Below are 53,774 nucleotides of genomic sequence, written 5' to 3'. Positions count from 1 at the left end.
GGCTTCGGTGACGAGGTTCGGGTGAGGGGAAACCGGACGGTCGGGCAGGAAGGTTTCCGAAGCGGTTTCGGCACTCTCTTCCTTGGTGAAGGCAACGCTCAATTTCAGAACTCCGGGGTCTTCTGCGCGTGAATCGGCCATGCCGGCCCGGATCGGGATCATATATGGTCGTGGCCGGCGGTGGCGCGAAATAAGCGAAAAATCTTTCTCCGGATGCCCGGAAAACGCGATTGTGGCCGGATTGTGGTTTTGCCGATCGGCGTTTTCCCGATGTATGCGTTCTGTCGTCGCCCCCAAGGTTGACGCGTTCTTTGCCGGGGGCGCGCGCGAAGGGAAACAGTTTTGCCTTCTTTTGGCCGTCGATTGACTAAGACGACCCAGCCGATAGAGTTTCGGACGAAAACACAGGAGGGAAACCTATGTATAATTTCTCCCAGGGGTTGGCCAAGGGATTGGGCGCCGTCGTCCTCGGTCTTTCGCTGACTGTCGGGACCGTTGCGCCGGCATTCGCCGAAACGCAGCTCCTCAACGTCTCCTATGATCCGACCCGCGAGCTCTACAAGGATTTCAACGCCGCTTTCGCGAAGCACTGGAAGGCCGAAAGCGGTGAGGACGTCACCATCCGCCAGTCGCATGGCGGTTCCGGCGCCCAGGCGCGCTCGGTCATCGATGGCCTTGAGGCGGACGTGGTGACGCTGGCGCTGGAAAGCGACATCAACGCCATCGAGAAGACCGGCAAGATCAAGGCCGGCTGGCGCGCGCGCCTGCCGAACAACTCCTCGCCCTACACGTCGACGATCGTCTTCCTCGTCCGCAAGGGCAATCCGAAGAACATCCACAACTGGGGCGACCTGGTGAAGGGCGACGTGTCGATCGTCACGCCGAACCCGAAGACCTCCGGCGGCGCCCGCTGGAACTATCTCGCGGCCTGGGCCTGGGCGAACGAGGAGTTCAAGGGCGATCAGGCGAAGATCAAGGCCTATATCGGCGATCTCTACAAGCGTGCCCCGGTCCTCGACACGGGCGCCCGCGGCTCGACGGTGACCTTCGCCCAGCGCCAGATCGGCGACGTCCTGCTCGCCTGGGAAAACGAGGCCTATCTCGCCGGCGAGGAATTCGGCAAGGATGCCTTCGAGATCGTCGTGCCGCCGATCTCGATCCTCGCCGAGCCGCCGGTTACGGTCGTTGACGCCAATGTCGACGCCAAGGGCACCCGCAAGGTGGCCGAAGCCTATCTGCAGTATCTCTACTCCGACGAAGGTCAGAACATCGCCGCGAAACACTTCTATCGTCCCTCGAAGCGCGATGTGGTAAAGCCTGAACTCCTGAAGGCCCTGCCGGATATCAAGCTCGTCACCATCGACGATCCGATTTTCGGTGGCTGGAGGAAAGCGCAGCCGGAACATTTCGGTGACGGCGGCATTTTCGACCAGATCTACAAGCCCGCTAAGTAGTTCGGACGCCCGTATGACCCATACCGCCACGGCCTCATCGGCCAAGTGGCGACTGAAACAGCCGAGCATCATCCCGGGTTTCGGGTTGACGCTCGGCTTTTCGCTCGCCTACCTTTCACTCATTATCCTTGTGCCCATCGCGGGCCTGTTCTGGCGCAGCGCCGGGCTCGGCTGGAGCGGGTTTTTCAGCGTCCTGCTGGATGAGCGCACGCTCCGGGCGCTCTACGTGTCTTTCGGGACGGCCTTCATCGCGGCGCTGGTCAATGTCGTCTTCGGCACGATCCTCGCATGGGTCCTGACGCGCTACGATTTCGTCGGCCGCCGTCTGCTGGATGCCATGGTGGACCTGCCGTTCGCCCTGCCGACGGCGGTCGCCGGCATCGCGCTTGCCGCGCTTTACGCTCCGCAGGGCTGGATCGGCTCGTTCTTCATGCCCTTCCGCATCGCGTTCACGCCGCTCGGCATCGTGATCGCCCTCATCTTCATCGGCCTGCCCTTTGTCGTGCGCACGGTGCAGCCGGTCATGGAGGAGATCGACCGGGAGGTGGAGGAGGCCGCCGCCACGCTCGGCGCAAGCCGGTTCCAGACGGTCTCCCGGGTCATCCTTCCCGGCCTTTTCCCGGCGATCCTGACCGGTTTCGCCCTGGCCTTCGCGCGTGCCGTCGGCGAATACGGCTCGGTCATCTTCATCGCCGGCAACATCCCCTATGTCTCGGAGATCGCGCCGCTCCTGATCGTCATCCGCCTGGAAGAGTTCAATTATGCGGGCGCGACGGCGATCGCCACGATCATGCTGCTCATCGCCTTCGCGATGCTGCTCGTCATCAACCTCATCCAGGCCTGGAGCCGCAGGAGATACGGCAATGCCTGAGAATGTCCGCTCCACGCCCGCCGGGCCGTCCCGCTTTCGCGACCCCGCCGACGAGCGGCCGCTGGCAAAGGTCGTCCTGATCCTGCTGGCGCTCGTCTTCCTGACATTCTTCCTGCTGCTGCCGCTGATTTCCGTCTTCGTGGAAGCCCTCCGCCAGGGATGGGGAGCCTATTACGAGGCGCTGATCGAGCCGGATGCCGCGGCGGCCATCCGCCTGACGCTGCTGGTCGCGGGGATCGCGGTGCCGCTCAACCTGATATTCGGGCTTTGCGCCTCCTGGGCGATCGCGAAGTTCGAGTTCAAGGGAAAGGCGTTCCTGATCACCCTGATCGATCTGCCGTTCTCCATCTCGCCGGTCATTTCCGGCCTGGTGTATGTGCTTCTGTTCGGTTCCAACAGCCTGCTTGGTCCGCTGCTGAAAAGCTGGGGCATCGAGATTCTCTTCGCCGTGCCGGGCATCGTCCTCGCCACCGTGTTCGTCACGTTTCCCTTCGTCGCGCGCGAACTGATCCCGCTGATGGAGGACCAGGGCACCGGCGACGAGGAGGCGGCGCTTTCCCTCGGCGCGTCGGGCTGGCAGACCTTCTGGTACGTCACGCTCCCGAACATCAAGTGGGGGCTGCTTTACGGGGTGCTGCTCTGCAACGCCCGCGCCATGGGCGAGTTCGGCGCCGTCTCGGTCGTGTCCGGCCGCATTCGCGGGCTGACCAACACCATGCCGCTGCATGTCGAGATACTCTATAATGAGTACAACATGGTCGCGGCCTTCGCGGTGGCTTCGCTGCTCGCATTCCTGGCGCTTGTCACCCTTGCGCTGAAGACGTTCCTCGAACTTCGGTTCGGTGCCGGCGCTGCCGGCGGCAGGCATTGAGATAAAGGTTTCGTTTCGATGGAAGTCACCATCAATAATATCCGCAAGGAATTCGACCGCTTCCCGGCGCTCAACGACGTATCGCTGAAGATCGCTTCCGGTGAGCTGATCGCCCTGCTTGGCCCTTCGGGATCGGGCAAGACGACGCTGCTCCGCCTCATCGCCGGCCTGGACTATCCCACCGCGGGCAAGATCTTCTTCGGCGAGGAGGATGCCTCGCACCGCACGGTGCAGGAGCGCAATGTCGGTTTCGTGTTCCAGCACTATGCGCTCTTCCGACATATGACGGTCGCCGACAATATCGGCTTCGGCCTCAAGGTGCGCCCTTCCGGGACCCGCCCCGCGAAGGAGGAGATCCGCCGCCGCGTCTCGGAACTGCTGGACATGGTCCATCTTTCCGGTCTCGAAAAGCGCTATCCGAACCAGCTTTCCGGCGGCCAGCGCCAGCGCGTGGCGCTGGCGCGCGCCATGGCGATCGAGCCGCGCATCCTGCTGCTCGACGAGCCGTTCGGGGCGCTCGACGCCAAGGTCCGCAAGGAATTGCGCCGCTGGCTGCGTGAGTTCCACGACCGCACCGGGCACACGACCGTCTTCGTGACCCATGACCAGGAAGAGGCTCTGGAGCTTGCCGACCGTGTGGTCGTCATGAGCCAGGGCAGAATAGAGCAGGTCGGTTCGGCGGACGATGTCTACGATCGTCCGGGTTCCCCCTTCGTGTTCTCCTTCATCGGGGAATCCTCCCAGCTTCCGGTCGAGGTTAAGGACGGCGCGCTGCTTTTCCAGGGGCACCCGATCGGCATTTCCGAGCCGGGGGATGGGGTGGGCGACCTCTTCTTCCGGCCCGAGGACGTGTCGCTCAGCGACGAGCAGGAAGCGCTGTTCGGCAAGGTCACGGCCTGCCGGCGGCTTGCCGGCACGCGCATCGCCGAGATCGACATCGCCAACGAGGGGCATGCGCCCTACCATGTCGAGATCGAGGTGCCGCTGCATGCGCCGGTCGAGCTCGGCAGCGAGGCGCGCTTCCGCCCGACGCGCTGGAAGGTATTTCGCAAGTAGCTTGAAGTCGAGCGCTCCTGCCCGTCCGCCGATGGACAGGAACGCGAGCTCTTCCTACAGCATCGGCCCGAAAATCGACATCGATTTTCGGAAAGCACGATGCGTGGATTCAATAAGCTGGAGTGCCGTGCGTCCGTTCGGGCGCACGGCACTCCAGGGGTTTCTACTCGTTGCTTTTTTGCCGCGATCACGAAAAGTTTTGAAAAATTGATATGCGTCAATTTTTCTGTCAAGGAGAACGGCTAGAGAATTCTCGGACACGAGCTTTTCCCAATGCATTGAACCAAGACAAGCGCGCAGCGACCATTTGCGACGGGTAGCCTATGGCAGATATTGCCCATCTAGACGAAACCTCAGAGCCGGTCGTCGGCTTGCCGGCAGGACGATCGGGTCTTGCCGTCTCTCTTGGAAAAGTGCTGGTCGACCGGCTTGTTCCCGATGCCGGCGTTCTGCTGTTCGTCGGCTTTGTCCTCTTCGCGATCGCGCTCGTCACGAACCTCTTCTTCGAGGAGAGCCTTGCCGGCTTCGGCTGGCGCCTGCTCCTGTCGAACAACGAGATGCATGCGCCGACCGGTCTTGCGCTGACGCTGCTGATCGGCACGTTCGCGACCAACCGCCTCAGGCGTCCGGCCCGGTGCCGCAAGCCGCCGTCTGGCGAGGAGATGAGCCGCGCGGTCGACATCCTCTCCACGCAGCCGAATGCCAGCGCAGGCCTCGTCCGCCTGGGCGACAAGAAGATCATCTTCTCCGATTGCGGCAGCGCTTTCATCATGTATGCCCAGCAGGGGCGGTCCTGGGTGGCTCTGTTCGACCCTGTCGGCGATCGCAAGGTCTGGCCGGGTCTCGTGCTGAAATTCATGGAGGCGGCCCGCAAGGCGGGCTGTCGCGCCGTCTTTTATCAGGTCTCCCAGGATTTCCTGCCCTTGACGGTCGAGGCGGGGCTCAAGCCCTACAAGCTCGGCGAACAGGCGGTGGTCGACCTCACGAAATTCGATCTGAAGGGCGGCGCGTGGCTGAAGCTGCGCCGGTCCATCAACCGCGCCGCCCGCGACGGGCTGGAATTCTCGATGCTCAAGGCGGAGGATGTCCCGGCGGTTCTCGATGAGCTGCTCTCCGTTTCCCGCGCCTGGCTCGCCGGGCAGAACGCGGCGGAAAAGGGTTTCTCGCTGGGCACGTTCCAGCCGCGATATGTGGCGGCCGGGCCGGTGGCGGTGATCCGCCTCGAAGGCCGCATCGTCGCCTTCGCCAACATTCTGTCGACCGCTTCCAGCGGCGACGCCTTCATCGACCTGATGCGGCATGTTCCCGATATCCATCGCGGCATGATGGACCTGCTGTTCGTGCGCATCATGGAGCACATGAAGACCGAAGGGTTCCGGACCCTCAATCTCGGCATGGCGCCGCTTGCCGGCCTCTCGACCCACAGCAGGGCGCCGCTCTGGAACCATGTGGGCGGGCACATTTTCCGGAATGGCGAGCGCTTCTACAATTTCCAGGGCGTGCTGGCCTTCAAGTCCAAGTTCGATCCGGAATGGCATCCGCGTTATCTCGCCGTTGCCGGTGGCGGCATGCCGATCGTTTCCATGCTGGACATCACAATGCTGATCGGCGGCGGGCTGAAGGGGCTTCTGCGCCGATGAAACTTCTGCCGATCATCATGGCGGGCATCACGCTCGCCGTGGCAGTCGTCAATCTCGTTTCCGATCCGGCTCTCAGGACCAGAAGCCTTCCGACGACGCGTATTTCCTATCCGGAGGGCAAGGCGGATGGCGTCGTCGTCCTGCTCTCCGATGGCGAGGGCTGGTCGCAGAAGGAGGAACGGGCCTCGCTCGCACTGGCCAGGGACGGAGCGCTGGTCGTTGGCGTCGACCTGCCGGAATATTATGCGGCGCTCGAGGCGGAGCGGGATGACTGCCTCTACCTCGTCTCCGACATAGAGGACCTGAGCCGCCAGCTTCACCGCTCGGCGGATATCGCCGCCTATCACCCGCCCGTGGTGGCCGGGATCGGCGACGGCGGAACGCTGGCGCTCGCAATCGCCGCGCAGACGCCCGACTCCACCATTGCCGAAACGCTGGCGATCGATCCGGAAAGCGCGATCCCCCTTTCGACCGTGCTCTGCACCCCGGCTCCCAAGGTGCCCGTGTCCGACGGCACCATATACGGCCTGACGGAAGGCGAGCTCCCCAATCCGGTCCGGGTGATCTTCAGCCCGACGGCCGATGCCGCCGGCCGCGTCCACGCAAGAGGCCTGCAGGAAACCCATCCGGCCGTCGAACTCAACGAGTCGACGGAAACCGCCGATGCGGCCCTGCTGCGCAACGCGTCGGCCATCGTCCGGCGTATCGCCCGTTCCGCATCGCCGCTCAATCTCCCGCTCGTGCCGATCGAGGTGGAGCCGAAGCACGACGCGATGGCGATCGTCTATTCCGGCGACGGCGGCTGGCGCGATATCGACCAGCAGCTCGGCGCCTATCTCAAGGAGGAGGGGATTCCCGTTATCGGGGTCGATGCGTTGCGTTATTTCTGGAGCGGGAAGACGCCGGAGGAAACCGCGGCCGACCTTTCCCGCATCATCTCGACCTATCGCAAGCGCTGGAAGGTCGATAACGTGCTGCTGATCGGCTATTCCTTCGGCGCCAATATTCTGCCGGCGACCTATCGGGCCCTGCCCGATGCCGACAAGCAGGCTGTTTCGCTCGTCTCCCTGCTTGCCCTGTCGAACCAGGCGGATTTCGAGATCGACGTCTCGGGTTGGCTCGGTTTTGCCGGGGCGGGCAGATATGGCGATCCCGTCGACGATCTGAGGGAGATCGAGCCGTTCAAGATCCAGTGCATCTACGGCCTGAAGGAGGAGGACAGCGCGTGCCCCGACGTGCAGGGCATAGCCGGCGCGCAGGTCCTGCCGCGCGAGGGCGGCCACCATTTCGACGGTGACTATCGCGCCCTGAACCGACTGATCGTCGACCGGGCGGCGGCATTGATGGCGGTGAACTGATCTTCAAGAAACGGTGAGACCTCTGGTCATCGGTCGCAGTCTCCACATCTTCCGCGCATGGCCCGGAAACAGAGGAGAGCCGCCATGCACCGCCTTTCGATCACGCGCATCCTTGCAGGAACAGCACTTGCCGCGATGCTTGCCGGCTCCGCCGCCGCCCATCACGGCTGGTCCTGGGCCGAAGCCGACCAGATCGACCTCAGGGGCACCATTCACTCCATCTCCTTCGCGCCGCCGCATCCGACGCTGGAAGTCCGCGCCGAAGACGGCGTCTGGCGCGTCGAACTCGGCAACCCGAACCAGACGCAGCGCTCCGGTTTCGTGGAGGGGCAGGCGAGCGTCGGCGACGAGATCGTCGCCACCGGCAACCGCTCCGAGGACCGCAGCGAGAAACGCATGAAGGCCGTCAGGATCGTCGTCGCCGGCAAGACCTTCGATATCTACCCGGAACGTATCCGGACGAACTGAGCCGGGAACAGGCGTGAAATGGAACTTCTCGCCCCGCTCGCCGAAACGCCGCTTGCGCGAGCGCTCATCACGTCGGCGACGCTGTATCTCCTGGTCAATGCCGCGCATATCCTCGGCACCGGCATGCTCTTCGGTGCGATCCTGGCGCTGGACCTGCGACTGCTGGGCTTCGCCCCCGCCGTGCCCCTGCCGCCCATCGCGCCCTATCTCTCGCGCTTGGCGGGCGCGGGCGTCGTCCTGGCGATCGTCACCGGCTTCTGCCTCTTCACCGTCCGCCCCACGGAATATGCGCGCAACCCGGCTTTTCTCGCAAAACTCGGCCTTGTCGCGCTGGGCCTGATCAACGTGGCGGTCGTCCATTTCGGCAGGGGATGGCGGGTGGTGCTGGCCGGCGGAAACCCGGCCACCGCCTTGCGCATCTCGGCGATGTTTTCCATCATCGTCTGGATCGCCGCCGTGATCGCCGGCCGATGGATCGGGTTCCTGTAATCTTTCTTGATGAAAACACGCATTTCATGCATATTGCATCGCAATTGCAATGCATGGAGCTATGTTATGAAAACGGCGACCATTCCCTCCCTCCGCGTCGATCCAGAATTGCGTGCCGCTGCCGAAAGCGTGCTGAAGGAAGGTGAGACCCTGTCTGCTTTCCTGGAGGATTCCTTGCGGCGACAGATCAGCTACCGGAAAACGCAGGCCGAGTTTATTGCGCGTGGACTGGCTTCGCTGGCCGAGGCAAAGCGCACGGGAATTTATCATGACGCGGATGACGTGCATGACGAGCTTAAAGCCATGCTCGAAGCAAAGCGCGTAGAACTCGGCAAATGAGTTACAGGCTTCGCTACACATCCGAAGCCCGTGCGGATATCAAACGTCTCTATGCGTTTCTCCTTGATAGGGATTTTCAGGCCGCTGAAAAAGCCATCGAAGTCATTGTCCGAGCGATGGAGTCGCTCAAGGAGTTTCCTTTTGCGGCGAGGAAGGCGCCTGGAGACAATCCGTTCCTGCGGGAACTCGTCATTCCCTTCGGTTCTGCCGGTTATATAGCGCTCTTCGAGATCGAGGATGCGACGACTGTAAACATCATCGCCGTCCGCCATCAGCGAGAAGACGACTACCACTGACTATCGATCGCTCACCGCCGCCCGCGGATTGATCCAGGGCTGCTGATTGCTGCGGGGCAGCGGCGTTTTGCCGAGGATATGGTCCGCTGCCTTCTCGCCGGTCATGATCGACGGACCGTTGAGATTGCCATAGGTCACATGCGGAAAGATCGAACTGTCCGCCACTCTCAGGCCTTCGACGCCGATCACCCGGCATTCCGGGTCGACCACCGCGAGCGGGTCGTCGGCGCGCCCCATGCGGCAGGTGCCGCAGGGATGGTAGGCGCTTTCCAGATGCTCGCGCAGGAAGGCATCGATTTCGTCGTCCGTCCGCACCTTGTCGCCCGGCTGGATTTCCGGCCCGCGATAATCGTTGAAAGCCTTCTGGCCGAAGATCTCGCGGGTCAGCCGAACGCAATGGCGGAATTTCTCCCAGTCTTCCGGATGGCTCATATAGTTGAAGCGCAGCACCGGATCGGCCCCGGGGTCGGGAGAGCGCAGCGTGACGCTCCCGCGCGATTTCGACAGGTTGTAGCCGACATGCACCTGGAAACCGTGGCTCCTGGCCGCCGCCCGCCCGTCATAGGAGATCGCCACCGGCAGGAAGTGATACTGGATGTCCGGCTGCTTCAGCCCCGGTGCGGAGCGCAGGAAGGCGCAGGCCTCGAACTGGTTGGAGGCGCCGAGCCCGCCCTTGGAGAGCAGCCATTGGGCGCCCGCGACACCCTGCCAGAACCAGGGCAGCCAGGAATAGAGCGACACGGGCTTCAACGAGACCTGCTGGAAATAGAATTCCATATGGTCCTGCAGGTTCGCGCCGACACCCGGCCGGTCCGCCTTCACCTCTATCCCCATGGACTTGAGATGGCCGGCCGGCCCAATCCCCGAAAGCATCAGCAGTTTCGGCGAGTTGAAGGAGGAGGCCGAGACGACGACCTCGCGACTGGCGCGGACCACTTCCGTCACCCCGCGCCGCTCGATCTCGACGCCGACGGCCCGGCCGTTCTCGATCACGATCCTGTTGGCGAAACCATGGACCAGTTCGACATTCGGCCGTCTCAGCGCCGGCCTGAGATAGGCATTCGCCGCCGACCACCGCCGCCCCTTGTAGATGGTCTGCTCCATCAGCCCGAAACCTTCCTGTTTCGAGCCGTTGTAATCCTCCGTCATCTCGAAGCCGGCTTGGCTGCCTGCCTGGATGAAGGCATGGAACAGCGGGTTCCTCACCGGCCCGCGCTGCACATGCAGCGGCCCGTCCGTGCCCCGCCAGCCTTCCTCGCCGCCATGGCTATGCTCCATGCGCTTGAAATAAGGCAGCACATCCGCGTGAGACCAGCCGGTCGCGCCGAGCTCTTCCCAGCGATTGTAGTCTTCCGCGTGTCCCCGCACGTAGACGAGCCCGTTGATCGACGACGATCCGCCGATGACTTTTCCACGCGGCGCGGTGATGCGGCGGTTGTTGAGGTTCGGCTCGGGCTCGGAAAGATAACCCCAGTTGTAGCGCTTCATGCTCATCGGCCAGGCGAGCGCCGCCGGCATCTGGATGAACGGCCCGAAATCCGACCCGCCCGCCTCGATCACGATCACCGAATGCTTTCCGTCCTCCGACAGCCGATAGGCGATCGCCGAGCCTGCGGAACCGGAGCCGATGATGACGAAATCTGCCTGAAGCATGTTAGCGTTCTCCAGACGGTTTCTTGAAGTCGTGCCGTGCCAGAGGGGGGGGGGCGGACTTGCTCGGCAGCGGATGTGATCATCAATACGGCGCCTCGACCGGTCCCATGCCCACATAGACCGTCTTCAGCTCGGAATAATGTTCCAGCGCGGCCAGCGAATTCTCCCGCCCGAAGCCGGATTGTTTCGAACCGCCGAAGGGGATTTCCACCGGGCAGAGGTTGTAGCTGTTGATCCACAGCGTGCCGGCCTGCAACTGGTCCGCCACCCGGTGACCGCGCGTCAGGTCGGCGGTGAAGACGCCGGCCGACAGGCCGAATTCGGTCGCGTTGGCGCGGTCGACCACCTCGTCCTCGTCGTCGAAGTCGAGCACGCACATGACCGGCCCGAAGATTTCCTCCCGGGCGATGGTCATGCCGTCGGTCACGTCGGCGAACACGGTCGGCTGGATGTAATAGCCTTCACCCGTGACATGGTTCGGAATGCCGCCGCCGGTGATCAGCGTTGCACCCTCCGCCTTGCCTTTGTCGATATAGGAGAGAACCTTCTGCCGCTGGTCGAAGGAGACCATCGGGCCGAGTTGCGTCGCCTCGTCCAGCGGATCGCCGATGATGATCTTCTCCGTCCGCGTCTTGAGGCGCGAGAGGAATTCGTCCCTCACCTTGCGGCTCACGAAGACGCGCGTGCCGTTGGAGCAGACCTGGCCGGTCGAATAGAAATTGCCGAGCATCGCCCCGCCGATGGCGCTGTCGAGATCGGCATCGTCGAACACGATCAGCGGCGACTTGCCGCCGAGCTCCATCGTCACATGCTTGAGACCGCCCGCAGCGGCGGCCGCCACCTTGCGCCCGGTCGGCACTGAGCCGGTGAGCGACACCTTGGCGACATCCGGATGGTTGACGAGCAGCGGGCCGGTCGTCCGGTCGCCCTGGATGACGTTGTAGAGCCCCTTGGGCAAGCCGGCTTCGTGCAGGATCTCGGCGATCTTCAAGGCCCCGAGTGGTGTGTTCTCGGAAGGCTTGAACACCATGGCATTGCCGGCCGCGAGCGCCGGGGCGCCCTTCCAGCAGGCGATCTGCTGCGGATAGTTCCACGCGCCGATGCCGACGCAGACGCCGAGCGGCACCCGCTTCGTATAGGCGAAATCGCGTCCGAGCGGGATATGGTCGCCGTTGAGGCCAGCCGCGATCACGCCGCCGAAGAATTCGAAACTGTCCGCGCCCGAGGTCGGATCGGCGACGGTCGTCTCCTGGATCGGCTTGCCGGTATCGAGCGTTTCGAGTTCTGAAAGTGCGCGGTTCCTCTCGCGCATGATCTCGGCGGCGCGTTTCAATATGCGCCCGCGCGCCGTCGGGCTCATCGCCGCCCATTCCGGCTGGGCGCGTTTGGCCGCCGCGATGGCCTTTTCGACAATGGCGGGCGTTGCCGCATGAAGGCGGGCGATCACCTCGCCGGTCGCCGGATAAAGGCTCTCGATGACGGCGCCATCCGTATCCTCGACATATTCGCCGTCGATGAAATGGCTGGCGGCAGGTTGGGCTTTCATTTTACTCTCCGCGCGGATAACGCTTTGATTCTTCAAGGGTATCAAGGTTCATATGGTTGCGCATGTAGCGCTCGGACGCCTTCTGCAGAGGCTGGTGATCCCAAGGGTAATAAGCGCCGTTGCGCAATGCCTCGTAGACAACCCAGCGGCGCGCCTGGCTTTCGCGCACCGCCGCGTCGAAGGCCGCCATGTCCCACCTGGCTTTCCGCCTGGCGCGAAAACCTTCGAGGATATCGGCATGAGCCGGGTCGCCGGCAAGGTTCCTGAGCTCCCTCGGATCGGCGTCGAGATCGAAGAGCTGCTCGGGGTCCAGCTCGCAATGGATATATTTCCATTTGCCCTCGCGGATGCCGACCAGCGGAGCATAGGAAGCCTCCGCCGCATATTCCATCAGCACCGGGCTCGTGCGTGGCGCACCGTCCATCGTCGGCTTCAGGCTTTCCCCGTCCGCCCAGGGCTTGATCTCGTCCATCGAAATGCCGGCAAGCTCGCAGAGCGTCGGCGTGACGTCGAGGTTGGAGACAGGCGCCGTGTAAAGGGCAGGGGTGACGCCGGGACCGGCGATCATCAGCGGCACGCGAGCCGAACCCTCGAAGAAGTTCATCTTGAACCACAGCCCCCGCTCGCCCAGCATGTCGCCGTGGTCGGAGCAGAACAGGATCAGCGTGTCGGAGAGCATTCGCGTTCGCGTCAGCGTGTCGATCAACTCGCCGACCTTCTCGTCGATATAGGAAATATTGGCGAAGTAGCCCTGCCGCGCGCGGCGCACATGCTCGTCCTTCACGTCGAAATTCCGGTAGTCGCAGGAGAGGACGATCCGCTGCGAGTGCGGGTCCTGTTCCCCGAGCGGGATTGCTCCGACTTCCGGCAGGAGGTGCGGGCAATCCTCGTAGAGATCCCAGAATTTTCTCCGCGCCACATAGGGGTCGTGCGGATGGGTGAAGGAGACGGTGAGGCACCAGGGCCGCCGGTCGGCATCGTCGCGCTCGCGTGAAAGCTGGTAGAGCTTCTGGTTGGCAAGGAACGCGACCTCGTCGTCGTATTCCATCTGGTTGGTGATCTCGGCCACGCCCGCGCCGGTCACGGAGCCGAGATTGTGGTACCACCAGTCGATCCGTGTCCCCGGCTTGCGGTAATCCGGCGTCCAGCCGAAATCGGCGGGATAGATGTCCGTGGTCAGCCGCTCCTCGAAACCGTGCAACTGGTCCGGTCCGACGAAATGCATCTTGCCGGAAAGCGCGGTGTAATAGCCGGCGCGGCGCAGATGGTGCGCATAGGTCGGGATCGACGAGACGTATTCCGCCGCATTGTCATAGACGCGCGTGCGGCTCGGCAATTGCCCGGCCATGAACGAGGCGCGGGCGGGCGCGCAGAGCGGCGAGGACGTGTAGTTGTTGGCGAACCGCGCCGAACGGGCGGCGAGCGCCTTCAGATGCGGCGCATGCAGCCAGTCCGCCGGCCCGTCGGGAAACAGCGTGCCGTTCAACTGGTCGACCATGACGATGAGGATATTCGGCTTGGTCATGGCGGAATCGGCTCCCGGCGGACGGTTGAACTCTAACGTGAGTTATTTTTGATCCCGCCCGCAAATCAAGAAACGATTGCGAACATGGCTGTCTTAAAAACGCAGAACGACCGGTTGATTGTGATGGAACCAGGGATGAGTAAATGGTCATCTATCTCGATGACCACGGCTACAGATGAGGTGCAGCATGCTGGTAGCCGGGCGCAAGCCCGGGACGGCCGGGGAAATCCTTGTCGAGGAATTCATGCAGCCCATGGGCTGACCCAGGGCGCACCGGCCGATGCCATGGGCGTGCCGCGCAAGCATGTGAACGGATCGGGCGGGCCCGCCCGATCAATCGCGCCGCCTGACGGGGTTGTTGACCTCGATCAAGCCTGCTCCACATCTTCTTCTATAGCGTCGGGTAAGGCTTTGAGAGAAAAAGGGGTTGGTCATGACATTCGGACTGGATACGCCGTCGGTTTCCACGGTGCGCGACAAATGGGGCTGGTTTCTTGCCCTCGGCATTCTCCTTCTCGTTTTCGGCATCGTCGCATTCGCCAATCTCTTCGTGGCCACCGCCGCCTCGATTTTCTATATCGGCATGATGATGCTGATCGGCGGCGTGGCCTATCTCGTCCATGCCTTCCAGGTGAAGGGATGGGACCAGGTCCTTTTCTGGTCGCTGAGCGGCATCCTCTACACGATCGCCGGACTGCTCGCCTTCTGGAATCCGGCGCTGACGGCGGTCGTCCTGACCTTCCTGATGGCGGTTGCGCTGATGGTCGCGGGCATTTTCCGCCTCTGGGTCGGCTTCAGGATGCGGCCGATGAAGGGCTCCGGCTGGATCATCGCCGGCGGCGTCGTCACCGTTCTGGCGGGGTTGATCATTGCCGCCGGCTGGCCGGTCAACAGTCTGTGGATACTCGGGCTTTTCCTGGCGGCCGACCTGATGATCCAGGGCTGGACCCTGATCGCGCTGGCGCTCGCGGCTCGCGGATAAGCCTCTGATCTACATGATAAGTTGCGGAGATTTTTACGCTACACCATTGTCATGAAACTTTCATGGAGTCTTCACTGCGCGGGAAACCGATTCTTGAGGAATTGCTGGGAGCCTGATGTCCGTTTTAGGCCATTGCGCAGTGGAGTATTGAGTCATGTCGTCTGCGGCCATCATGGAACCGGGCGTCTTCCGGCGATATGCGAGCGACCAGCTCGTCACGCTCGCCAAGCTGGTTCTCGAAAACGCCTTCCAGCCGATCGTCGAAGTCGGGACCGGTTCCGTTTTCGGGTATGAATCGCTTCTGCGCGGCCAGGAGCGGATAGGTTTCTCCTCTCCGCTCGAACTGCTCGACCAGGCTCAGGAAACCGGCCAGCTGCTAGCCCTCGAACAGATGATGGCGAGCCGCGCGCTCGCGAAATTCGCAAGCCTGCCGGACTTTTCCTCGACCACCCTTTTCCTCAATCTCGATGTGCGCCTCATCGGCAACGGCCGGTATTTCCTCGAAAAGGTGCTGCTGAACCTGCGCAAGGCGAATATCGCGCCGTCCTCCGTCTGCTTCGAGTTCTCCGAGCGCTTCGACAATACCAGCGTGCCCGAATTCGCCGATCTGGTGACATGGATGCGCAAGGAAGGTTTCAAGCTCGCGATCGACGATTTCGGCGTCGGCCATGGCGAGATGAAGCTGCTCTGCGATTATCCGGTCGACTATCTCAAGATCGACCGTCATTTCATCGCCGGCCTCGACCGGAGCCCGCGCAAGCGCCACCTCGTCAAGAACATCGTCAACATCGCCCATGTGCTCGGCATCCGCGTGATCGCCGAAGGCATCGAAACGGAAGCCGAGTTCCTCGCCTGCCGCGAATATGGCATCGACCTCGTGCAAGGCTGGTTCATCGCCCGCCCCACGACCTTCGTCTCGGACCTGCAGTCGTCCTTCCCGTATCTTGCCGATATCGGCCACCGTCGCTCCAGCCAGTCGCTCGACGAGATACTGATCCGCAAGCAGATCGAGCACCTGCCGACCGTCTACGAGAACGAAAGCATCGACAGCGTTTTCGAGCTTTTCCGCCGCAACCCGCGCCAGGCTTTCTTTCCGGTGCTGAACGCCAACGGCGAGCCGCGCGGCGTCATCAACGAATATCATCTCAAGGAATATATCTATCAGCCCTTCGGCCGCGACCTGTTGAAGAACAAGGTCTACGAACGCTCCATCTCGCATTTCGTGGACCGCGCGCCGATCATCGGCCTCGATGCGGAGGCCGAGGAACTGATGAGCCTGTTTGCCAACATGGACAACAGCGCCTGCGTGATCCTCACCGAGAACATGCGCTACGCCGGCGTGGTTTCCGCCGCGTCGCTCATCAAGGTCATCAACGAGAAGCAGCTGAAGATCGCCCAGGACCAGAACCCGCTGACCGGCCTGCCGGGCAACCGCGCCATCCGCGATTTCATGCACGAGGCGGGCCGTGACGACGAGGAGCCCCGCTTCTTCTGCTATTGCGACTTCGACAATTTCAAGCCGTTCAACGATCACTACGGCTTCCAGATGGGCGACCATGCGATCTCGCTCTTCGCCGCGCTGATGAAGCGTTATTTCTTCTCGGACGGCGATTTCCTCGGCCATGTGGGCGGCGACGACTTCTTCATCGGCGTGCGCGACTGGACCCGCGACGAGCTGAACGAGATACTCGAGCGCCTGCTTTCCGATTTCCACGACGACGTCGCCGAACTTTATTCGCCGGAAGAGCGGGCGGCGGGAAAGATCCGCGGTCATGACCGTTCCGGCGCCGAGCGGGATTTCCCGCTGCTGCGCTGCTCGATCGGCGTGCTGGAATTGCCGCAGGGCCTGCTGCTCGACGACGTCGGGCGTGTCGGAGGCGAGATCGCCGCCGTCAAGGCCGAGGCCAAGGAAAGCGAAGGCGGTCTGGTTTTCGCAGCCTTCGGCGAGACAAAATGACCGAGCGGCCGAACGCCGCCTTCCTATAAGGCCGGTCATGTCCTAATTCAGTGGCTTGTCCCTGAGAGGAGAGTCCGCCATGCCGCTTCCCGCCGAAATGCGTTTCATCGATTTGCCGTCCTTCGGGAAACCGGAGGTCATGACGCTTGCCAGGGGGCCGTTGCCCCAGGTTCGCCCGGGCGAGATCCTGGTGAAGGTGGAAGCGGCCGGCGTGAACCGGCCGGACGTCGCCCAGCGCCAGGGAACCTATCCGCCGCCGAAGGATGCAAGCCCGGTCCTGGGACTGGAAATCGCCGGCGAGGTCGTGGCGCTTGGAGACGGTGTCACCGGTTTCAAGCCGGGCGACAAGGTCTGCGCGCTGGCGAATGGCGGCGGTTACGCGGAATATTGCGCCGTGCCGGCCGGCCAGGCGCTGCCCTGGCCGAAGGGGTATGACGCGGTGAAGGCCTGCGCGCTGCCGGAAACCTTCTTCACGGTCTGGGCCAATCTTTTCCAGATGGCCGGCCTGACGGAGGGCGAAAGCGTGCTGATCCACGGCGGCACGAGCGGCATCGGCACGACGGCGATCCAGCTTGCCAGGGCTTTTGGCGCGACGGTCTACGCAACCGCCGGCTCGAAAGAAAAATGCGAGGCCTGCGAGAAACTGGGCGCCGCGCGCGGCATCGACTACAAGACGGAGGATTTCGCCGCGGTTGTCAGGGAGGTCACCGGCGGTCGCGGCGTCGATGTCGTGCTCGACATGATCGGCGCGGCCTATTTCGAAAAGAACCTCTCCGTGCTTGCGAAGGACGGCTGCCTGTCGATGATCGCCTTTCTCGGCGGAAGCACGGCGGAAAAGGTCAACCTGGCGCCGATCATGGTGAAGCGCCTGACGGTCACAGGCTCGACGATGCGGCCGCGCACCGCAGATGAAAAGCGCGCCATCCGCGACGACCTGATCGCCGAGGTCTGGCCGCTTCTGGAAGAGGGGACGGTCGCGCCCGTCATCCACACGATCCTGCCCTTCGATGAGGTCGCCGAAGCCCACAGGCTGATGGAATCGAGCAGCCACATCGGCAAGATCGTGCTGAAGTTCTAGTCGTCTTGCGTTCGGTTCGGGTGTGCGGGAAATCCGTGTCGCGATGAAACCCGGGCATTTCGGGTGATCTGCGTTGCCGGGATCGAGGATGCCGTCTGGGTGTGCACGCGTTTCGGAAGAAGACGCAGCACGCCGCGAGACGGGATCTGGATTCGGCCGCTTCGCGTCTGCGCCAGATCGGAAAAGAGTGAAGCCATGGAACGCCAGAGCTTTGAAAATGTCTGGGATGCGCTCGAAGATACGTCGACGGAAGCCGCGAATATGTCGATGCGTTCGGCGCTTCTGATCGCCATAGAGCAAAAGGTGAGAAGCTGGCGCGTGACGCAGGCGGAGGCCGCGCGTCGTCTGGGCATTACCCAGCCCCGATTGAGCGATCTGCTGAAGGGGCGCATCACAAATTTCAGCTTGGATGCCTTGGTCGGGTTGGCGTCGCAGGCCGGGCTTTCCGTCCGATTGGACATTGCGGATGCCGCTTAGCGCGAAGCCCTGACCTTCCGACTCCCCGGCTGGAAGCCTGCGCATGATAAGGCGCGAGGCTCAAGGATCAACTCACTTATATGCGCAGCCGTTCACATAACTTGCCTTGCGGACTCGCGGCATCGCACCTACCTTTTCTCCATCGTCAACGTAACGAAAGGAAGGTGATCCAATGTCTAGTGAGATTTCGGTCTGCGTAACGGGCAATGGAAAGGTGACGGTCTTGACGGGGCAGCCCTCGGCCTGAACCCATCTTCCCTGCCGGACCGTCGTGAGGCGGCCCAGGTTCGTTCAACCGGACCAGATTTCATGGAAGGGTCGCTCCGAGCGGCCCTTTTCCTTTTTCGGGAATTCCTCTCCTTTTCAGGAATTCCCCGGTCTCCCTCCCGACGATCCTTCCCTCGGCTCTATTTTTCCCGTCCCATGCATTTCACGCATGGGTGGCCTGCTGGTTGAGCGCTTTTAGAGCAGCACGGACCCGTCTATATAACGGTCATCGAAGCAAACGAGAGCGCCAGGGACTGGCTGCTAGGCTTCGAAAACCCAGGAAAGGGGGATCATCATGAACGTCGTACGCACTCTCAACAATTGGCGTAAATATCGTCAGACGGTCGCCGAACTGGGCCGTATGACCCCGCGCGAACTCAACGACCTCGGCATTGCCCAGAGCGATATCCGCCGTGTTGCGCGCGAAGCCACCGGCTTCTGATCGCCATCTGACTGAATGATTGTCAAACGCCCGCCTCTTCGCGGGCGTTTTGCATTTTATGCATAGCTGACCCTCAAAATCCGATACGCCCCACCGCCGGCAGCTTGATGCCCGGATTGGCGATATCGATGCCTGCGACCAGACCCAGGACGTGAATTTCCAGGCCGCTGCGCATTCCGGCCGAAAAGCCGAGAAGGCCGCGTAGCGTCACGTGCAGATCGCGCCAGTCGTCGTCGAGATGCACGAATTCACCGTCCGGCAGGTAGTCGCGGCCGACCGCATGCGGCGGCAGCACGGCGCCGAGTTCCGGCACCTCGCGCAGCACGTAGGCGACGAAGGTATTGGAGTTCGGCCCCGGCCAGATGGTGTAGCCGCCCGGCTCCGAATAGGGATAGGCGGCGATCGCTTCCCCGATCCCGGGAATGAGAAGCTCCGCTTTCGCGCCGGTGACCGAGGTCACGAGTTCGGGCATGTTGGAATACCAGTAGGCATCCGCCGGATAACCGTTGCGCCGCATCGGTTTGCCCCATCCGACCTTGTCGTAGCGCGTGTAGGTTTCGGCGCCTTTTTCCTTGGTGACGATCCATGCATGGCTGGCGACGGCGCCTTTCAGCCCGCCGGTCATGGCGGAGAAGACGTAGATCGCAGCTTCCTCGCTTTCGTCCGCTTTCGGCAGGATGCCGGCGGAAGACCAGCGCGCCTCGCTCCAGCGGCCCGGCCGGTCCTTCATCGCCCACAGGCCGGCGGAAGCGAATGTCGGCAGCAGGTAGACGATGAAGATGACCAGAAACAGCCGCTTAACCGATTTCATGTGAAGGTGCCCCCCGAAAAAACACCGGACTCATTTGTGAGCCCGTGATATTGCGCTTCCCACAAGCGCCATTGAAAACAGCAATTTCAGGACCGGCCATGCAAAACCCCGTTACCGTCGAAGTCACCAGAGGCAAGTTGGTCGAAAGCCGCCATCGCGGCATGGGCGTGGTCGTCGATGGAGACGGCAGGACGGTCTTTTCCTTCGGCGAGGCGGAGGCGCATGTCTTCCCGCGCTCGGCCTGCAAGGCCATGCAGGCGCTGCCCCTCGTCGAAAGCGGCGCGGCCGACGCCTATGGTTTCTCAAACGTGGAGCTGGCGCTCGCCTGTTCTTCCCACTCCGGCGAGGATGCGCATGTCGCGACCGCCGCCGCAATGCTGGCGAAGGCCGGACGTGACGATGCGGCGCTGGAATGCGGCGCGCATTGGTCTTCGGATCAGGCCACCCTGATCCACCAGGCCCGCACGATCGGGAAGCCGACCGCGCTCCACAACAACTGCTCGGGAAAACATTCCGGTTTCGTCTGCACCTGTGTGCATGCGGGACTGGAGGTGAAGGGATATGTCGGCTACGACCACCCGCTGCAGGCGGAAATCCGCGGCACGATGGAGGTTCTGACGGGCGCGACCCTCGGCCACCAGAACTGCGGCACGGATGGCTGCTCGATCCCGACCTATGCGGTGCCGCTCAAGGGCCTTGCCCACGGTTTCGCGAAAATGGTCACCGGCAATACCCTTTCGCCGGAGCGCGCCAGGGCCTCGCGGCGGCTGATGCAGGCCTGCATGGCCGAACCCTTTTATGTCGCCGGCACCAACCGCGCATGCACCGGCCTGATGCAGGCGGCTCCCGGCAAGATCTTCGCCAAGACCGGCGCGGAAGGCGTCTTCGTCGCGGCCCTGCCGGATCAGGGGCTCGCCATGGCGGTGAAATGCGAAGACGGCACGACGCGGGCCGCCGAAGCGATGATCTTCGCGCTGATCGCCCGGTATGTCGAGAAGGGCGGCGAGGTGGAGACCCGGCTTCTCTCCATGGCCAACAAGTCCATGAGGAACTGGAACGGCATCCATGTCGGCGACGTCCGCGTCACCGACGCGCTGTTTGGCTGAGCGTGCCGTGATCTTTCCGGACGGTCCGAAAACTTCGGCCGTTTTCACCAGTGAACACGCCGCTCAATCGTTATGGGCAATGTTGACAATGGTGCTCGATCCAAATTGGGAGAATGAAACCTCCATCGATCCGTGCTTCCAATAGGCCGTTGTACCGAGGTCGGACTTATCGGAAGTACCGGGAGTGCCAAGCTGCTCGATCAGGGCGGCCAAGAGCTTCGAAGGGCCGGCGAGCGAATAGGAACACGCCCTATGGCTGTTTGGTCCCTTGGCTATCCAGAAGGACAGCAAGCCGTCGCCCTCATTTTCTCCCCGCCGCCAGCCGATCACGTCCACTGATCCGCCATTGTAGGCCAGGAAATTCGTGCGCCATTCTTCCGTCTCCTGATCCTTCATGCGGCCCCAACCGAGCGCATTCCCCTTCGCCGTCGCTTCCGACACCGTGGATGACAGGCAAATGTCCAGAAGCCTGGGTACGGTCAGGGGCGATGGCATTGCGGCAGCCGCTCCAGAAGCCAGGAGTGTCAAGATCGTCAACCCCGTTGCCATTCGGTCCATGCCTGAGATCATTGGTGCCATCTGAAACTCCCTTCCTTCCGCTTTGCGCGCCACGGTTGCGGTCTTTGCTTTTGTACATGTCGCGTGAAGCCGCCGCACATTTTTGCGCGACATGCTCTAAACCTCCACGATATTGACGCCGAGCGCCCGGTAGGCGGATAGCCGCTGTTCGTCGAGTTCGGCGGGCACGATCATGCCCGCCAGATCGGAAACCGGCATGATCGTGCACGGCGAGGAGGCGTCGAGCTTTTCGGCGGTGACCAGCACATGGGTCTCCGCCGCCTGCGAGGCGATGTGGCGTTTGACCGCCGCTTCCTCCAGATCGCCGGTGGAAAGCCCGCGCGAGGGATGGATGGCGGTGACGCCGAGGAAGAAGATGTCCGGCCGGATCAGGGATATCTGGCCGATGCTTGCCGCGCCGACGGCCACCATCGAATGTTTGTAGAGTCGGCCGCCGATCAGGATCACCTCCGCCGTCGGATGATGTTCGAGTTCGGCTGCGATGGTCGGGCTGTGGGTCGCCACCGTGAAGGCGAAGCTGCGAGGCAGGGCGCGGGCGATTTCCGCCGTCGACGTGCCGCCGTCGAGAAAGATCAACTGGCCGGGCCTCACCATGGCCGCCGCCGCCGCGCCGAGCCTCTGCTTTGCCGCAGACGAAATGGTCCGCCGCGTCGAGAAATCCGGCAGGTCCGGTGAAACCGGCAGTGCCCCGCCATGCACCCGCTTCAGCAGGCCCTCGGCCGCCATCTCCCTCAAGTCGCGCCGGATCGTGTCCTCCGAAAGCGAGAATTCCCCGGCGACGCGTTTTGCGACGACCTGCCCCTCCCGGCGCAGCATATCGAGAATGAGGCTCTTGCGTTGACTGGTCAGCATGGTCCTTGACTCTGCACGAAGTTGCATGAATAAGGATGATAATGCCTGATAATTCTTGGATTGTAAAGATTTTCGGGTATGTTCGTGTAATTCTGCGATGGGCGCAGATCAGTTGGAGAAACGAAAATGTTGATTTTGATCGCCGGTCCCTATCGTTCCGGCACTGGAGACGATCCGGAGAGGATGGCGGAGAACCTGAAGCGGCTGGAGGCTCCCTCCCATGCTCTGTTCAAGGCAGGTCATGTGCCGATGATCGGCGAATGGGTGGCGCTGCCGGTCTGGCATGCGGCAGGCGGCGAACGGGTGGGCGACGATCTCTACGAGGAGATTTTTCATCCGGTGGCCGGACGGCTGCTCCAGCTCTGCGAGGGCGTGCTGCGTCTGCCGGGAAAATCGAAGGGCGCCGACAACGACGTGAGGATCGCCACGGAGCGCGGCATTCCGGTCTGGCACCGGCTGGAGGACGTGCCGGGCGTCGTTTGACCTTTCCGTCGCGCGAAGCTGTGCTAAAACGGCATCCTGAAACGGAGGATGCCGATTGTACACGCTCTATTTCGCGCCGGGCACCTGTGCGCTCGCCAGCCATATCGCACTTGCCGAATCCGGCCTGCCCTACGAGGTCAGGCGGGTGAAGTTCGCCGAGAACGAACAGCGTTCCGAAGCCTACCTGAAGATCAACCCGAAAGGGCGCGTGCCGGCGCTGGTGATGGACAAGGGCGTCCTGACCGAAACCGTGGCGATCCTCGCCTTCATCGCGCAGGTCGCGCGGGAGGCGAACCTCGCGCCGCTCGACGATCCGTTCCTGTTCGGCCGGATGCAGGCGTTCAACGCCTATCTCGCCTCGACGGTGCATGTGGCTCATGCGCATGGCCGTCGCGGCACACGCTGGGCCGACGAGCCGTCCTCGCATGCCGACATGCAGCGCAAGGTTCCGCAGACCATGGGCGAGTCGTTCCGCCTGATCGAGGACGAGTTGCTGGCCGGCCCATACGTGCTCGGCGACCGCTATTCGATCGCCGATCCCTACCTTTTCACCATAGCCACCTGGCTGGAGGGAGATAAGGTCGATATCGCGCGGTTCCCGCGGGTGCAGGCCCATTTCGAGGCCATGAAGGCGCGTCCGGCGGTGCAAAAGGCATTTGCCGAAGAGGCCGCGGCCTGACGGTTCAGGCGCATTTCGAAAGGCAGGCTTTTTCGCAGGTCCCCGCTCCGGGCGGAACGGGACGGGGAAAAGGCAGATCGGCGAGCTGCCTGAGGTCCATGGAACCGATGTCCGGATCACGGAACGGATCATCGGCCCGCACGTCCGGGCGCGATGCCGCCGATGTCAGCCAGGTCTTCATCTTCGAGAAAATCTGGAGCGGTGTCATGAGTGTCACCTCGCAAATTTGTTATCATTTGCACCCGGAATATCGGCCCGGACGGCTGGATTTTCAATTGAGTTCTGAAGGCGCGGGCTTTAGAAAATCTATATGAACAACCTGAACCTCGTGCATCTGAACGGGTTGCGCGCGCTGGAAGCGGTCGGCCGCCTGGGCTCGCTGCAGGCGGCGGCGGAGGAACTTGGCGTCTCCGTCGGCGCCGTCAGCCAGCAGGTCATCAAGGCCGAGGCGCAGCTCGGCCGGCCGGTCTTCCATCGTTTGCCGAAGGGCATGGTGCCGGTCGAATGGGCGCAGCCCATGCTGGTCCGGCTGACCGAAGGGTTCCATTCCCTGTCGGAGGCCGTGTGTGTCGGAAGGCGGCGGGACGATACGCTGCTGACCATTTCCGTCGCGCCCGTCTTCGCCGCCCGTTTCCTGGTGCACCGGCTCGACCGGTTTTCCGCGTTGCATCCGGAGATCCGGTTGCGGATCGATGCGACCACGGCTCTCGTGGATTTCGCGATCGACAACGTCGATCTCGGCATCCGCGTCGGGGCGGGCAGGTGGCCGGGCGTCGATGCGCAGCTTCTGCTGCCGCAGCTTGTCTTCCCGGTCTGCGCGCCGGCCCTGGCGGAAAGGCTGAGGGAGCCGGCCGATATCCTGAAGGTGCCGGCGATCGTCGACGGCAGGGCGATGTTCTCGTGGGACGTCTGGTTCCAGGCGGCGGGCATCGAGCCCGCGCCGATGAGCATCCGCCATGTCTTCAACGAGGCGTCGCTATGCCTCGATGCCACGATGGCGGGCGAGGGGGTCATGCTCGCCTGGCAGACGCTCGCAGCCTATGCGCTGGATCAGGGGCGGCTCGTCGCCCCTTTCCCGATCCGCGCCGCAACCGGCTTCGGGCATTATTTCGTCACCCGCGCCGGATCGCGGCCACCCGAAAAGGTCAGGGCCTTCCACACCTGGCTGAAAGCGGAGCTCGCCGGGCTGGAAGAGCCCTGATCGCCACGGGATCAGGCCGGTTCGGCGGTGCGCTTGTCCCACATGGCCTTGAAACCGGGGCGGGCCTGCGCCGCCTCTATCCAGGCCTTCAGCGCCGGACGGCTGTCGAAGAGAGGGGCATATGCCTGCGCGTAGCGCACGACTTCGGCGACATTGATATCGGCTGCGGTGAAGCGGTTGCCGACGATGTGGCTGTTCTTCGAAAGATGCTTTTCGAGAACGTCGAAGGGGCGTTTCAGGAGGCGGGCGGCGACGTCGATCTCGGTCTTGCCTTCCTCGGTGTCGGCCTTGCCGCCGGCGGCCGTCGAGGAAATCTTCAGCGCGGACGTCTCGACGCTGGTGGCGGCGAACAGCGACCACTGCACCATCAGCGCCTCTTCGGCGATGTCCTTCGGGCCCAGTTCGCCACCGTATTTGCGGGCGAGGTAAAGCGTGATCGCCAGCGATTCGTGCAGCACGAAACCGTCGTCGTCCATCGACGGGATCGAACCCATCGGATTGATCGCCAGGAATTCCGGCGACAGCGTGTTGACGCGTGCGCCGGGCGCCATCGGCTCCGGCAGCCGGTAGCCCTGGATGACGAGAACATGCTCGAACGGTATGCCGAGTTCCTCGACGAGCCAGAGCGGACGGGTGGCCCGCGAGCGATAGACACCATAGATTTTCAGCATTCGATACCCTCCTTGCGCGGCCGCCCCCGAAAGCGGAAGCGAATTCGGGGCCACGGCATGCGAAACAATGCCGGGCGCAAGCTATGGGCATGAGCCGGAAAACAAAAGGCCAATCCCCGTTGGAGGACGATGAAAATTCTGGATAGGATTTAATCGTGTCCAATCGGTCTTCAGGAGCCTTCCAATGCGCACCACCCGGTCGCTCGGCATCACCTTGCCGGTCGAGATGGCGGAGATGGTGAAGGCCAAGGTCGCCTCCGGTGGATACGCCACCGAAAGCGAGGTCATCCGCGATGGCCTCCGGACACTCATCGCCCGCGATGCGGCGATCGAGAGATGGCTGGAGGAGGAGGTCGTTCCCGCTTATGACGAACTCAAAGCCCATCCCGAGCGCACGGTATCGCCGGAGGATGTTCGAAGGCGCCTCGATGCCCATGCCGATCCGCTCCTCGAAAAGCAGAACAAGGCATGAGCCCTCGCGTCGTTTTCGGACCGCGGGCAATCGAGGATCTTGAAGACGTTCTGACCTGTCCGGCGCCCAGGATGGGCGTGGAGGCAGCCCGGGAATATGTCCGCAAGATCGAAGGGCATTGCCTCGGATTTGCGACTTCCCGAAGCGCGGCATGCTTCGTGAAGAGATAAGGCCCGGCCTGCGCCTCGTCGGTTATCGCTACAGGGCAACGATTGCCTTCTTCATGGAAGCGGACGTCGTAACGGTCATACGCATCTTCCACCGTGGCCGGGATGTCGATTTCGGCGAGGATGTCTCCTAGGCGATCCTGTTGTTGTCGATCGTCAGGTGCCTGAAGCTCTGGCCGTCGCCGCGGCCGAGTTCGGCGGTTGCCGGCGCCTTCCAGCGGTGGCCGATCACCGCGCCGTCCCTGACGGCGTCGAAGAGGTTGCCCGAGATCACCGCGTTGCCGGCTCCTTCGACCACGCTCACCGCGCAGCCGATCCTGGCCTGGCGTACGATGTTGCCGGTCGCGAGCACGTTGCGCAGGTAGGGGCCGAAGCCGAGCGCCATGCCCCAGAGCGGCACATTCTCGATCACGTTGCCGGTGAGCGCCGTATCCGCCTCGACGCTGATGCCGACGCCGAAGATCGCCTCGTCGAGGACATAGGGACCTGTCGGCCGGAGGTTGCGGACGATATTGCCGGTGACCGTCGCAAGCCGCCCGCCCTCGTTGAAGTTGACGACCGAGATGCCGTTCGCCGCGCCGTCGATGATATTGCCCGAGATCATCGCGCCCTCGAAGGCGAATTCGGCATAGATCGCCGTTTCGCCGGATGCGAAACACTGGTTGTTGGCGATCTGGGCGTTCGAGGCGCTGTTGGCGCGGATCGCCGAAAAGGCCGATCGCGAGATGTGGTTTCCCGTCACCATCACGTTGTCGGCGCGAAACAGGTTGACCGCATTGCCGTACTGGCCGGTCCCGCCGTTCGTCGCCCCGATCTCGGCGATGCGGTTGCCGGAAACGATCGTGCCGTCGATGCCCTTGGTCCAGCGGTGGATCAGGATGCCGCCGTTGCCGCAATCGAGGACGGCGTTGCCGGTGACCGAAAGCCCGCTGCTTTCCACGGCATAGAGCCCGTATTCGGCAGCCCCCGAGATGCGGCTCCGCTCGATCCGGCCGCCGCACCGCTCGAGCTGCACGGCCGTCTTGCGGGAGCCGATGATCTCGCAATTGTCGATCGCAACCTCCGCGACGCCGCGCATGTGGACGAGCGCCGGGCTCTGGTCGTCGAGCCAGCGGTCTGCGCCGTCGATGACGAGGTTGGAAAGTTCGATCCGGCGCGCGCCCTCGGCCCGCAGAAGATGCCCGTCCCCGGTATAGACCAGCCGCGAGGCGCCCGGCACACCGGTGATCCGGGCGCCGTCCGGCAGTGAGAGGCCGGATACCCGGTAGTTGCCGGGCGGCAGGAAAACGGAAAGATTCTGTCGGGCGGCCCCGGCGATGATCTCGCCGAGCTTGCGGCTTTGCCTGTCGCCCCCCTCCGGCACGACGCCATGTTCGCGGGCGTCGATCGAGCCTCGGAGGTCGATGGTCGGGAAGCGATCGGAAGCCGTGGCCGCATGCCGGGGAAACGCGCCGGATGCGGCCATGCCCGCGATCATCGTCAATGCCGTCCGTCTCGGAATCATCCAACACGCTCCCTTGCCGTCAACAAAGCATTTTCTATGCCAGTCCTTTCAATGTCGTTATGCTAAATAGTTTTGGAGATTGAGTAGAAAGGGCTTCTGTGCAAGCTTCAAGCATGGCAATTTCACGATGTTCTTAAGCAACGATAAGGAATTCTACGCCATGCTGCAGAGCAATAGGGCGGCAGATTCTCGCGTGTTTTTCTGATGAAGGTGGAAGGAGATACAGGGATGGTGGGACCCCTGTCACATAGCATGCCCCCGGCTTTCCCCGCCGACCCGTTGGATGAACTCTGCAGCCGCCTGCTTCGTGTTTCCACCGAGAACGATATCGATTTCGACGTTGCCCTCGTCACCCGGGAACTCGAAACCCGTGTTCTTCTCGATCACCTGCCGGACTTCATCTATGTGAAGGACCGCCGCAGCCGTTTCGTGTTCGCCAACGCCGCCGCCGGCCGCAACAGCAAGTTCCATGACGGCTCGGACATGATCGGCAGGACCGATTTCGACATCCTCGACCATGAGACCGCCCGCGAGCTCTTCGCCATCGAGCAGCAGATCATGTCGACGGGTGTCGCGGTCCAGGGCCGGGAGGAGCGCCTCAAGCTTCCCGATGGCCGTGTGCTGTGGCTCACCACGTCGAAGATGCCGCTGCGCAACGCCGATGGCCAGATCGTCGGGCTTGTCGGCATTTCACGCGACATCACGGAGCGCAAGCGCCAGGACGACCGCCGCCACGGGCATGCCCGCCTTCTGGAGATGATCGCCCGCGGCCAGCCGCTCCAGGCGGTGCTGGACGAACTGGTGCGCACCGTAGAGGAGGAGCTTGACGGCATCGTCGCGTCCGTCCTGCTTGTCGAGGAGGGCACCGACCGGTTGCGCCACGGCGCGGCGACGCGGCTGCCGCCGGCCTATGTCAAGCTGATCGATGGCATCGGGATCGGTCCGAAGGTCGGTTCCTGCGGCACTGCCGCGTGGCGGCGCTCGCCGGTCCTCGTCAGGGACGTTCTGGCCGACCCGCTCTGGGACGATTATCGCGAGCTGGCGCGGATGTTCGGTTTCCGCTCCTGCTGGTCGACGCCGATCCTGGGGCCGGACGGGCGGGTTCTCGGCACGTTCGGGCTCTATTCCGACAGCCCGAGGGAGCCGACGGATCTGGAGCTCGAGCTGATGGCCATGGCGACCGACATCGCCGGCATCGCCATCGAGCGCGCCCGCAACGAGCAGCGTATCCAGCACATGGCGCATCACGACCCGCTGACCGGCCTGCCGAACCGGGCGCTGTTCTGGACCCAGTTCAGCCGTTCCCTGCACCAGGCCCGCCGCGAAGGCCGCAAGATCACGGTCGCCTATGTCGACCTCGACAATTTCAAGCAGATCAACGACACGCTCGGCCACGCCGCGGGGGACGAGGTCCTGAAGGCGCTGTCGTCCCGCATGGCCAATTGCATTCGCGCGAGCGACCTTCTTGTCCGCCTCGGCGGCGACGAATTCGCGATCGTCTTCAGCAATCCGAATCAGGATGAACTGGGCGTGCTGCGCCGGCTGCAGGACGTGCGCACCGCGATCTCGCGCCCCATCGTCGTGGAGGGACGCAGCGTCGCGGCCACCTGCAGCATGGGTGTCGCATTCTTCCCGCAGGACGGCGATACGCCCGAGGCCCTGCTCGCCCGGGCCGACCGCGCGATGTACGAGGCGAAGGACCAGGGACGCGACAGGCTGTGGGTTTCGGGCGAGGGGATCTAACCCTCGTCCCCCGGTGCGGTATCCGTACCGAAATGACGATCCGCATCCCGATGGCCTTCAAGGATGTTGACGATCTGAAAGCGGTCGCCGACATAGCGGAAGAAGATTATGTATCCGCGACAGGCAATGCTTCTCAGGCCGGGAGCGAGATCGGAACGATCCCGGCCCATGGTTCCGGGCATGGTTGCGAGATTGCGGCATTTCTGCCGCAAGGCTTTCACGAATTGTCGCGCGATGGTCGTATTGCCGCTCTCTCTTGAGACGTAGCGGGCGATGTCCCCCAAATCCGCCTTCACGCTGTCGAGGTATTGAATGCGAGGCATTCAACGGCCTTCTTTTTCAAGCTTCTCGAATTCGGCGTCCAGGAAGGCATCCAGTTCTTCTTCACCGACATCGCCGCCTGCTTCGATCGACCGCCGCAGCGTTTCGCGCAGCGCCGAGAGCTTTGCCTCGCGTTCTTCGACGAGCCGCAGGCCTTCGCGCACCACTTCGCTCGCCGAGCCGTAACGGCCGTCCTCCACGGCTTCTTCTATGAATTTTTCCCAGCGGGGGCCGATCGAGACGTTCATGGATGCATCTCCGGTCTATCTCGTGAAAACATACCGGAATGACAATTTATGCGCAATCTATGGCATCGGTCAGGAGGCGTGGGAAAGCTCGATTTCCGTCTCCGCCGTCGAATAAGCGGCCTCGAAACTCGATACGAACTTTTCGAACAGCAGGGAAAAGGTGCCGAGTTCCTCTTCCGGCCAATCCTCCAGCACGCGGGCGAGCAGGGCGCGCTTGACGGCGCGGATCTCCGCCATCAGGCTGTCGCCGAATTCGGTCCTGACGATCAGCGAACGGCGACCATCCGCCTGGGAGGCGTCGCGGCGCAGGATGCCGCGCGCCACGAGGTCCGCCACCAGCCTGCTGCCGCGGGAGGGATCGATGCGCATCGCCTCCGCGATCGCCCCGACGGTCACCTCGCCCTCGATGCGACGCAGCGCGTCCAGCGCGTCGAGATGCGAGATATCGAGGCCCGGGGCGATATTGGCGATCGCCGTGCGCCCGATGATGCGCCGGCCGATGAGCAGCCGCATGCGGCCGAGCATCTCGCCGACGCGTGCCACGTCTTCCGGCGAGGGAGGGGAGGCGGTTTCCCGCTTCGAAAGGCTCTTGGTCGTCATCGAGAAACAATATCAGAGCGCCTGCGGCTTTCCAATAGTCGTTTGCGATATGCATCCAGATGCCATTGACAATTATATGCTGGAGGCACATAAATTGACGGCATCTTGGATTGACCTATGGATATGACCCGCCCGGCCTATGTGCCGCTCGTCACCAATCACCGGCAGCGGTTGGTGATCTTCTGCTTTTTGCTGACAGCGATGTTCATGGCGACGCTGGACAACCAGATCGTCTCGACCGCCTTGCCGACGATCATCGGCGAGTTCGGCGAGCTGGAGCGTTTCGGCTGGGTAGGATCGGCCTATCTGCTGTCCAGCAGCACCAGCATGCCCATCTACGGCAAGCTTGGCGATCTCTTCGGCCGGAAATATGTGATGCTGGCGGCGATCGTCATCTTCACCGTCGGATCGCTGACCTGCGGTCTTGCATGGTCGATGGATTCGCTCATCGCTTCCCGCCTGCTGCAGGGCATTGGCGGTGGCGGGATCATGGTGTCGATCTTCTCCATCAACGCCGATCTGTTCGAGCCGCGGGAGCGGGCGAAATACCAGAGTTATTCGAGCCTGGTGCTGATGGCGTCCGGCGGTCTCGGACCGCTGATGGGCGGCACGATGAGCGAGCTTTTCGGCTGGCGCTCCATCTTCCTGATCAACCTGCCGATCGGCATCGTCGCGCTCACGGGCATCGCCATTCTCCTCCCCTACCGCCGCCCCGTCCGCAAGCCGAAGATCGATTATCTCGGAGCCGTCCTGCTGACCGCGGTGGTGGCGAGCGTCGTCGTCTGGGCCGACAGCGTGACGCTTTTCGGTTCGCTGGGCGCCTGGCAGTCGATGCTGGTGGTGGCGGTCGGCGCGGTCTGCGCCATCCTCTGGGTGTTCGTCGAAAGCCGCGTGCCGGAGCCGATCGTGCCCCTGAAGCTTTTCCGCGACTCGACCTTCTCGCTCTTCCTGACCGTCGCCTTCTGCACCGGCGCGGTGGCGATAGGCATGGCCAATTATTTCGCCCTTTTCCTGCAGACGACGACCGGCCTTTCGCCGTCGGTGGCGAGTTTCTTCTTCATCGCCACCACCACCGGCATCGTCATCGGGTCCGTGTCGACGGGACGGCTGATCTCGATCACGGGCCGCTACAAGCCGTTCTCGATCATCGGGCTGTCGCTGAATGTCGTGGCGCTTTTCCTCTTCTCGCAACTGTCGGCCGGAACGCCTGTCGTCGTCATCCTCGCCTTCATGCTGCTGCAGGGGCTGGCGATCGGCTTCGGGCAGCAGTCGCCGGTCATCGGCGTGCAGAATTCCGCGCCGCGCGAGGATGTCGGCGCGGCGACCGGCGCCGTGACGCTGATGCGCATGGCCGGCGCGTCGATCGCGATCTCGATTTACGGCGCGATCATCGCCGCCGGCATCAGGGACGTCGGCACCAGCATCCCCGGCGTCGGGGATATCCGTTCGCTGACGCCGAACATGATGCTCGAACTGCCGGAAGCCTCGCGCATGGCGGTCCACGCGCTTTATGCCGGAGCCTTTACGCCGCTTTTCCTGACGGCCACGGCATTTGCCGCCGCCGGCCTCATCGCCGCATGCCTGCTGAAACCCGTGCGCCTGCCGCCGGCGCAGATGGCGGAAAAGAAGCCTGCCGCCGTATCGGAGTGATCTGGTTTCACGCCGTTTTCTCCCTATGTTCAGGGGCATGAAACCCGAGGCGCTGCTTCATCCAACCCCGGCCGGGCTTTTCTGCCCCATCGGCCGCTTTCATGTCGATCCGGTGCGTCCCGTCGAGCGGGCCTTGATCACCCACGGCCATTCCGACCATGCCCGCGCCGGCCATGCCAGGGTGCTCGCCACGCGCCAGACGCTCGATATCATGCGGCTGCGTTACGGCGACGGTTTCGCCGGATCGGAACAGGCCGCGGCCTTCGGCGAGGCGGTCGATCTCGACGGCGTGAGGGTGAGCTTTCATCCCGCCGGCCATGTGCTCGGTTCGGCCCAGATCGCCATCGAGAAGGACGGACTGCGCATCGTCGTGTCGGGGGATTACAAGCGCGGCACCGATCCGACCTGCGCGCCCTTCGTGCCCGTGGCCTGCGACGTCTTCATTACCGAGGCGACCTTCGGCCTGCCGGTCTTTCATCATCCGGACCCGAAGGATGAGGTCGCCAAGCTCCTGACCTCGCTCAGGCAGTTTCCCGAGCGCAGCCATCTCGTCGGCGCCTATGCGCTCGGCAAGGCGCAGCGCGTCATAAGGCTCATCCGCGACTGCGGTTATGCCGAGCCGATCTATATCCACGGTGCGCTGGCAAGGCTCTGCGACTATTACGCCGGGCAGGGGATCGATCTCGGCGACATCCGGCCCGCGACGATCGAGAAGAGCGATCCCTCGGCTTTCAGGGGAGCCGTCGTCGTCGGCCCGCCATCGGCTTTCCAGGACCGCTGGGCACGGCGGTTCAACGAGCCGCTGGTCGCGTTTGCCTCCGGCTGGATGTTGATCCGCCAGCGGGCGAAACAGGGCGGCGTCGAACTGCCGCTCGTCATCTCCGACCACTGCGACTGGCCGGAACTGCTTGCCACGATCGAGGAGATCGGCCCCTCGGAGGTATGGGTGACCCATGGCCGCGAGGAGGCGCTGGTGCGCTGGTGCGAGCTGAAGAACATTCCCGCCCGGCCGCTGCATCTCGTCGGCTACGAGGACGAGGGGGACTGATGGTGGGCCGTCCGCCGCAAGATACCCCCCTCTGCCCTGCCGGGCATCTCCCCCACGAGGGGGGAGATCGACTCGTTGCTCTGCCTTTGCGACATCGTCGGTGGCGGGGCTTGCTGCGAGTGGGAGGGATGCTGTCAGGGGAAAGCCGCACCACATTCGGTCTCCCCTCCTGTGGGGGAGATGCCCGGCAGGGCAGAGGGGGGCTGCCACGGCATGCCTATGATGAGGTGGAGCGATGAAAGCTTTTGCCACCCTGCTCGACCGCCTTGTCCTCACTCCGTCACGCAACGGCAAGCTCACCCTGCTCGTCGATTATTTCCGCAATACGCCAGACCCGGACCGCGGGTATGGGCTGGCGGCGCTGGCCGGCGCTCTCGACCTGAAGGGCGTCAAGCCCGCCTTGCTGCGCGATCTCGCGCTGGAGCGGATGGACCCGGTCCTGTTCCGGTATTCCTATGATTATGTGGGCGATCTCGCCGAGACCATCTCGCTCGTCTGGGGTGGCGGACGCAAGGATGCGGCCGACGACGGGCGCCAGCCCCGGCTCGGCGAGGTGGTGACGCGCATGAACGCGCTCGGCCGGACCGAGGTGCGTTCGGCGGTCCGCGACCTGCTCGACAGGCTCGACACGTCGAGCCGCTTCGCCTTCATCAAGCTTGCCACGGGCGCGCTCCGCATCGGCGTCTCCGCGCGGCTTGCCAAACAGGCGCTGTCGGACATGAGCGGCCCCGACGACAGGCGGGATGTGACCGAGATCGAAACGCTCTGGCATGGGCTGACCCCGCCTTACGAACCTCTGTTCGCCTGGCTGGAGGGGCGGGCGGAAAGGCCGGTTCTGGCGACCCCCGCCATCTTCCATTCGGTCATGCTGGCCAATCCGGTGGAGGAGGGCGATCTCGAAAGGCTCGATCCGGCCGATTACGCGGCCGAATGGAAATGGGACGGCATCCGGGTGCAGATGTCGAGCTATGGCGGCACGCGGAAGCTCTATTCCCGCTCCGGCGACGACATCCCGGCGCCTTTCCCGATATCGTCGGAGCGATCGATTTCGAAGGTGTGATCGACGGCGAGCTGCTCATCGGCGGCACGGCGCGCTCCAACAGCCCGACGCGCACCTTTTCCGATCTGCAGCAGCGGCTGAACCGCAAGACGGTGACGGGCAGGATGCTGGACAAATATCCCGCCTTCGTGCGCGCCTATGACCTGCTGTTCCAGGGGGACCTGGATATCCGGACCGAGACTTTCCTCGAGCGCCGTCGGCGCCTCGGCGATGTCATCGAACGGGCTCCGCACGACCGCTTCGACCTTTCCGGGCTCGTGTCCTTTTCGGGCTGGGACGAACTCGACCGGCTGCGCCTTGCGCCGCCCGATCCGGTCATCGAAGGGGTGATGATCAAGAGAAAGGACAGTTCCTACCAGGCCGGCCGTCTCAAGGGGCCATGGTTCAAATGGAAGCGCGACCCCTACAATATCGACGCGGTCATGCTTTATGCGCAGCGCGGCCACGGCAAACGGTCCAGCTATTATTCGGACTTCACCTTCGGGGTCTGGGCCGAAACGCCGGATGGCGAAGAGCTGGTGCCGGTCGGCAAGGCCTATTTCGGTTTTACCGACGCGGAACTCGAAGTGCTGGACAAGTTCGTGCGCGACAACACGGTCGATCGGTTCGGGCCGGTGAGGGCGGTGCGCGCGGAACCGGGTTTCGGTTTCGTGCTGGAAGTCGCCTTCGAGGGCATCAACCGCTCGACACGCCACAAATCCGGCGTCGCCATGCGCTTTCCGCGCATCGCGCGCCTGAGGCCGGACAAGCTCCCTCGCGACGCCGATCGCCTTTCGACCCTGACGGCCATGGTGGATGGCAAAACTGGCTGAAATCCCTGAAGTTCTCGAATCCTTGAATGGACAGCGCTACAGGCGAATGCTGATATCAATGGTGTGCAACGCTTATCAGGATCGGCAGGCAATGGCAGACGATCGCTTTTTCTCCCCTCACGTCACCCCGGAAGGCGGCGGCCTGACCCGTCGCACGCTGCTTGCGGCCACTGCCGGGCTTTCGGCCGCGGCGGTGCTGCCTGCCTCCGCGAGCGCGGCGGACTTTGCCGTTCCGGATGTGCCGCCGCTCGAAAAGGAAGATTACGCCGAGGCGCGGAAGCGGTTCCGGACGAACCTGGTGCGCAAGGGCCCGTCTCCCGAGAAGTCGGAACCGCTCGGCACGCCGGCGGGATCGAGACGTGTCCTTTATCGGGGCGGCCCCGATGGCTCCATCGAACTGGTCGCCTGGCTGTCCCACTACGAGCCGTCCTCTAAGCCCAGGCCAGCCGTCCTTTTCCTGCACGGCGGCAACGCCACGGGCGATGGTCACTGGGAGCTGATGAAACCCTATTGGGAGGCGGGTTTCGTCGTCATGCTGCCGTCGTTTCGCGGCGAGAACGGCCAGGCGGGCAACTATTCGGGTTTCTACGACGAAACGACCGACGCGCTCGCGGCCGCGAGCTACCTGGAGGAACTGCCCGGCATCGACAGGAACCGGTTCTTCCTTGCCGGCCACAGCAATGGCGGCACGCTGGCCCTTCTCGCTTCCATGACCCGCAAGTTCCGGGCGTCGGCGCCGATTTCCGCCGGGGTCAATTCGTGGCGTTATTTCGGCCGGTTCGAGCGGGAGGTCCGGTTCGATGAGGCCGATCAGAAGGAATTCATCATGCGTTCGTCGGTCTGTTTCGGCCCGAGCCTCAAATGCCCGACGCTCCTGCTGCGCGGCACCGAGGAACGTCCGTTCGACGCGGACCACCAGCTGTTGATGGACCGCGCCCGTTCGGCCGGTATTTCCATCGAGGCGAAGCTGCTGCCCGGAACCCATAACGGGGTCGTGCCGGGCGCGGTGGACGAGAGTATCCGCTTCTTCAATCACGTCGCGGGATGATGCGTAGATTCGATAGGTTAGATCGTCCAAAAGGACGTACGGCGTCCTAGTCCCTTCTGAAGAGCAGCGACTGATGCGTGGCCGCGCCGGCCATGTTGCCGTCTCCGACGGCAAGCGGGACCGATCCCGCCGCTCTGGCCGCATCGCCGCAGGCAAAGACGCCGGGCACGCTCGTCTCCTTGGTCATGCCCGTCCTGATGAAGGGATAGAGGCCGGTCTCATCGAATTCGCAGCCGAGCTGCGAAGCGATCGGGCTTGCGGGCCGCGACTTCGGCAGGGTGAAAAGGCCGTCGAAACGGATCGTCCGTCCGTCCGTGAGGACGACGTCGGCATCCCCGCCGATCCGCGCGATGGAAGCCGCCTCGATTGTGACGCCCCTTTCGTGAAGCTCCGCCTCCTGCCCGCTGTCGGGCGTGAAAGCGCCGTTGAGCAGGAAGGTCGTCCTGCCCCAGTCCGGCAGCATCAGGGCATGGTGCATGGAGGCTTCGGACACGGCGATCACGCCTATATGGCCCTGATCGAGCTCGTAGCCGTGGCAATAGGGGCAATGGAAGACGCTGCGTCCCCAGCGTTCGGCGAGGCCCGGAATGCCCGGCAGGTCGTCCGCGATGCCGATCGCGAGCACCAGGCGCCGGGCGGAAAGCCGCCTGCCGTCGCCGGTACGGATGGCGAAGTGTTTTTCTTCCCGTTTCGCCTGCTCCGCGCGGCCTTCCAGCCATTCCACCGTCGGATAGCGAAGAAGCTGCTCGCGGGCGTCCCGGGCTATGGCTTCCGGCGGGCGGCCATCCTGGCCGAGAAAGCCATAGGATGCTTTCGCAAACCGGTTCCGGCGGATGCCCTCGTCGATCACGAGGATCTTCCTGCGGGCACGGGCGAGCGGCAGGGCGGCCGAAAGGCCGGCATAGCTGCCGCCGACGATGATGGCGTCATAAGTCATCGGGTCACTCCTTCGGTGAAGTCTCGACACTTATTAAGTTACATAAGCGGGAGGCCGTCAAGCGATTTGTAACTTTGTTTGTTGCGTAAGCGCCGGCTTCGGTCCTAGAATAGGAAAGTTCGAAAATGCAGGGTGGAGCCTATGAGACGCGACAGCCGCCTTTCACGCATGCTGCATGTGCTGATCCACATGGACCGCCATGAGGGAGCCGCGACGTCCGAAACGATCGCCCGGATGCTCGACGCCAATCCGGTGGTCATCCGCCGGACCATGGCCGGCTTGCGGGAAAAGGGATATGTCCGGTCCGGGAAGGGACATGGCGGAGGGTGGACGCTGGGCAGGTCTCTGCAGGAGATGACGCTTCTCGACATCTATCAGGCCGTCGGCGAGCCGCCGGTTTTTGCGATGGGGCCGGCCTGCGACAGTCCGCAATGTCTGGTGGAGCAGGCGGTCGACGCCGCCCTTGCCGACGCCTTCGCGGAGGCGGAGAAATTGCTGCTCGAACGGTTCGGCCATGTGACCCTGGCGGATATCGCCGAGGATTTCGAAGCCCGCCTTTCGCGCCGTTCCGGCTTGGCCCTGCAGGCCGGCTCCGGCTGCGCGCCCTGAGGAGTTTCCACCAGCTTCGCGCCAGCCGCGTCTGCGAATGTCGTGGCCGACGTCATCTGCCGGAAGCGGGTTTCCATGCCAATTTCTCTTCGACCTTTCCGCCGAATCACCGGCCTCTTGCTGGTTCTTGCCGCGGCCGCCACGCTCGCCGGCTGCCAGGTGCCTTTCGTGACCGATACGAGCCGGATGAACCCGGATGTCTTCGTCCAGGAGACCGCGCCGGTCTTCTACGTGCCTCCCTATCAGGACCCTCCGACGAATCAGCCGCCTCCTATGCCGGGAGGCATTCCGCACAAGCGCCAGCTTTATCCGTCTGATTTCCACCAGACCTATGGCCTGCCGGTCTCCAACCCCGTGCATCGCACCATGTATGACGTGATCCGCGACGAGGGCCATACGCTTCCGGCCATTCCCCTTTCGCGGGTCGACGCCCGTTATCTCCGCCAGGAGGTGGATTACCGCACTGCCGAGACGCCGGGCACCATCGTCGTCGATACGAAGTCGCGCTATCTCTATTTCGTGCAGCCCGGCGGCAAGGCGATTCGCTACGGCGTGGGCCTCGGGCGGGCGGGTTTCGCCTGGCATGGCCGCGGCGTCATTCAGCGCAAGGCGAAATGGCCGCGCTGGACGCCGTCGGACGAAATGGTCGCGCGCCAGCCGGAACTGCGCCAGTTCGCGGCCTCCGAAGGCGGCGCCGATCCCGGCCTCAACAATCCGCTCGGCGCGCGCGCCCTCTATATCTTTCAGGACGGCAGGGACACGCTCTATCGCGTCCACGGCACGCCGGACTGGCAGTCGGTCGGCAAGGCGACCTCGTCGGGCTGCGTCCGCATGTTGAATCAGGATGTCATCGACCTCTTCGACCGGGTCCCGTCCGGCACGCCGATCGTCGTTATTTGATCGCGAACGGAAACGGCCTTGCCGGAGGAGTGGCCTTGCCGCTCCTTTTGCGTTTCTTCTCAAGGGTTTGAAGTGTCGTGCAGGCCTTGTGAATAGTTGCTAAATTATCGCAGGCCTTATGCTTCGAGGCCGGGGAGGGGATCAGGAACCTTTCGGTCATCCCTCCGTTGAAGTATGCTTTTGCCAGTTCAAGCGTATCCTATCGAGCGGTCCTATCTGAAATGATCCTGAACACTTCCTATTCCCGCCGGGGCTTCCTGTCTCTCCTGGGCGCCGGCACGGCTTCGACTTTGGCCGGTTGCGCCTCGACGGTTCCCGGGCCGCAGGATACGCTCATCAGCTATCGCGACGGCGGCGGCAGCGTTCGCCGGCCGGAGATCGTGCCCGCCGGAGACCCGGATCTGGACCTGATGTACGGCACGGTGGTCGATGGCGGCTTCGTCATCCCGGCCATACCCTATCGGCAGATCAACCCGCGCTACTATCGCCAGCGCGTTGTCGATCCGACGGGCGAGCGTCCGGGCACCGTGGTCGTGGATACGCCGTCCCGTTTCCTCTATCTGGTCGAGCCCGGCGGTTCGGCCATGCGCTACGGCGTCGGCATCGGCCGCCAGGGTTTCGCGTGGTCGGGCGACGGCGTGATCCAGTGGCGTCAGAAATGGCCGAAATGGACGCCGCCGAACGAGATGATCGCCCGCCAGCCGGAACTCGCGAAATATTCGGCGGACAACGGCGGCATGCCGCCCGGCCTGCTGAACCCGCTCGGCGCCCGTGCGCTCTACATTTTCCAGAATGGCGAGGACACGCTTTACCGCCTGCACGGTTCGCCGGAATGGAATTCGATCGGCAAGGCCGTTTCGTCCGGCTGCGTCCGCCTGATGAACCAGGATATCATCGATCTCTATGACCGCGTGCCCAACAAGGCGCGCATCGTCGTGTGGCAGTAGGAAGAGGCGCAGCGTCGCGATCGATCCGGCGGACCGTCGGCGGATGGATTGTGCCGGCGAACGCGCTGCCGGGGCGAAGGGCCGGGCCAGCGGGCCGATCGAGTTGTCACATGAGCCTGTTATAGGCCCGGCGGTCAAACCGGATCGGGGCAGGTCTTCATGGTCGAAATCGATGAGACGCTCGTCAGGAGGCTGGTCGCCGCGCAGTTTCCCCGATGGGCGGGCCTTGCGGTGCGCCCGGTCGCGAACGGCGGCTGGGACAACCGCACCTTTCATCTTGGAGGGGGTCACCTCGGAGAGGCCCGTCTTGCGGAAGCCCATCTTGCGGAAGCGATGTCGGTTCGCCTGCCGAGCGCGGAGCGATATGTCGCGCAGGTGGAGAAGGAGCATCGCTTCCTGCCACAGCTCGCCCCGCAACTGCCGCTTCCCATTCCATCCCCCCTCGCGCTCGGAAGACCGGGAGAGGGCTATCCCTGGCCCTGGTCGGTCTACGGGTGGATCGAGGGCGAACGCGCGAGCCGCGCCGGCATCTCCGATCCCGTGCGTTTCGCCGCCGATCTTGCCGGTTTCCTGCTGGCGCTCTGGAAAATCGATGCCGCCGATGGCCCCGCTGCCGGGACGCATAATTTTCATCGCGGCGGATTGCTCGATGTCTATGACGAGGAGACGCGCCGCTCGATCGACAGTCTCGCCGACGAGGTCGACGCGCCGCTGCTGACGGAAATCTGGGAGAGGGCGCTCGCCTCGCGCTGGGCCGGCAAGCCGGTCTGGGTGCATGGCGACGTCGCCGAAGGCAACCTGCTCGTGCGGGAGGGAAGGCTTGCGGCGGTGATCGATTTCGGCAGTTCCGGCGTGGGCGATCCCGCTTGCGATCTGGTGGTCGCCTGGACGCTGTTCGACGAACCGGCGCGGCGGGCGTTCCGCAGCCGTCTGGGGCTCGACCCACGGACATGGGAGAGGGCGCGCGGCTGGTGCCTCTGGAAGGCGCTGATCACGATTGCCGGCCTGCGGGAAAGGGACCCGGCCGGCGCCGGCATCCACCGCCGCTGGATCGACGGGATCGTTGCCGACCATCGCGGCGGGAACTGACCTCCGGGGAACCACCTTCCGAATTCCGTCGTTGAAGCCGGAAGCAACCGGAGGAAGCCCATGCCGCAGAATTCGCTATGGCGCGCCTATGGCTACGCCTGGATCACACTTGCTTTTTTCCTGTTCAGCCTCGCCGGCCACTGGCTGTTCGGCTGGTTCGCCTTCGTCCAGGAACAGGCCCAGCACGGCCAGCCGGTCGAGGTCCCGGCCTATCTGGCGGAAATGTTCCGCGACACGTTCGAGAACTGGCAATCGGAATTCCTGCAACTGCTGTGGCAGGTCGGAGGCCTCGCATTTTTCCTTTTCCTCGGCTCGCCGCAGTCGAAGGAGGGATCGGACAGGCTGGAGGCGAAGATCGACGTGATCCTCCGCAGAGTGGACCCGGTGGATGGCGAAGGCGTTATCCATGAACTGGACGAGCGTTATGCCGGTCGCCATACGGATGACCCGGAAGGGCATGGGGCGTGAGGCCCCCGGACCGCCGGTGACGCGGAGCCTACTCCCCCGCTTTCAGGAGCCGTTCCTTCAGCGCGACCAGCTCGTCGCGCAGGGCCGCGACCTCGCCGAGGCTGCAGCCCAGGGCCTTGCCGATCGCTTCCATCACGCCGGCGGCCTGAGTTTTCAGCCCGGCGCCCTTTTCCGTCAGGGTGATCCTGACCTGCCTTTCGTCGTCGTGGTCGCGCTTTCGGGCGACCAGTCCGGATTGCTCCAGCCGCTTGAGGAGAGGGGAAAGCGTGCCGGAATCCAGCCCCAGCCTTTCGCCGATCGCCTTCACCGGCTGTCCGTCCTCCTCCCAGAGCGTGATCATGACCAGATATTGCGGATAGGTGAGGCCGAGCGGTTCGAGCAGCGGCTTGTAGGTGCGGTTGAAGGCATGCGCCGCCCCGTAGATCGCAAAACAGAGCTGCGCATCGAGCGTGACCTCGATGCCATGGGTATCGATATCCTGGGCGTCGCGCGATTTTTTCTGCATGGCCGGTCCTGCCTTTGCTCACCCGTGCTCTATCTTTTTCCGGGTTCGCATTCTCGCAGGCTTGACGCGGGATTGCAATGCGCGTAATTAGATTGTGCGCAATTGAATTGCGAGCAATATTTACCGAAGGGAGTTTGAACATGCCCATTCTCTACACGACCAAGGCTTCCGCCACCGGCGGCCGTGCGGGCCATGCCCGTTCCGAAAACGGCGTTCTCGATGTCACGCTGACCGTTCCGAAGGAACTCGGCGGCGACGGCGCCACCGGCACCAATCCCGAACAGCTCTTCGCGGCCGGTTATTCCGCCTGCTTCCTCGGCGCGCTGAAGTTCGTCGCCGGCAAGGAGAAGGTAAAGATCCCCGATGACGCCAGGGTGACAGCGACGGTCGGCATCGGCCCGCGCGAAGACGGCGGCGGCTTCGGCATCGAGGTTTCGCTGGTGGTCGATATCCCCGGCGTCGACCGGGCGGTGGCCGAGGACCTGGCGGCCAAGGCGCATATCGTCTGCCCCTACAGCCACGCGATGCGTACCTCGACCGAAGTTCCGGTCTCCGTGGCCTGATCCATCGGGCAAATCGAAAGGAAGGGCCGGCCCTGTCGCCGGCTTTTTCTTGCGCGGGAAGGCCTCCTCTCTCGCCGGGGGGACGGTCACCTGATCACGGCGAGCGCCTTGCGCAGATCGTCCGGCCCGCCCTCGCCAAGCTCGGAGTCGATTTCCGCATGCACGCGTTTCCAGATCGGCAGGGCGGCGGAAAGCATGGTCATTCCGTCGTTCGTCAGTCGCAAAAGCTTGCCGCGCCGGTCCTTCGGGTCCGTACCCGTCTCCACCAGTCCGCGCCGCTCCAGCACTTTCAGGGCCGCCGTCAGGGTCGTGCGGTCCATGGCAAGCAGGTTGACGACCGAGCTCATCGTGGCTGGCTGCGGCCGGTTGAGCGACATCATCAGCGAGAATTGCCCGTTGGTCAGCCCGATCGGCTTCATGGCGTTGTCGAAGCGACGCGCCAGCGCCCGCGCCGCCCGTTGAACGTGCAGGCAAAGGCATGTGTCGCGCACCAGAAGCGTCGTCGAAAAGGGGATCGCTTCGATGACGGGGGATGTCGAATCGTTCGAATTTGACAGCATGGAAAGATTATGTTGATATCAACTTATTCTGTCAAGGAAGAGGAGGCCATGATGGACGCCCCTGCAACCCCGGAAAATGCAACCCCGGAAAATCCGCCGAAAAACCCGGTCATATCCCGCGAGGAATGGCTTGAGGCCCGCCGCAGGCTTCTCGCGCTGGAAAAGGAGGAGACCCATCTGCGCGACAGGGTGCGCGCCGAGCGCCAGACGCTCCCCTGGGTCAGGATCGACAAGGACTATGTCTTCGATACCCCGACAGGCAGGAAGACGCTTGCCGAACTCTTCGACGGCCGCAGCCAGCTGATGATCTACCACTTCATGCTCGGCCCGGAATGGGAGGCCGGCTGTACCGGCTGCTCGTTCCTGTCCGACCATGTGGACGGCGCGTTGCCGCATCTCAACAACCACGATGTCACCTGGGTGGCGGTCTCCCGCGCACCGCTTCAGAAGATCGAGGCCTACAGGAAGCGGATGGGCTGGAAATTTCCCTGGGTCTCGTCCTTCGGCTCGGATTTCAACTTCGATTTCCATGTCTCCTTCACAAAGGAGGATCTGGCGAAGGACAAGGTCTTCTACAATTTCGCGGCCATTCCGCCGGGACAGGCGCATGACGAACTGCCGGGCTTTTCCGCCTTCTACAAGGATGAGGCGGGCGAGGTCTTCCATACCTATTCGAGCTATTCCCGCGGCGGCGAGGAAATGATCGGCACGCTGATGATCCTCGACCGCGCGCCGCTCGGGCGCAACGAAGGCTCGACCATGGATTTCGTCAAGCGCCACGACGAATATGAGAAGAAGCCGGAAGCGGCGGCTTCATCCTGTTGCCATTAATCGGTCTCATAGTGGAATTCACAGGGAGGAAACGTCATGGGTATGGAACTGGCCAAACCCGGGGCAGAGCACGGCTTTCTGGAAAAGCTCCTCGGCACCTGGGACGTGACGTCCACCGGCATGGGCAACGACGAGAAATGGGTGGAAGTGGTCCGCTCGCTGCACGGCATCTGGTTCGTGGCCGAAGGCAATGGCGAGATGCCGGATGGCAGCGGGCCTGCAACCACGGTTCTGACGCTCGGTTATGATCCCGCCAGGGGCAAATATGTCGGAAGCTGGATCGGCTCCATGATGGCCCATTTATGGGTCTACGAGGGTGAGGTTTCTGCGGATGGCACGACGCTCAGCCTCTATACGACCGGTCCGGATTTCGCCGAGGAAGGCAAGCTCGCCGACTATCGGGAGCAGATCGTCTTCAGGGATGCCGATCACCGCATCTTCAATTCCAGCGCCAGGCAGCCGGACGGCTCCTGGAAACAGTTCATGGAAGCGCAATACGCGCGCAGGCGCTGAGCCCGCGCGCGCTGTCCCGTGCGTCCCAGACGCAGTCATTCGTAGAGGAGACGACCATGTTGCAGACCACTCCGGGGTCCCGTTCGCAGACCCATGGCAAGTTCATCTGGTGCGAGCTGATGACGCCCGACACCGCCGCCGCCGGCAGGTTCTATTCGTCCGTCGTGGGCTGGAAGGTCAAGGACGCGAGCATGCCGGGCATGCCCTATTTCCTGTTCGAGATGGAGGAGGGCGACAATTGCCCCGGCATCGGCGGGATGATGAATTTCCCGCCTGAACTCGAAGGCAAGATCCCGCCGAACTGGACCGGTTACGTCGCGGTCGACGACGTCGACCGGACGGCGAAGGAGTTTGCGGAGAATGGCGGCCGCGTCCAGCGCGAGCCGGAGGATATTCCGGGCATCGGCCGTTTTGCGGTCGTCGTCGATCCGCACGGCGCGGTCCTCTGCATCATGACGCCGATCCCGCCGGAAAACCCGCCGCAGGAACTGGCGCCGGAGGCGGCCGGCAATGTCGGCTGGCGGGAACTTTATGCCGGCGACGGCAAGGAAGCTTTCGACTTTTATTCCCGGATGTTCGGCTGGACGCTGGACCACGATTTCGACATGGGGCCGATGGGCGTCTACCATATTTTCGCGCATAACGGGCGGCCGCTCGGCGGCATGATGACGAAACCGGACAGCGTGCCCGTGCCCTGCTGGGCCTATTACTTCAATGTCGAGGCCATCGACGCGGCGATCGGGCGGGTGACGGTCGGCGGCGGCAAGGTTGCCAACGGGCCGATGGAAGTCCCCGGCGGAAGCTGGATCGTCAATTGCATCGATCCGCAGGGCGCCTATTTCTCGCTCGTCGCGCCGAAGAAATAGGGATTCCCCCCGGAACTTCAGCCGGCCGGCGAAGCGGAGCCCTTCCTCGTCGAGGGGGAGGGAATTCCGGCCGCCGTCCGGCGTCGTGCCGCAGCCCTTTGTTGTGCCGGTCCGGTAAGATACAGAATTATCTCAAGAAAAAATATATCGCTACATTTGATGTCTATCAATTAGAGTAAGCTTTATAAGCGCTTCCATTAACCTTTTTGAGTTTCACTCGCTCTGGATGGGAGAAAGATACTCTCCCCCTCTGCTTCTGGAGCTCTGGAATGAAACGCCCTTCCGTCAAGTTTGCGTTGATCGGCGCCATCGCCGGTCTTTGTGCGCTGGCCGCCTTCCTCGCCTATATGTCGATCTCCGCGATCAACTCCGTCGCTTTCTCCACCCGGGAGATCGTCGAGGATGCGATGCCGGGCATCGCTGCGTCCAAGGATCTCAACACGGGGTTGTCCGATCTGCAGGTCGCCTACGCCAACCACATCATCTCGATCGACGCGACCGCGATCGCGGCGGCCGACAAGGTCATCGATGCGCGCAAGGCGACATTGGAGCAGGACCTTGCGGCCTATGCCAGGCTGATCCATGGCGATGCGGTGGAACAGGGGCGTTATGAGACGTTGCGCAAGCTCTTCGTGGAACTTGCTGCGCAAGGCGACAAGGTCGCCGAACTGTCCCGGGCGAATATCAACGACAAGGCCAAGGAACTCTACGACAAGTCGTTCATGCCGGTCGTGAACAGGATCGGTGATGTTGCCGACGAGATCGAGAAGATCAACGCGGAGGCGGCGGCCCGGTCGAGCGCCAATGTCGAGGATATGACCGCACGCGGCCTTCTTCTCGTCTATACGGTGGGCGCGGTCGTCGTCGGCCTCGGCCTCGCCGCCATCCTCTTTGCGGTCACGGGGATCGCCAATCCGATCGTGCGGATCACGGATGCGATGCGGAAGCTTGCGGATGGCGACACGGCTTCCGACATCCCCTTCGCCGGCCGCAGCGACGAGATCGGCACCATGGCCGGTGCCGTCGAGGTGTTCCGCCGGGCGGCGATTGCCAACAAGCGTCTCGAGGAGGAGGCGGAGATCGCCCGCGGCCGGGCGGAACGGGATCGCATCGCCGCGCAGGAGCGCGCCGAGGCCGATGCCGCCGAACGGCTGCGGATTGCCACGTCCGGCCTGGCCGGCGGGCTCCGCCGGCTTGCATCGGGCGATCTCGCTTTCCAGCTCACCGAAGCCTTCGCCCCGGATTTCGAGGCGCTTCGCCACGATTTCAACCAGTCCGTCCGCCAGCTCGGCGAGACGCTGTCGATGATCTCCGAAAGCATCGGCACCATCGACGGCGGCACGCGGGAAATCTCCGTGGGCGCCAACGACCTGTCGAGGCGCACCGAGCAGCAGGCCGCCGCACTGGAGCAGACCGCCGCAGCGCTGGACGAGATCACCGCCAATGTCTCCAATTCCACCAAGCGTACCGACGAGGCACGCACCGTGGCCGCCAAGGCGAACCAGAACGCGGTGAACTCGACGGGCGTCGTCAACCATGCGGAAGAGGCGATGCGCCGCATCGAGGCGTCTTCGCGGCAGATTTCCAACATCATCGGCGTGATCGACGAGATCGCCTTCCAGACCAATCTTCTGGCGCTCAACGCCGGCGTCGAGGCGGCGCGCGCCGGTGAAGCCGGCAAGGGGTTCGCCGTCGTGGCGCAGGAAGTGCGCGAGCTGGCGCAGCGCTCGGCGCAGGCGGCCAAGGAGATCAAGGAGCTGATCCGCAATTCGGCAGGCGAGGTGGAGAACGGCGTGGCGCTGGTGCGCGACGCGGGAACCGCGCTCGGCACGATCTGCGGCTTCATCGCCGAGATCAACCAGCACATGGATGCGATCGCCGTCTCGGCCAAGGAACAGTCGACGGGTCTCGGCGAAGTCAACTCGGCCGTCAATGCGATGGACCAGACGACCCAGCAGAACGCCGCGATGGTGGAAGAATCGACGGCGGCCTCCGCAAGCCTGGCGATGGAGGCGCAGAAGCTGCGCGAGCTGGTCTCCCGTTTCCGGCTGGATGGCGGCATGCCGGCGAGCCAGGCTTCGGGGCATGCCGGCGCCTTGCGCCAGGTGGCGTCCGCCATGGCGGCCCCGGTATCCTCCAGGCCGCAGCCGAAGATCGTCGCCTCCGCAGGCGCAGGAGGGGCGTCCGACTGGGAGGAATTCTGAGCCGCCCGCTCACGGTTCGCACAACAACCCCGGCTCTGCCGGGGTTTTCCTTTGGGTGAGCCCGGTGTGGTGCGCTGCGCCGCCATACGGCCCGCCGGCCTGCCGGTCAGCCGGCGAACAGCTTGCGGTCGCGCTCCTTGATATGGCCAGGCCGGTAGTAGCGTTCAAACCATGTCTTCCCGTCCGGCGAGGCGGGCGGGCGGGCGAGTGTCAGCCGGTCCGTGTCGATCTCGCCTTCCCGGAGGCGGACGCGGAAATGGAAGTGGTCGAACAGCCGCAGCGCTTCGATCGCATAGGCGATGGCGACTTTCCGGTCCTCGATGAAGACGATGTGGTCGCCATTGCTCTTCTCCCCGCCGGCCGAAAGGTTCGATGAGCCGGTAAAGACCTTCGGCGACTTGCCATTGAAATCCGTCACCACGAACTTGTGGTGCACCATGTTGCCGTCGCCGCCCGACCATTCGCTCTTGAACGGCTCCGGCGCGTTGGAACCGATATAGGCAAAGGGCAGCAGGCCGCGGGAACCGTCCGGCTTCCTGACCGTGAGCCCGCCGGTGCGCTGCGCCACGCCGTAGGAGAACAGCGAACGGTTCACCAGGTCCTCCAGCCCGTCGCGCACGCGGCCGGTCAGTTGCGGCAGGAAGACCACGGCATAGAGGACGGAGCTTTCGGCCTCCTCGATCGCCCGGGCGATCGGATCGAGCGACAGGAGATTGTCGGCATGCGGCGAAAAGCAGAAGGAGAAGCGCGAGTCCGGCTCGTTCCGCAGCACATGCCACGTCTCGGCCAGCGGATTTTTCCGGAACTGGCCGGGCTTGTCCCAATAGGCGTCGAAAACCCTGCCGAACAGCGCGGCCACCTCGGCATTCTTGAACAGCAGGGCGTTGTTGGCCTGGATATAGAGGCCGCGCAGGGAGAAGTTGGTCGAGCCGGCCAGCACTTCCTCGGCCTTTCCCTTCCTGCGGATGATCAGCACCTTGTTGTGCTGCTGCCGTCCGAAATGCGTCCGGTGCACCTCGGCGCCCGCCGCCTTCAGCCTTTCCGCGGAGATGGTTTCCGGACTGTCGGCATCGCCGTATTCGCCATGGTCGTCGATCAGCGCCCGCAGCCTGCCGCCGAGCTGCTCGAAGCGCTTCAGCACGTCCGGCTCCCGGCATTCGTAGATCATCGCGTCGACGGTGACGTCGTCGTCGGCGATTGCCCTGTCCAGCATGTCGAAGATCAGCCGGCGCGCCTCGAAGCCCAGCCATTCGTAATGCTTCTGGAACTGTTCCGTCGGGTGGTCGAGCTCGGCCTTGCCCTTGAGCTCCGGCGGCGGGATGATGCCCTCCTTGTTCGGCCAGGGCTTTTCGTTATAGGCCTGCGACGAGGCGAAGGCGCGCGTGAAACCCACATTGATGAAATCGCCTATCGTGGTGGGCGCCAGCGAGATCGTCTCGGCGACCTGTTCGCCCGCCACGAGGCTGCCGTCGGGCCGCATATGCATGGCGGTGACGCGATAGCCGTAGTCGCCGTCCTGGATTTCGGCCGGAACATGCGTCCAGCGGTATTTCTGGAACGGCGCGTCGAAGCTGGAAAACCGCGTGTTGGCGTCGGGAGGGGCGTTGTCGAAACGCAGGCGGTTGCGCAGCGGGAACCAGCGGTCCTGTCCGGGCGGGCGCACCTCGACGGCAAACCCCACGAAATCGGGCGTCGCCTTCTCCCTGGCAAGGTCGAATGCCAGCAGGGCCATGCCTTCGCCCCGGTAGATCTTCAATGCAAGCCCGTTCTTTTCCGCTTTGCGCTCGAAATCGCTTTCCATGGTTCGCTCCCCCAAGACCTATGGCCGCACATGTCATTCTAGTTGAGAATTGTTTCAGGAGTAAATCAGGCGCTGAAGACGGACGGGACACGGGTGGGAGACGGGCCATGAAGCTTGCGCGGGAGGACCTGCTGTTATAAGCGGCCTGTCTAACCTTTGATCCGGGAGTACGTGCCATGGCCGCCAATGACGACGAATACGTTTATGACGAAGTGACGGGCGAATGGCGACCGGCTTCGGAACTGGCCGCCGCCGCGTCGCAGGCCGCCGAGGTGCGCGATGCGTCCGGAAACGTCCTCAAGGACGGCGATTCCGTCACGCTCATCAAGGACCTGAAGGTCAAGGGCGCCAACCAGACCCTGAAACAGGGCACGGTCATCCGGTCGATCCGGCTGACGGACAATCCGGAAGAGATCGATTGCCGCCACGACGCCATCAAGGGCCTTGTCCTGCGCACGGAATTCGTCCGCAAGCGTTGAGCCCTTCACCTCCCGTTCGAAAAAGGACGGGGAGCGGTGTGGCATTTCTTTCTCCCCGTGAAACGGGGAGAAAGCGGTCGGTAACCCCGATGAGGGCTTTTCCGCCCGGTTACCGCTTCAGGCTTCCGAGAATGCCGCGCACCAGCGCCCGGCCGAGCTGGGTTGCGACCGTGCGGGTGACGCTTTTCATCGCGGCCTCCACGATCGTCTCGCGCTGATAGCCGGAACGGCGCGGCTGGGCACGGCCCCGATCGTTGTCGTCGTCGGTGCCGAAGCCCGGCAGGGTCCAGCCGGTGGTCTCGCCGGAGCCGGCGGGGGGAGAGGGCTGCAACTCGTCCTGCGCCCGTTTGCCGGCGGCTGAATCGGCCGCATGCCTGGCCCGGGCCGCGAGCATTTCGAAGGCGGATTCGCGATCCACGTCCTCGTCGTAGACCCCCAGGACGGGGCTCTTGTCGAGCACCGACTGGCGTTCCTGGTCGTTGAGCGGCCCGATCCGGCCGGATGGGGGGCGGATCAGCGTGCGCTCCACCATCGAGGGAGCGCCCTTGCCTTCGAGCGTCGAGACCAGCGCCTCGCCGGTGCCGAGATTGGTGATCGCGGTGGCGCAGTCGAAGGCGGGGTTGGGGCGGAAGGTATCGGCGGCCGTCTTCACGGCCTTCTGCTCGCGCGGCGTATAGGCGCGAAGCGCATGCTGCACGCGGTTGCCGAGCTGCGCGAGCACGGTTTCCGGCACGTCGAGCGGGTTCTGGGTGACGAAATAGACGCCGACCCCCTTGGAGCGGATCAGGCGGACGACCTGCTCGATCCGCTCGATCAGCACCTTCGGGGCGTCGTCGAAGAGCAGATGCGCCTCGTCGAAGAAGAAGACGAGCTTCGGCTTGTCAGGATCACCCACTTCCGGCAGTTCCTCGAAGAGTTCCGAAAGCAGCCAGAGCAGGAAGGTCGCATAAAGGCGCGGGTTCATCATCAGCTTGTCGGCCGCAAGCACGGAAACCTGCCCGTAGCCGGTGTTCGGGTGCGTGCGCATGATGTCGGAGATCTTGAGCGCCGGCTCGCCGAAGAAATGCTCGGCCCCCTGCTGTTCGAGCACCAGGAGCGCGCGCTGGATCGAGGCGACGGATGCCTTCGAGATCAGCCCGAACTGGGAGGAAAGCTCGCTCGCGTTTTCCCCCATGTAGTTGAGCAGGGCGGTGAAGTCCTTCAAATCGAGCAGCGGCAGCCCGGCCTGGTCGGCGATCTTGAAGGCGATGTTGATCACGCCTTCCTGCGGTTCGGACGCGTCCATCAGCCGGGACAGCAGCAGCGGCCCCATTTCGGCGATCGTGGTGCGCACCCGGTGGCCCTTCTCTCCGAAGAGGTCCCAGAAGATCACCGGGAACTGCTCGAACTCGTAGTCCTGCAGGCCGATCTGCTCCGCCCGCTTCAGGAGGAAGTCCTTGGCCTCGCCCTTGATGGCGATGCCGGAAAGGTCGCCCTTGATGTCGGCGGCGAAGACGGGCACGCCCGCCTTCGCGAAACCTTCCGCCAGCACCTGCAGCGTCACCGTCTTGCCGGTGCCGGTGGCGCCGGTGACGAGACCGTGGCGGTTGCCGAACTTCAGTTCCAGATATTCAGCCTTGTTGAGCGAATCGTCCGGCTTGCGGCTGCCGCCGATGAAGAGCTTTGCCGTGTCGTCCATGCGCTTTCATCCGTTCATCGTAATGCTTTCGTAATGCCTTTATAAGGACAGAGCCGAACGGCAACAACGTCTCCGACGTTGATTCTGCCGTGAAAGTTGAAAAGCCGTGCCAGGTTGGGGCGGCTTGAGTTTGTTGCATAGTTGATTTACGTTGACGTGAACGTCAAAACTTGAGGAGAAGATGATGAACGAACTGGTTTCCCGAGTTGCCGAGAATGTCGGCATTGCCCCGGATGTCGCCGAAAAGGCGATGGGCATGATGCTTGGTTTCCTGCAGCGGGAGGCCGATGATGGCGCCGTCGCCCGGATGATCGAGGCCATCCCCGGCGCGACGGAGCTGGTGGCCCAGTTCAACGGCGAGGGAAGCGGCGGCGGCGGCCTGCTCGGCAGCCTGATGTCGAGCTTCGGCGGCGGTGTCATGGCGCTCGGCCAGCAGTTGATGAGCCAGGGGCTCGGCATGGGTGAGATCACGGCGCTTGCCAGGGAGACCATCGCGATCGCCCGCGAACATGCCGGCGACGAGATCGTCGACACGGTCGTGGCGTCGGTTCCGGGTCTTTCCCAGTTCGTTTGAGCCTGCGACGAAAGTACCCGCGGGGAGGAAGGCCCGGGCGGTCGAATAGCCCTTGACTTTTGGCCGCTTAAGGCACATTTCACCCTTGAAGGGACGCCCGTTCGTGGCGTCCTTGTTTCAAAGGACAAAGAGAGATGAACCCCGACAGTCGAAGTTCGACGTCAATATACCGACCCGTCTCTTCGGGGCTCTGATCCTTCTGAAAAGGATACGCGCTCCGGGGGGACCGATGGTCCGAAAAGGAGCCGTCATGCTGCGTATCCATGCCTATGACCTTGATCGCCTTGTTCCGGTCGCTTCCGATGCGCCGGTCGTAGCCCCCGTACCGGTTGCGGTGGGTGCGCTCGCCGTCGACATGCCTGCGGAAGCGTCGCCCGTTTCCGTCTGGTACGACCTGATCAATCCCACCCCGCAAGAAGAACGCGCCGTCGGCGAGTGTCTGGGCATTGCCGTGCCGACCATCGACGAGATGGAGGATATCGAGCTTTCCGCCCGTCTCTACCAGGAGGACGGCGCCGAGTTCATGACGATGACGGTCCTGACGCGGCCGGATGCCGGCACGCCGCGCAAGGTGCCCGTCACCTTCATCCTCAAGGGCCAGACCCTGGTCACCGTGCGCCATGCCGAGCCGCGTCCGTTCGACGCCTTCCTCGCACGCGCCCGCCGCCCGAACGGGGCGGGGCTGCATTGCGCCAATGGCGAGCTGATCATGACGGGCCTCGTCGAAGCGATCATCGACCGCATGGCCGATACGCTGGAACGGCTGGGCACCGAGATCGACCAGATTTCCCAGGAGGTCTTCAGCGCCAAGTCGGCCAAGGCGAACAACAAGACGCGCGACCTGCAGGAACTGATGCGCGAGGTCGGCCAGAAGGGCGAGTTCATCACGGTGGTGCGGGAAAGCCTCGTCAGCGTCAGCCGGGGTGTCGCCTATTACGCGGCGCTCGACGGCGTCGACCGCAAGCTGTCGAAGGAACTGCGCCAGCGGCTGAAGCTCCTGCAGCGCGACGCCACGTCGCTCGGCGATCATTCGGCCTTCCTGTCGGGAAAGATCAATTTCCTGCTGGATGCGACGCTCGGGCTGATCAATCTCGAACAGAACCAGATCATCAAGATCTTCTCGGTCGCCTCGGTGGTTTTCCTGCCGCCGACGCTGGTCGCCTCGATCTACGGCATGAACTTCGCCTATCAGCCGGAGCTGCAATGGCATTATGGTTACCATTTCGCAATTGTCGCGATGATCGTCTCGATGGCGCTGCCATACCTTTATTTCAAAAGGAGAGGCTGGCTCTGACCGGAGCGTTCCGGGACAGGTGAGGGAAAGGGCCGGCGGACGGTTTTGCTGCATCGCGCCGTCCGCCGGCGCCGGACGGCGATCCCGGCGCTTGAACGGCCCGTCCGCCGGCCTATGTCGCCTCAGGGGGTAAGCATGCCTGTAAACCCGATTCCTGACAGCGAAGGAAGACACGATGCCCACCTTGAGCAATGGCAGCGAGCTTGACGTATGGGAAGACATCGACAACCAGAGCCCGGACGCAATCCTCTTCAATATTACGGAAGCCGATGGCGACGTGCTCGGGTCGACCGGCGCGCGTGCGGACTATCCGTACGGATGGGTCGATCTCGCCTCGATCGACGTGTTCGACGGCTTCTTTACAGTCACCACCTTCACCAATGACGGCCGGACCGAGCTTTTCACCACGCTGGAAACCTTTGTTTTCGACAACGAAGGCAATTTCATCCGTGCCCTGTCCGCCCAGGCCGCCTATCTTTCGACGCAGGTGATCTCCGTCACGGCGGCCAGTCCCGACGACATCGCGGTGACGTGGCTCGGCGCCAACGAATATTACGGCGGCCAGAACACCCAGTACGGCCAGCACCGGATCGTCCTGGAAAACGGGGTGACCGGACCGGACACGTTCGTCAACCATGCGCCGGCCGTCAGCGATCTCGATTTCGCCCTTTCGCCCGGCGAGGCCCTGATCGACGTGCGGTTCAGCGCCTCCGACATCGACTATGACCTGTTGAGTTTCGTGGTGGTCGACGGTCCGGACCACGGCACGCTGGAGCAGGAGACGCAATATGACGCGGGCTACTATCCGTTCCCGCAGGGCAGTTACGGCGGCAGCCTGCACCATCACCAGTCCTACCTGAACGGCAATGTCTTCGACTATACGCCGGCCGCCGGCTTCATCGGCACCGACACGTTCACCGTCTATGCCACGGACGGCCAGGGCAACAGCAATCTGGCGACCATCACCATCACGGTCGAGCCGCCGGCGGAGGAGATCACCCTGACCAACGCCCGAAACGTCGTCAGCCATGCGGACGAGAACCATCCGGTACGGGTTGCGGCGCTCGGCGGCAACGACCGGATCACCGGCAGCCGCTTCGGCGACCGGCTGGATGGCGGGGCCGGCAACGAC

Annotated in this window: 57 protein-coding genes and 1 pseudogene (2 of these 58 cut by a window edge); 40 read left to right on the top strand and 18 right to left on the bottom strand. The window is 63.5% G+C overall.

The window, feature by feature from the left end; translation table 11 throughout:
• On the bottom strand, positions 1-102 hold the 5' end (the start) of the coding sequence (greA, locus tag ACFFP0_RS21850; RefSeq protein WP_377264308.1) for a transcription elongation factor GreA. The gene continues 381 nt to the left of window position 1, outside the view; only the first 102 of its 483 coding nucleotides appear in the window; the start codon lies at positions 100-102; the stop codon falls past the left edge of the window.
• Between the two features lie 317 nt (positions 103-419).
• Here greA and ACFFP0_RS21845 point away from each other — a divergent pair, with 317 nt between their 5' ends.
• The 10 genes from ACFFP0_RS21845 to ACFFP0_RS21800 all read left to right on the top strand — a co-directional run bounded on the left by ACFFP0_RS21845 (position 420) and on the right by ACFFP0_RS21800 (position 8,842).
• Complete coding sequence (locus ACFFP0_RS21845) at positions 420-1,454, top strand: sulfate ABC transporter substrate-binding protein (protein ID WP_377264307.1); 1,035 nt, start codon at positions 420-422, stop codon at positions 1,452-1,454.
• Between the two features lie 13 nt (positions 1,455-1,467).
• The gene (gene cysT, locus ACFFP0_RS21840) at positions 1,468-2,325 is read left to right on the top strand and encodes a sulfate ABC transporter permease subunit CysT (RefSeq protein WP_377264306.1); all 858 of its coding nucleotides are present in this window, start codon (positions 1,468-1,470) and stop codon (positions 2,323-2,325) included.
• Positions 2,318-3,196 (top strand): sulfate ABC transporter permease subunit CysW, encoded by an 879-nt coding sequence (gene cysW / locus ACFFP0_RS21835; RefSeq protein WP_377264305.1) that lies wholly within the window; start codon positions 2,318-2,320, stop codon positions 3,194-3,196. The genes cysT and cysW overlap by 8 nt, the downstream gene beginning before the upstream one ends.
• 18 nt (positions 3,197-3,214) lie before the next feature.
• Entirely contained in the window at positions 3,215-4,252 is a 1,038-nt protein-coding gene (locus ACFFP0_RS21830; RefSeq protein WP_377264304.1) for a sulfate/molybdate ABC transporter ATP-binding protein, read from the top strand.
• Positions 4,253-4,575: 323 nt separating this feature from the next.
• Positions 4,576-5,892, top strand: a complete 1,317-nt coding sequence (locus tag ACFFP0_RS21825; protein WP_377264303.1) for a phosphatidylglycerol lysyltransferase domain-containing protein — start codon at positions 4,576-4,578, stop codon at positions 5,890-5,892.
• A complete protein-coding gene (locus ACFFP0_RS21820) occupies positions 5,889-7,250 on the top strand; it encodes a virulence factor family protein (protein WP_377264302.1) in 1,362 nt (453 codons plus the stop codon). Before ACFFP0_RS21825 ends, ACFFP0_RS21820 begins: the two co-directional genes overlap by 4 nt.
• Positions 7,251-7,334: 84 nt before the next feature.
• On the top strand, positions 7,335-7,718 hold the full coding sequence (locus ACFFP0_RS21815) for a DUF6152 family protein (RefSeq protein WP_377264301.1): 384 nt from the start codon (positions 7,335-7,337) through the stop codon (positions 7,716-7,718).
• An 18-nt stretch (positions 7,719-7,736) separates the two neighbouring features.
• Complete coding sequence (locus ACFFP0_RS21810) at positions 7,737-8,207, top strand: DUF6644 family protein (protein ID WP_377264300.1); 471 nt, start codon at positions 7,737-7,739, stop codon at positions 8,205-8,207.
• 66 nt (positions 8,208-8,273) lie between these two features.
• Entirely contained in the window at positions 8,274-8,546 is a 273-nt protein-coding gene (locus ACFFP0_RS21805; protein WP_377264299.1) for a YlcI/YnfO family protein, read from the top strand.
• Positions 8,543-8,842: a type II toxin-antitoxin system RelE/ParE family toxin gene (locus ACFFP0_RS21800; protein WP_377264298.1), complete on the top strand. Its 300-nt coding sequence runs from the start codon at positions 8,543-8,545 to the stop codon at positions 8,840-8,842. Before ACFFP0_RS21805 ends, ACFFP0_RS21800 begins: the two co-directional genes overlap by 4 nt.
• Here ACFFP0_RS21800 and betA read toward each other — a convergent pair whose 3' ends face one another.
• From betA to betC, 3 genes are all read right to left on the bottom strand, one after another.
• Positions 8,843-10,495: a choline dehydrogenase gene (gene betA, locus ACFFP0_RS21795; protein ID WP_377264297.1), complete on the bottom strand. Its 1,653-nt coding sequence runs from the start codon at positions 10,493-10,495 to the stop codon at positions 8,843-8,845.
• A gap of 82 nt (positions 10,496-10,577) precedes the next feature.
• Positions 10,578-12,041, bottom strand: coding sequence for a betaine-aldehyde dehydrogenase (gene betB / locus ACFFP0_RS21790; RefSeq protein ID WP_377264296.1), 1,464 nt, complete (start codon positions 12,039-12,041; stop codon positions 10,578-10,580).
• 1 nt (position 12,042) lies between these two features.
• Entirely contained in the window at positions 12,043-13,566 is a 1,524-nt protein-coding gene (gene betC / locus ACFFP0_RS21785; RefSeq protein WP_377264295.1) for a choline-sulfatase, read from the bottom strand.
• A gap of 433 nt (positions 13,567-13,999) precedes the next feature.
• Between betC and ACFFP0_RS21780 the strand changes: the two genes are divergently transcribed.
• The 5 genes from ACFFP0_RS21780 (at position 14,000) to ACFFP0_RS21760 (ending at position 18,769) form a co-directional block, all read left to right on the top strand.
• Complete coding sequence (locus tag ACFFP0_RS21780; protein ID WP_377264294.1) at positions 14,000-14,548, top strand: HdeD family acid-resistance protein; 549 nt, start codon at positions 14,000-14,002, stop codon at positions 14,546-14,548.
• A gap of 154 nt (positions 14,549-14,702) precedes the next feature.
• Positions 14,703-16,505: a bifunctional diguanylate cyclase/phosphodiesterase gene (locus ACFFP0_RS21775; protein WP_377264293.1), complete on the top strand. Its 1,803-nt coding sequence runs from the start codon at positions 14,703-14,705 to the stop codon at positions 16,503-16,505.
• Positions 16,506-16,584: 79 nt separating this feature from the next.
• A complete protein-coding gene (locus ACFFP0_RS21770) occupies positions 16,585-17,583 on the top strand; it encodes an NAD(P)H-quinone oxidoreductase (RefSeq protein WP_377264292.1) in 999 nt (332 codons plus the stop codon).
• Between the two features lie 195 nt (positions 17,584-17,778).
• Entirely contained in the window at positions 17,779-18,060 is a 282-nt protein-coding gene (locus ACFFP0_RS21765; protein WP_377264291.1) for a helix-turn-helix domain-containing protein, read from the top strand.
• Positions 18,061-18,622: 562 nt separating this feature from the next.
• On the top strand, positions 18,623-18,769 hold the full coding sequence (locus ACFFP0_RS21760) for a DUF1127 domain-containing protein (protein ID WP_377264290.1): 147 nt from the start codon (positions 18,623-18,625) through the stop codon (positions 18,767-18,769).
• Between the two features lie 73 nt (positions 18,770-18,842).
• Here the strand turns inward: ACFFP0_RS21760 and ACFFP0_RS21755 are convergent, their stop codons facing one another.
• Positions 18,843-19,580 carry a DUF3750 domain-containing protein gene (locus ACFFP0_RS21755; RefSeq protein ID WP_377264289.1) on the bottom strand — a complete coding sequence of 246 codons (738 nt, stop codon included), beginning with the start codon at positions 19,578-19,580 and terminating at the stop codon, positions 18,843-18,845.
• 98 nt (positions 19,581-19,678) lie between these two features.
• On the opposite strand from ACFFP0_RS21755, the gene ACFFP0_RS21750 reads away from it, so the two are divergent.
• Positions 19,679-20,686, top strand: a complete 1,008-nt coding sequence (locus tag ACFFP0_RS21750; RefSeq protein WP_377264288.1) for an asparaginase — start codon at positions 19,679-19,681, stop codon at positions 20,684-20,686.
• A gap of 63 nt (positions 20,687-20,749) precedes the next feature.
• Here ACFFP0_RS21750 and ACFFP0_RS21745 read toward each other — a convergent pair whose 3' ends face one another.
• Together ACFFP0_RS21745 and ACFFP0_RS21740 are read right to left on the bottom strand one after the other, a co-directional pair.
• Positions 20,750-21,265: a hypothetical protein gene (locus ACFFP0_RS21745; protein WP_377264287.1), complete on the bottom strand. Its 516-nt coding sequence runs from the start codon at positions 21,263-21,265 to the stop codon at positions 20,750-20,752.
• 96 nt (positions 21,266-21,361) lie between these two features.
• A complete protein-coding gene (locus ACFFP0_RS21740) occupies positions 21,362-22,117 on the bottom strand; it encodes a DeoR/GlpR family DNA-binding transcription regulator (protein WP_377264286.1) in 756 nt (251 codons plus the stop codon).
• A 126-nt stretch (positions 22,118-22,243) separates the two neighbouring features.
• Between ACFFP0_RS21740 and ACFFP0_RS21735 the strand changes: the two genes are divergently transcribed.
• Entirely contained in the window at positions 22,244-22,600 is a 357-nt protein-coding gene (locus ACFFP0_RS21735; protein ID WP_377264285.1) for a DUF4406 domain-containing protein, read from the top strand.
• 55 nt (positions 22,601-22,655) lie between these two features.
• Positions 22,656-23,279, top strand: coding sequence for a glutathione S-transferase family protein (locus ACFFP0_RS21730; protein ID WP_377264284.1), 624 nt, complete (start codon positions 22,656-22,658; stop codon positions 23,277-23,279).
• Positions 23,280-23,283: 4 nt separating this feature from the next.
• Here ACFFP0_RS21730 and ACFFP0_RS21725 read toward each other — a convergent pair whose 3' ends face one another.
• Positions 23,284-23,487: a hypothetical protein gene (locus ACFFP0_RS21725; RefSeq protein WP_377264283.1), complete on the bottom strand. Its 204-nt coding sequence runs from the start codon at positions 23,485-23,487 to the stop codon at positions 23,284-23,286.
• Positions 23,488-23,589: 102 nt separating this feature from the next.
• Here ACFFP0_RS21725 and ACFFP0_RS21720 point away from each other — a divergent pair, with 102 nt between their 5' ends.
• Positions 23,590-24,480: a LysR substrate-binding domain-containing protein gene (locus ACFFP0_RS21720; RefSeq protein WP_377264282.1), complete on the top strand. Its 891-nt coding sequence runs from the start codon at positions 23,590-23,592 to the stop codon at positions 24,478-24,480.
• A gap of 11 nt (positions 24,481-24,491) precedes the next feature.
• Here the strand turns inward: ACFFP0_RS21720 and ACFFP0_RS21715 are convergent, their stop codons facing one another.
• Complete coding sequence (locus tag ACFFP0_RS21715; protein ID WP_377264281.1) at positions 24,492-25,151, bottom strand: glutathione S-transferase family protein; 660 nt, start codon at positions 25,149-25,151, stop codon at positions 24,492-24,494.
• A gap of 184 nt (positions 25,152-25,335) precedes the next feature.
• Here ACFFP0_RS21715 and ACFFP0_RS21710 point away from each other — a divergent pair, with 184 nt between their 5' ends.
• Positions 25,336-25,623: a ribbon-helix-helix domain-containing protein gene (locus tag ACFFP0_RS21710; protein ID WP_377264280.1), complete on the top strand. Its 288-nt coding sequence runs from the start codon at positions 25,336-25,338 to the stop codon at positions 25,621-25,623.
• A 151-nt stretch (positions 25,624-25,774) separates the two neighbouring features.
• Positions 25,775-25,924 carry a hypothetical protein gene (locus ACFFP0_RS21705; protein ID WP_377264279.1) on the top strand — a complete coding sequence of 50 codons (150 nt, stop codon included), beginning with the start codon at positions 25,775-25,777 and terminating at the stop codon, positions 25,922-25,924.
• Here ACFFP0_RS21705 and ACFFP0_RS21700 read toward each other — a convergent pair.
• Positions 25,921-27,294, bottom strand: coding sequence for a TIGR03808 family TAT-translocated repetitive protein (locus tag ACFFP0_RS21700; protein ID WP_377264278.1), 1,374 nt, complete (start codon positions 27,292-27,294; stop codon positions 25,921-25,923). The genes ACFFP0_RS21705 and ACFFP0_RS21700 overlap by 4 nt on opposite strands.
• Positions 27,295-27,522: 228 nt before the next feature.
• Here ACFFP0_RS21700 and ACFFP0_RS21695 point away from each other — a divergent pair, with 228 nt between their 5' ends.
• Positions 27,523-29,037: a sensor domain-containing protein gene (locus tag ACFFP0_RS21695; RefSeq protein WP_377264277.1), complete on the top strand. Its 1,515-nt coding sequence runs from the start codon at positions 27,523-27,525 to the stop codon at positions 29,035-29,037.
• Here the strand turns inward: ACFFP0_RS21695 and ACFFP0_RS21690 are convergent.
• The 3 genes from ACFFP0_RS21690 to ACFFP0_RS21680 all read right to left on the bottom strand — a co-directional run bounded on the left by ACFFP0_RS21690 (position 29,034) and on the right by ACFFP0_RS21680 (position 30,206).
• On the bottom strand, positions 29,034-29,360 hold the full coding sequence (locus ACFFP0_RS21690) for a type II toxin-antitoxin system RelE/ParE family toxin (protein ID WP_377264276.1): 327 nt from the start codon (positions 29,358-29,360) through the stop codon (positions 29,034-29,036). The two genes, ACFFP0_RS21695 and ACFFP0_RS21690, sit on opposite strands and share 4 nt — an antisense overlap.
• Positions 29,361-29,606 carry a type II toxin-antitoxin system ParD family antitoxin gene (locus ACFFP0_RS21685; protein WP_377264275.1) on the bottom strand — a complete coding sequence of 82 codons (246 nt, stop codon included), beginning with the start codon at positions 29,604-29,606 and terminating at the stop codon, positions 29,361-29,363.
• Positions 29,607-29,675: 69 nt separating this feature from the next.
• Entirely contained in the window at positions 29,676-30,206 is a 531-nt protein-coding gene (locus tag ACFFP0_RS21680; protein ID WP_377264274.1) for a MarR family winged helix-turn-helix transcriptional regulator, read from the bottom strand.
• A gap of 117 nt (positions 30,207-30,323) precedes the next feature.
• Between ACFFP0_RS21680 and ACFFP0_RS21675 the strand changes: the two genes are divergently transcribed.
• The 4 genes and pseudogenes from ACFFP0_RS21675 (at position 30,324) to ACFFP0_RS21660 (ending at position 35,824) form a co-directional block, all read left to right on the top strand.
• Positions 30,324-31,856 (top strand): MDR family MFS transporter, encoded by a 1,533-nt coding sequence (locus ACFFP0_RS21675; protein ID WP_377264273.1) that lies wholly within the window; start codon positions 30,324-30,326, stop codon positions 31,854-31,856.
• 37 nt (positions 31,857-31,893) lie between these two features.
• Positions 31,894-32,904, top strand: coding sequence for a ligase-associated DNA damage response exonuclease (locus ACFFP0_RS21670; protein WP_377264272.1), 1,011 nt, complete (start codon positions 31,894-31,896; stop codon positions 32,902-32,904).
• A 235-nt stretch (positions 32,905-33,139) separates the two neighbouring features.
• Positions 33,140-34,776 (top strand): annotated as a pseudogene (locus tag ACFFP0_RS21665) (cisplatin damage response ATP-dependent DNA ligase).
• 91 nt (positions 34,777-34,867) lie between these two features.
• The gene (locus ACFFP0_RS21660; protein WP_377264271.1) at positions 34,868-35,824 is read left to right on the top strand and encodes an alpha/beta hydrolase family protein; all 957 of its coding nucleotides are present in this window, start codon (positions 34,868-34,870) and stop codon (positions 35,822-35,824) included.
• Positions 35,825-35,870: 46 nt separating this feature from the next.
• Here the strand turns inward: ACFFP0_RS21660 and ACFFP0_RS21655 are convergent, their stop codons facing one another.
• A complete protein-coding gene (locus tag ACFFP0_RS21655; protein ID WP_377264270.1) occupies positions 35,871-36,761 on the bottom strand; it encodes an NAD(P)/FAD-dependent oxidoreductase in 891 nt (296 codons plus the stop codon).
• Positions 36,762-36,902: 141 nt separating this feature from the next.
• On the opposite strand from ACFFP0_RS21655, the gene ACFFP0_RS21650 reads away from it, so the two are divergent.
• From ACFFP0_RS21650 to ACFFP0_RS21630, 5 genes are all read left to right on the top strand, one after another.
• Positions 36,903-37,370 (top strand): Rrf2 family transcriptional regulator, encoded by a 468-nt coding sequence (locus ACFFP0_RS21650; protein ID WP_377264269.1) that lies wholly within the window; start codon positions 36,903-36,905, stop codon positions 37,368-37,370.
• A 75-nt stretch (positions 37,371-37,445) separates the two neighbouring features.
• Positions 37,446-38,270, top strand: a complete 825-nt coding sequence (locus ACFFP0_RS21645; RefSeq protein WP_377264268.1) for a L,D-transpeptidase — start codon at positions 37,446-37,448, stop codon at positions 38,268-38,270.
• Between the two features lie 221 nt (positions 38,271-38,491).
• On the top strand, positions 38,492-39,217 hold the full coding sequence (locus ACFFP0_RS21640; protein WP_377264267.1) for a L,D-transpeptidase: 726 nt from the start codon (positions 38,492-38,494) through the stop codon (positions 39,215-39,217).
• A gap of 159 nt (positions 39,218-39,376) precedes the next feature.
• Positions 39,377-40,306, top strand: coding sequence for an aminoglycoside phosphotransferase family protein (locus ACFFP0_RS21635; protein WP_377264266.1), 930 nt, complete (start codon positions 39,377-39,379; stop codon positions 40,304-40,306).
• 60 nt (positions 40,307-40,366) lie between these two features.
• Positions 40,367-40,774, top strand: a complete 408-nt coding sequence (locus ACFFP0_RS21630) for a DUF6766 family protein (RefSeq protein WP_377264265.1) — start codon at positions 40,367-40,369, stop codon at positions 40,772-40,774.
• 28 nt (positions 40,775-40,802) lie between these two features.
• On the opposite strand, the gene ACFFP0_RS21625 is transcribed toward ACFFP0_RS21630, so the two are convergent.
• Positions 40,803-41,279: a MarR family winged helix-turn-helix transcriptional regulator gene (locus tag ACFFP0_RS21625; protein ID WP_377264264.1), complete on the bottom strand. Its 477-nt coding sequence runs from the start codon at positions 41,277-41,279 to the stop codon at positions 40,803-40,805.
• A 140-nt stretch (positions 41,280-41,419) separates the two neighbouring features.
• Between ACFFP0_RS21625 and ACFFP0_RS21620 the strand changes: the two genes are divergently transcribed.
• On the top strand, positions 41,420-41,842 hold the full coding sequence (locus ACFFP0_RS21620; RefSeq protein WP_377264263.1) for an organic hydroperoxide resistance protein: 423 nt from the start codon (positions 41,420-41,422) through the stop codon (positions 41,840-41,842).
• Positions 41,843-41,928: 86 nt separating this feature from the next.
• On the opposite strand, the gene ACFFP0_RS21615 is transcribed toward ACFFP0_RS21620, so the two are convergent.
• Positions 41,929-42,402: a MarR family winged helix-turn-helix transcriptional regulator gene (locus ACFFP0_RS21615; protein WP_377264262.1), complete on the bottom strand. Its 474-nt coding sequence runs from the start codon at positions 42,400-42,402 to the stop codon at positions 41,929-41,931.
• 51 nt (positions 42,403-42,453) lie between these two features.
• Between ACFFP0_RS21615 and ACFFP0_RS21610 the strand changes: the two genes are divergently transcribed.
• From ACFFP0_RS21610 to ACFFP0_RS21595, 4 genes are all read left to right on the top strand, one after another.
• Positions 42,454-43,233: a DUF899 domain-containing protein gene (locus tag ACFFP0_RS21610; protein WP_377264261.1), complete on the top strand. Its 780-nt coding sequence runs from the start codon at positions 42,454-42,456 to the stop codon at positions 43,231-43,233.
• A 42-nt stretch (positions 43,234-43,275) separates the two neighbouring features.
• Positions 43,276-43,746: a DUF1579 domain-containing protein gene (locus ACFFP0_RS21605; protein WP_377264354.1), complete on the top strand. Its 471-nt coding sequence runs from the start codon at positions 43,276-43,278 to the stop codon at positions 43,744-43,746.
• 56 nt (positions 43,747-43,802) lie between these two features.
• Positions 43,803-44,612 (top strand): VOC family protein, encoded by an 810-nt coding sequence (locus tag ACFFP0_RS21600; RefSeq protein WP_377264260.1) that lies wholly within the window; start codon positions 43,803-43,805, stop codon positions 44,610-44,612.
• A 269-nt stretch (positions 44,613-44,881) separates the two neighbouring features.
• Positions 44,882-46,816 (top strand): HAMP domain-containing methyl-accepting chemotaxis protein, encoded by a 1,935-nt coding sequence (locus ACFFP0_RS21595; RefSeq protein WP_377264259.1) that lies wholly within the window; start codon positions 44,882-44,884, stop codon positions 46,814-46,816.
• A 106-nt stretch (positions 46,817-46,922) separates the two neighbouring features.
• On the opposite strand, the gene ACFFP0_RS21590 is transcribed toward ACFFP0_RS21595, so the two are convergent.
• Positions 46,923-48,617: a phospholipase D-like domain-containing protein gene (locus tag ACFFP0_RS21590; protein ID WP_377264258.1), complete on the bottom strand. Its 1,695-nt coding sequence runs from the start codon at positions 48,615-48,617 to the stop codon at positions 46,923-46,925.
• 176 nt (positions 48,618-48,793) lie between these two features.
• On the opposite strand from ACFFP0_RS21590, the gene ACFFP0_RS21585 reads away from it, so the two are divergent.
• Entirely contained in the window at positions 48,794-49,096 is a 303-nt protein-coding gene (locus ACFFP0_RS21585; protein WP_377264257.1) for an alkylphosphonate utilization protein, read from the top strand.
• A 109-nt stretch (positions 49,097-49,205) separates the two neighbouring features.
• On the opposite strand, the gene ACFFP0_RS21580 is transcribed toward ACFFP0_RS21585, so the two are convergent.
• Positions 49,206-50,774, bottom strand: a complete 1,569-nt coding sequence (locus ACFFP0_RS21580) for a helicase HerA-like C-terminal domain-containing protein (protein WP_377264256.1) — start codon at positions 50,772-50,774, stop codon at positions 49,206-49,208.
• Positions 50,775-50,958: 184 nt separating this feature from the next.
• On the opposite strand from ACFFP0_RS21580, the gene ACFFP0_RS21575 reads away from it, so the two are divergent.
• The 3 genes from ACFFP0_RS21575 to ACFFP0_RS21565 all read left to right on the top strand — a co-directional run.
• The gene (locus ACFFP0_RS21575; protein ID WP_377264255.1) at positions 50,959-51,348 is read left to right on the top strand and encodes a hypothetical protein; all 390 of its coding nucleotides are present in this window, start codon (positions 50,959-50,961) and stop codon (positions 51,346-51,348) included.
• Between the two features lie 355 nt (positions 51,349-51,703).
• On the top strand, positions 51,704-52,642 hold the full coding sequence (locus tag ACFFP0_RS21570; RefSeq protein WP_377264353.1) for a magnesium transporter CorA family protein: 939 nt from the start codon (positions 51,704-51,706) through the stop codon (positions 52,640-52,642).
• A gap of 175 nt (positions 52,643-52,817) precedes the next feature.
• On the top strand, positions 52,818-53,774 hold the 5' portion of the coding sequence (locus ACFFP0_RS21565) for a calcium-binding protein (protein ID WP_377264254.1). Its footprint extends 438 nt past the window's final position; only the first 957 of its 1,395 coding nucleotides appear in the window; the start codon lies at positions 52,818-52,820; its stop codon lies off the right edge, out of view.

This window comes from Neorhizobium puerariae, from assembly GCF_042429745.1.
In the GTDB taxonomy this organism is placed as follows: domain Bacteria; phylum Pseudomonadota; class Alphaproteobacteria; order Rhizobiales; family Rhizobiaceae; genus Neorhizobium; species Neorhizobium puerariae.
The sequence above is the reverse complement of the archived record's forward strand: the minus strand, read 5'-3'. Positions and strand labels throughout refer to the sequence as shown.

What these genes read in the sequence shown, in the direction of transcription:
- ACFFP0_RS21845 (WP_377264307.1), top strand. Translation starts at nt 420, where the DNA reads ATGTATAATTTCTCCCAGGGGTTGGCCAAGGGATTGGGCGCCGTCGTC.
- cysT (WP_377264306.1), top strand. Translation starts at nt 1,468, where the DNA reads ATGACCCATACCGCCACGGCCTCATCGGCCAAGTGGCGACTGAAACAG.
- cysW (WP_377264305.1), top strand. Translation starts at nt 2,318, where the DNA reads ATGCCTGAGAATGTCCGCTCCACGCCCGCCGGGCCGTCCCGCTTTCGC.
- ACFFP0_RS21830 (WP_377264304.1), top strand. Translation starts at nt 3,215, where the DNA reads ATGGAAGTCACCATCAATAATATCCGCAAGGAATTCGACCGCTTCCCG.
- ACFFP0_RS21825 (WP_377264303.1), top strand. Translation starts at nt 4,576, where the DNA reads ATGGCAGATATTGCCCATCTAGACGAAACCTCAGAGCCGGTCGTCGGC.
- ACFFP0_RS21820 (WP_377264302.1), top strand. Translation starts at nt 5,889, where the DNA reads ATGAAACTTCTGCCGATCATCATGGCGGGCATCACGCTCGCCGTGGCA.
- ACFFP0_RS21815 (WP_377264301.1), top strand. Translation starts at nt 7,335, where the DNA reads ATGCACCGCCTTTCGATCACGCGCATCCTTGCAGGAACAGCACTTGCC.
- ACFFP0_RS21810 (WP_377264300.1), top strand. Translation starts at nt 7,737, where the DNA reads ATGGAACTTCTCGCCCCGCTCGCCGAAACGCCGCTTGCGCGAGCGCTC.
- ACFFP0_RS21805 (WP_377264299.1), top strand. Translation starts at nt 8,274, where the DNA reads ATGAAAACGGCGACCATTCCCTCCCTCCGCGTCGATCCAGAATTGCGT.
- ACFFP0_RS21800 (WP_377264298.1), top strand. Translation starts at nt 8,543, where the DNA reads ATGAGTTACAGGCTTCGCTACACATCCGAAGCCCGTGCGGATATCAAA.
- betA (WP_377264297.1), bottom strand. Translation starts at nt 10,495, where the DNA reads ATGCTTCAGGCAGATTTCGTCATCATCGGCTCCGGTTCCGCAGGCTCG.
- betB (WP_377264296.1), bottom strand. Translation starts at nt 12,041, where the DNA reads ATGAAAGCCCAACCTGCCGCCAGCCATTTCATCGACGGCGAATATGTC.
- betC (WP_377264295.1), bottom strand. Translation starts at nt 13,566, where the DNA reads ATGACCAAGCCGAATATCCTCATCGTCATGGTCGACCAGTTGAACGGC.
- ACFFP0_RS21780 (WP_377264294.1), top strand. Translation starts at nt 14,000, where the DNA reads ATGACATTCGGACTGGATACGCCGTCGGTTTCCACGGTGCGCGACAAA.
- ACFFP0_RS21775 (WP_377264293.1), top strand. Translation starts at nt 14,703, where the DNA reads ATGTCGTCTGCGGCCATCATGGAACCGGGCGTCTTCCGGCGATATGCG.
- ACFFP0_RS21770 (WP_377264292.1), top strand. Translation starts at nt 16,585, where the DNA reads ATGCCGCTTCCCGCCGAAATGCGTTTCATCGATTTGCCGTCCTTCGGG.
- ACFFP0_RS21765 (WP_377264291.1), top strand. Translation starts at nt 17,779, where the DNA reads ATGGAACGCCAGAGCTTTGAAAATGTCTGGGATGCGCTCGAAGATACG.
- ACFFP0_RS21760 (WP_377264290.1), top strand. Translation starts at nt 18,623, where the DNA reads ATGAACGTCGTACGCACTCTCAACAATTGGCGTAAATATCGTCAGACG.
- ACFFP0_RS21755 (WP_377264289.1), bottom strand. Translation starts at nt 19,580, where the DNA reads ATGAAATCGGTTAAGCGGCTGTTTCTGGTCATCTTCATCGTCTACCTG.
- ACFFP0_RS21750 (WP_377264288.1), top strand. Translation starts at nt 19,679, where the DNA reads ATGCAAAACCCCGTTACCGTCGAAGTCACCAGAGGCAAGTTGGTCGAA.
- ACFFP0_RS21745 (WP_377264287.1), bottom strand. Translation starts at nt 21,265, where the DNA reads ATGGCACCAATGATCTCAGGCATGGACCGAATGGCAACGGGGTTGACG.
- ACFFP0_RS21740 (WP_377264286.1), bottom strand. Translation starts at nt 22,117, where the DNA reads ATGCTGACCAGTCAACGCAAGAGCCTCATTCTCGATATGCTGCGCCGG.
- ACFFP0_RS21735 (WP_377264285.1), top strand. Translation starts at nt 22,244, where the DNA reads ATGTTGATTTTGATCGCCGGTCCCTATCGTTCCGGCACTGGAGACGAT.
- ACFFP0_RS21725 (WP_377264283.1), bottom strand. Translation starts at nt 23,487, where the DNA reads ATGACACCGCTCCAGATTTTCTCGAAGATGAAGACCTGGCTGACATCG.
- ACFFP0_RS21720 (WP_377264282.1), top strand. Translation starts at nt 23,590, where the DNA reads ATGAACAACCTGAACCTCGTGCATCTGAACGGGTTGCGCGCGCTGGAA.
- ACFFP0_RS21715 (WP_377264281.1), bottom strand. Translation starts at nt 25,151, where the DNA reads ATGCTGAAAATCTATGGTGTCTATCGCTCGCGGGCCACCCGTCCGCTC.
- ACFFP0_RS21710 (WP_377264280.1), top strand. Translation starts at nt 25,336, where the DNA reads ATGCGCACCACCCGGTCGCTCGGCATCACCTTGCCGGTCGAGATGGCG.
- ACFFP0_RS21705 (WP_377264279.1), top strand. Translation starts at nt 25,775, where the DNA reads ATGCTTCGTGAAGAGATAAGGCCCGGCCTGCGCCTCGTCGGTTATCGC.
- ACFFP0_RS21700 (WP_377264278.1), bottom strand. Translation starts at nt 27,294, where the DNA reads ATGATTCCGAGACGGACGGCATTGACGATGATCGCGGGCATGGCCGCA.
- ACFFP0_RS21695 (WP_377264277.1), top strand. Translation starts at nt 27,523, where the DNA reads ATGGTGGGACCCCTGTCACATAGCATGCCCCCGGCTTTCCCCGCCGAC.
- ACFFP0_RS21690 (WP_377264276.1), bottom strand. Translation starts at nt 29,360, where the DNA reads ATGCCTCGCATTCAATACCTCGACAGCGTGAAGGCGGATTTGGGGGAC.
- ACFFP0_RS21685 (WP_377264275.1), bottom strand. Translation starts at nt 29,606, where the DNA reads ATGAACGTCTCGATCGGCCCCCGCTGGGAAAAATTCATAGAAGAAGCC.
- ACFFP0_RS21680 (WP_377264274.1), bottom strand. Translation starts at nt 30,206, where the DNA reads ATGACGACCAAGAGCCTTTCGAAGCGGGAAACCGCCTCCCCTCCCTCG.
- ACFFP0_RS21675 (WP_377264273.1), top strand. Translation starts at nt 30,324, where the DNA reads ATGGATATGACCCGCCCGGCCTATGTGCCGCTCGTCACCAATCACCGG.
- ACFFP0_RS21670 (WP_377264272.1), top strand. Translation starts at nt 31,894, where the DNA reads ATGAAACCCGAGGCGCTGCTTCATCCAACCCCGGCCGGGCTTTTCTGC.
- ACFFP0_RS21660 (WP_377264271.1), top strand. Translation starts at nt 34,868, where the DNA reads ATGGCAGACGATCGCTTTTTCTCCCCTCACGTCACCCCGGAAGGCGGC.
- ACFFP0_RS21655 (WP_377264270.1), bottom strand. Translation starts at nt 36,761, where the DNA reads ATGACTTATGACGCCATCATCGTCGGCGGCAGCTATGCCGGCCTTTCG.
- ACFFP0_RS21650 (WP_377264269.1), top strand. Translation starts at nt 36,903, where the DNA reads ATGAGACGCGACAGCCGCCTTTCACGCATGCTGCATGTGCTGATCCAC.
- ACFFP0_RS21645 (WP_377264268.1), top strand. Translation starts at nt 37,446, where the DNA reads ATGCCAATTTCTCTTCGACCTTTCCGCCGAATCACCGGCCTCTTGCTG.
- ACFFP0_RS21640 (WP_377264267.1), top strand. Translation starts at nt 38,492, where the DNA reads ATGATCCTGAACACTTCCTATTCCCGCCGGGGCTTCCTGTCTCTCCTG.
- ACFFP0_RS21635 (WP_377264266.1), top strand. Translation starts at nt 39,377, where the DNA reads ATGGTCGAAATCGATGAGACGCTCGTCAGGAGGCTGGTCGCCGCGCAG.
- ACFFP0_RS21630 (WP_377264265.1), top strand. Translation starts at nt 40,367, where the DNA reads ATGCCGCAGAATTCGCTATGGCGCGCCTATGGCTACGCCTGGATCACA.
- ACFFP0_RS21625 (WP_377264264.1), bottom strand. Translation starts at nt 41,279, where the DNA reads ATGCAGAAAAAATCGCGCGACGCCCAGGATATCGATACCCATGGCATC.
- ACFFP0_RS21620 (WP_377264263.1), top strand. Translation starts at nt 41,420, where the DNA reads ATGCCCATTCTCTACACGACCAAGGCTTCCGCCACCGGCGGCCGTGCG.
- ACFFP0_RS21615 (WP_377264262.1), bottom strand. Translation starts at nt 42,402, where the DNA reads ATGCTGTCAAATTCGAACGATTCGACATCCCCCGTCATCGAAGCGATC.
- ACFFP0_RS21610 (WP_377264261.1), top strand. Translation starts at nt 42,454, where the DNA reads ATGGACGCCCCTGCAACCCCGGAAAATGCAACCCCGGAAAATCCGCCG.
- ACFFP0_RS21605 (WP_377264354.1), top strand. Translation starts at nt 43,276, where the DNA reads ATGGAACTGGCCAAACCCGGGGCAGAGCACGGCTTTCTGGAAAAGCTC.
- ACFFP0_RS21600 (WP_377264260.1), top strand. Translation starts at nt 43,803, where the DNA reads ATGTTGCAGACCACTCCGGGGTCCCGTTCGCAGACCCATGGCAAGTTC.
- ACFFP0_RS21595 (WP_377264259.1), top strand. Translation starts at nt 44,882, where the DNA reads ATGAAACGCCCTTCCGTCAAGTTTGCGTTGATCGGCGCCATCGCCGGT.
- ACFFP0_RS21590 (WP_377264258.1), bottom strand. Translation starts at nt 48,617, where the DNA reads ATGGAAAGCGATTTCGAGCGCAAAGCGGAAAAGAACGGGCTTGCATTG.
- ACFFP0_RS21585 (WP_377264257.1), top strand. Translation starts at nt 48,794, where the DNA reads ATGGCCGCCAATGACGACGAATACGTTTATGACGAAGTGACGGGCGAA.
- ACFFP0_RS21580 (WP_377264256.1), bottom strand. Translation starts at nt 50,774, where the DNA reads ATGGACGACACGGCAAAGCTCTTCATCGGCGGCAGCCGCAAGCCGGAC.
- ACFFP0_RS21575 (WP_377264255.1), top strand. Translation starts at nt 50,959, where the DNA reads ATGAACGAACTGGTTTCCCGAGTTGCCGAGAATGTCGGCATTGCCCCG.
- ACFFP0_RS21570 (WP_377264353.1), top strand. Translation starts at nt 51,704, where the DNA reads ATGCCTGCGGAAGCGTCGCCCGTTTCCGTCTGGTACGACCTGATCAAT.